This window comes from Salinifilum aidingensis (assembly GCF_054782015.1).
On record NZ_BAAGTH010000004.1, the window covers coordinates 170,886 to 227,500 of the forward strand.

At 72.3% G+C, this 56,615-nt stretch carries 48 protein-coding genes and 2 pseudogenes (2 of these 50 cut by a window edge); 28 read left to right on the forward strand and 22 right to left on the reverse strand.

What is annotated here, in order from left to right:
- The 3 genes from ACYVJE_RS07750 to ACYVJE_RS07760 form a co-directional block, all read left to right on the forward strand.
- Positions 1-105, forward strand: partial view of a maleate cis-trans isomerase family protein gene (locus ACYVJE_RS07750; protein ID WP_461143921.1) — the final stretch only. The gene continues 651 nt to the left of window position 1, outside the view; the window shows 105 of its 756 coding nt (coding positions 652-756); its start codon lies beyond the left edge, outside the window; its stop codon occupies positions 103-105.
- On the forward strand, positions 102-785 hold the full coding sequence (locus ACYVJE_RS07755) for a GntR family transcriptional regulator (RefSeq protein WP_461143922.1): 684 nt from the start codon (positions 102-104) through the stop codon (positions 783-785). Before ACYVJE_RS07750 ends, ACYVJE_RS07755 begins: the two co-directional genes overlap by 4 nt.
- Before the next feature lie 132 nt (positions 786-917).
- The gene (locus tag ACYVJE_RS07760) at positions 918-2,171 is read left to right on the forward strand and encodes an aspartate aminotransferase family protein (protein WP_461143923.1); all 1,254 of its coding nucleotides are present in this window, start codon (positions 918-920) and stop codon (positions 2,169-2,171) included.
- On the opposite strand, the gene ACYVJE_RS07765 is transcribed toward ACYVJE_RS07760, so the two are convergent.
- Both ACYVJE_RS07765 and ACYVJE_RS07770 read right to left on the reverse strand, forming a co-directional pair.
- Entirely contained in the window at positions 2,161-3,543 is a 1,383-nt protein-coding gene (locus ACYVJE_RS07765; RefSeq protein WP_461143924.1) for an MFS transporter, read from the reverse strand. The genes ACYVJE_RS07760 and ACYVJE_RS07765 overlap by 11 nt on opposite strands.
- A gap of 192 nt (positions 3,544-3,735) precedes the next feature.
- Entirely contained in the window at positions 3,736-4,548 is an 813-nt protein-coding gene (locus ACYVJE_RS07770; RefSeq protein WP_461143925.1) for a hypothetical protein, read from the reverse strand.
- Positions 4,549-4,703: 155 nt separating this feature from the next.
- Here ACYVJE_RS07770 and ACYVJE_RS07775 point away from each other — a divergent pair, with 155 nt between their 5' ends.
- The 3 genes from ACYVJE_RS07775 (at position 4,704) to ACYVJE_RS07785 (ending at position 9,464) form a co-directional block, all read left to right on the forward strand.
- Positions 4,704-6,422: a carbon starvation CstA family protein gene (locus tag ACYVJE_RS07775; RefSeq protein ID WP_461143926.1), complete on the forward strand. Its 1,719-nt coding sequence runs from the start codon at positions 4,704-4,706 to the stop codon at positions 6,420-6,422.
- Between the two features lie 458 nt (positions 6,423-6,880).
- Positions 6,881-8,035 carry a sialidase family protein gene (locus ACYVJE_RS07780; protein WP_461143927.1) on the forward strand — a complete coding sequence of 385 codons (1,155 nt, stop codon included), beginning with the start codon at positions 6,881-6,883 and terminating at the stop codon, positions 8,033-8,035.
- A 25-nt stretch (positions 8,036-8,060) separates the two neighbouring features.
- Entirely contained in the window at positions 8,061-9,464 is a 1,404-nt protein-coding gene (locus ACYVJE_RS07785) for an Nramp family divalent metal transporter (protein WP_461143928.1), read from the forward strand.
- 126 nt (positions 9,465-9,590) lie between these two features.
- Here the strand turns inward: ACYVJE_RS07785 and ACYVJE_RS07790 are convergent, their stop codons facing one another.
- The 3 genes from ACYVJE_RS07790 to ACYVJE_RS07800 are packed head-to-tail and all read right to left on the reverse strand — an operon-like array spanning position 9,591 to position 12,689.
- Positions 9,591-11,105 carry a tripartite tricarboxylate transporter permease gene (locus ACYVJE_RS07790; protein WP_461143929.1) on the reverse strand — a complete coding sequence of 505 codons (1,515 nt, stop codon included), beginning with the start codon at positions 11,103-11,105 and terminating at the stop codon, positions 9,591-9,593.
- Between the two features lies 1 nt (position 11,106).
- Positions 11,107-11,655 carry a tripartite tricarboxylate transporter TctB family protein gene (locus tag ACYVJE_RS07795; RefSeq protein WP_461143930.1) on the reverse strand — a complete coding sequence of 183 codons (549 nt, stop codon included), beginning with the start codon at positions 11,653-11,655 and terminating at the stop codon, positions 11,107-11,109.
- The gene (locus ACYVJE_RS07800; RefSeq protein WP_461143931.1) at positions 11,652-12,689 is read right to left on the reverse strand and encodes a Bug family tripartite tricarboxylate transporter substrate binding protein; all 1,038 of its coding nucleotides are present in this window, start codon (positions 12,687-12,689) and stop codon (positions 11,652-11,654) included. The genes ACYVJE_RS07795 and ACYVJE_RS07800 overlap by 4 nt, the downstream gene beginning before the upstream one ends.
- 143 nt (positions 12,690-12,832) lie before the next feature.
- On the opposite strand from ACYVJE_RS07800, the gene ACYVJE_RS07805 reads away from it, so the two are divergent.
- Genes ACYVJE_RS07805 through ACYVJE_RS07815 form a run of 3 tightly spaced genes read left to right on the forward strand, consistent with a single transcriptional unit; the run spans position 12,833 to position 15,614 of the window.
- Positions 12,833-13,609 (forward strand): IclR family transcriptional regulator, encoded by a 777-nt coding sequence (locus ACYVJE_RS07805; RefSeq protein WP_461143932.1) that lies wholly within the window; start codon positions 12,833-12,835, stop codon positions 13,607-13,609.
- Positions 13,606-14,811, forward strand: coding sequence for a CaiB/BaiF CoA transferase family protein (locus ACYVJE_RS07810; RefSeq protein ID WP_461143933.1), 1,206 nt, complete (start codon positions 13,606-13,608; stop codon positions 14,809-14,811). Before ACYVJE_RS07805 ends, ACYVJE_RS07810 begins: the two co-directional genes overlap by 4 nt.
- Positions 14,808-15,614 carry a citryl-CoA lyase gene (locus tag ACYVJE_RS07815; protein ID WP_461143934.1) on the forward strand — a complete coding sequence of 269 codons (807 nt, stop codon included), beginning with the start codon at positions 14,808-14,810 and terminating at the stop codon, positions 15,612-15,614. Before ACYVJE_RS07810 ends, ACYVJE_RS07815 begins: the two co-directional genes overlap by 4 nt.
- 178 nt (positions 15,615-15,792) lie before the next feature.
- Here the strand turns inward: ACYVJE_RS07815 and ACYVJE_RS07820 are convergent, their stop codons facing one another.
- A complete protein-coding gene (locus ACYVJE_RS07820) occupies positions 15,793-16,593 on the reverse strand; it encodes an alpha/beta fold hydrolase (RefSeq protein ID WP_461143935.1) in 801 nt (266 codons plus the stop codon).
- Positions 16,594-16,655: 62 nt separating this feature from the next.
- Entirely contained in the window at positions 16,656-17,090 is a 435-nt protein-coding gene (locus ACYVJE_RS07825; protein ID WP_461143936.1) for an alkyl sulfatase dimerization domain-containing protein, read from the reverse strand.
- A gap of 98 nt (positions 17,091-17,188) precedes the next feature.
- Here ACYVJE_RS07825 and ACYVJE_RS07830 point away from each other — a divergent pair, with 98 nt between their 5' ends.
- On the forward strand, positions 17,189-17,398 hold the full coding sequence (locus ACYVJE_RS07830; protein ID WP_461143937.1) for a hypothetical protein: 210 nt from the start codon (positions 17,189-17,191) through the stop codon (positions 17,396-17,398).
- 50 nt (positions 17,399-17,448) lie between these two features.
- Here ACYVJE_RS07830 and ACYVJE_RS07835 read toward each other — a convergent pair.
- The 3 genes and pseudogenes from ACYVJE_RS07835 to ACYVJE_RS07845 all read right to left on the reverse strand — a co-directional run.
- A pseudogene (locus tag ACYVJE_RS07835) lies at positions 17,449-17,868 on the reverse strand (MBL fold metallo-hydrolase); the annotation flags it as partial.
- A 110-nt stretch (positions 17,869-17,978) separates the two neighbouring features.
- Positions 17,979-19,160 carry an acyl-CoA dehydrogenase family protein gene (locus ACYVJE_RS07840; protein WP_461143938.1) on the reverse strand — a complete coding sequence of 394 codons (1,182 nt, stop codon included), beginning with the start codon at positions 19,158-19,160 and terminating at the stop codon, positions 17,979-17,981.
- An 18-nt stretch (positions 19,161-19,178) separates the two neighbouring features.
- Positions 19,179-20,801 (reverse strand): class I adenylate-forming enzyme family protein, encoded by a 1,623-nt coding sequence (locus ACYVJE_RS07845; RefSeq protein WP_461143939.1) that lies wholly within the window; start codon positions 20,799-20,801, stop codon positions 19,179-19,181.
- A 159-nt stretch (positions 20,802-20,960) separates the two neighbouring features.
- On the opposite strand from ACYVJE_RS07845, the gene ACYVJE_RS07850 reads away from it, so the two are divergent.
- Positions 20,961-21,557, forward strand: a complete 597-nt coding sequence (locus ACYVJE_RS07850; protein WP_461143940.1) for a TetR/AcrR family transcriptional regulator — start codon at positions 20,961-20,963, stop codon at positions 21,555-21,557.
- 231 nt (positions 21,558-21,788) lie between these two features.
- Entirely contained in the window at positions 21,789-23,219 is a 1,431-nt protein-coding gene (locus ACYVJE_RS07855) for an MFS transporter (RefSeq protein ID WP_461143941.1), read from the forward strand.
- 83 nt (positions 23,220-23,302) lie between these two features.
- Here the strand turns inward: ACYVJE_RS07855 and ACYVJE_RS07860 are convergent, their stop codons facing one another.
- The gene (locus ACYVJE_RS07860; RefSeq protein WP_461143942.1) at positions 23,303-23,881 is read right to left on the reverse strand and encodes an acyl-CoA-like ligand-binding transcription factor; all 579 of its coding nucleotides are present in this window, start codon (positions 23,879-23,881) and stop codon (positions 23,303-23,305) included.
- Between the two features lie 128 nt (positions 23,882-24,009).
- Between ACYVJE_RS07860 and ACYVJE_RS07865 the strand changes: the two genes are divergently transcribed.
- Entirely contained in the window at positions 24,010-24,744 is a 735-nt protein-coding gene (locus ACYVJE_RS07865; RefSeq protein ID WP_461143943.1) for a class I SAM-dependent methyltransferase, read from the forward strand.
- A 208-nt stretch (positions 24,745-24,952) separates the two neighbouring features.
- On the opposite strand, the gene ACYVJE_RS07870 is transcribed toward ACYVJE_RS07865, so the two are convergent.
- Positions 24,953-25,834 carry an amidohydrolase family protein gene (locus tag ACYVJE_RS07870; RefSeq protein ID WP_461143944.1) on the reverse strand — a complete coding sequence of 294 codons (882 nt, stop codon included), beginning with the start codon at positions 25,832-25,834 and terminating at the stop codon, positions 24,953-24,955.
- Between the two features lie 180 nt (positions 25,835-26,014).
- Between ACYVJE_RS07870 and ACYVJE_RS07875 the strand changes: the two genes are divergently transcribed.
- Complete coding sequence (locus ACYVJE_RS07875; protein WP_459156054.1) at positions 26,015-26,821, forward strand: GntR family transcriptional regulator; 807 nt, start codon at positions 26,015-26,017, stop codon at positions 26,819-26,821.
- A 1-nt stretch (position 26,822) separates the two neighbouring features.
- Here the strand turns inward: ACYVJE_RS07875 and ACYVJE_RS07880 are convergent, their stop codons facing one another.
- Complete coding sequence (locus ACYVJE_RS07880; RefSeq protein ID WP_461143945.1) at positions 26,823-27,704, reverse strand: helix-turn-helix transcriptional regulator; 882 nt, start codon at positions 27,702-27,704, stop codon at positions 26,823-26,825.
- Positions 27,705-28,005: 301 nt separating this feature from the next.
- On the opposite strand from ACYVJE_RS07880, the gene ACYVJE_RS07885 reads away from it, so the two are divergent.
- The 3 genes and pseudogenes from ACYVJE_RS07885 to ACYVJE_RS07895 form a co-directional block, all read left to right on the forward strand.
- Positions 28,006-30,345 carry a molybdopterin cofactor-binding domain-containing protein gene (locus ACYVJE_RS07885; protein ID WP_461143946.1) on the forward strand — a complete coding sequence of 780 codons (2,340 nt, stop codon included), beginning with the start codon at positions 28,006-28,008 and terminating at the stop codon, positions 30,343-30,345.
- Between the two features lie 10 nt (positions 30,346-30,355).
- Positions 30,356-30,832, forward strand: coding sequence for a (2Fe-2S)-binding protein (locus tag ACYVJE_RS07890; protein ID WP_461143947.1), 477 nt, complete (start codon positions 30,356-30,358; stop codon positions 30,830-30,832).
- 72 nt (positions 30,833-30,904) lie between these two features.
- Positions 30,905-31,594: pseudogene (locus ACYVJE_RS07895) on the forward strand (substrate-binding domain-containing protein); the annotation flags it as partial.
- A 169-nt stretch (positions 31,595-31,763) separates the two neighbouring features.
- Here ACYVJE_RS07895 and ACYVJE_RS07900 read toward each other — a convergent pair.
- Entirely contained in the window at positions 31,764-32,432 is a 669-nt protein-coding gene (locus ACYVJE_RS07900) for a GntR family transcriptional regulator (protein ID WP_461143948.1), read from the reverse strand.
- A gap of 153 nt (positions 32,433-32,585) precedes the next feature.
- Between ACYVJE_RS07900 and ACYVJE_RS07905 the strand changes: the two genes are divergently transcribed.
- Positions 32,586-34,241: an L-lactate permease gene (locus ACYVJE_RS07905; protein ID WP_461143949.1), complete on the forward strand. Its 1,656-nt coding sequence runs from the start codon at positions 32,586-32,588 to the stop codon at positions 34,239-34,241.
- 69 nt (positions 34,242-34,310) lie between these two features.
- Positions 34,311-35,171, forward strand: a complete 861-nt coding sequence (locus ACYVJE_RS07910; RefSeq protein ID WP_461143950.1) for a nicotianamine synthase family protein — start codon at positions 34,311-34,313, stop codon at positions 35,169-35,171.
- 43 nt (positions 35,172-35,214) lie between these two features.
- Here ACYVJE_RS07910 and ACYVJE_RS07915 read toward each other — a convergent pair whose 3' ends face one another.
- The 5 genes from ACYVJE_RS07915 to ACYVJE_RS07935 are packed head-to-tail and all read right to left on the reverse strand — an operon-like array spanning position 35,215 to position 41,433.
- Entirely contained in the window at positions 35,215-36,951 is a 1,737-nt protein-coding gene (locus ACYVJE_RS07915; protein WP_461143951.1) for an ABC transporter permease subunit, read from the reverse strand.
- Positions 36,948-38,441 carry an ABC transporter substrate-binding protein gene (locus tag ACYVJE_RS07920; RefSeq protein ID WP_461143952.1) on the reverse strand — a complete coding sequence of 498 codons (1,494 nt, stop codon included), beginning with the start codon at positions 38,439-38,441 and terminating at the stop codon, positions 36,948-36,950. The genes ACYVJE_RS07915 and ACYVJE_RS07920 overlap by 4 nt, the downstream gene beginning before the upstream one ends.
- Before the next feature lie 56 nt (positions 38,442-38,497).
- A complete protein-coding gene (locus ACYVJE_RS07925) occupies positions 38,498-39,763 on the reverse strand; it encodes an MDR family MFS transporter (protein WP_461143953.1) in 1,266 nt (421 codons plus the stop codon).
- Positions 39,764-39,793: 30 nt separating this feature from the next.
- Positions 39,794-40,555 (reverse strand): ABC transporter ATP-binding protein, encoded by a 762-nt coding sequence (locus tag ACYVJE_RS07930; RefSeq protein ID WP_461144033.1) that lies wholly within the window; start codon positions 40,553-40,555, stop codon positions 39,794-39,796.
- Between the two features lie 20 nt (positions 40,556-40,575).
- On the reverse strand, positions 40,576-41,433 hold the full coding sequence (locus ACYVJE_RS07935; RefSeq protein ID WP_461143954.1) for an ABC transporter ATP-binding protein: 858 nt from the start codon (positions 41,431-41,433) through the stop codon (positions 40,576-40,578).
- 184 nt (positions 41,434-41,617) lie between these two features.
- Between ACYVJE_RS07935 and ACYVJE_RS07940 the strand changes: the two genes are divergently transcribed.
- Positions 41,618-42,718, forward strand: a complete 1,101-nt coding sequence (locus tag ACYVJE_RS07940) for a pyridoxal-phosphate-dependent aminotransferase family protein (protein ID WP_459156043.1) — start codon at positions 41,618-41,620, stop codon at positions 42,716-42,718.
- A 183-nt stretch (positions 42,719-42,901) separates the two neighbouring features.
- Here the strand turns inward: ACYVJE_RS07940 and ACYVJE_RS07945 are convergent, their stop codons facing one another.
- A complete protein-coding gene (locus ACYVJE_RS07945) occupies positions 42,902-43,561 on the reverse strand; it encodes a DedA family protein (protein WP_461143955.1) in 660 nt (219 codons plus the stop codon).
- Positions 43,562-43,757: 196 nt separating this feature from the next.
- A complete protein-coding gene (locus ACYVJE_RS07950; RefSeq protein WP_461143956.1) occupies positions 43,758-45,293 on the reverse strand; it encodes an acyl-CoA synthetase in 1,536 nt (511 codons plus the stop codon).
- A gap of 296 nt (positions 45,294-45,589) precedes the next feature.
- Between ACYVJE_RS07950 and ACYVJE_RS07955 the strand changes: the two genes are divergently transcribed.
- The 7 genes from ACYVJE_RS07955 to ACYVJE_RS07985 all read left to right on the forward strand — a co-directional run bounded on the left by ACYVJE_RS07955 (position 45,590) and on the right by ACYVJE_RS07985 (position 54,939).
- Positions 45,590-46,381: a TIGR03084 family metal-binding protein gene (locus ACYVJE_RS07955; protein ID WP_461143957.1), complete on the forward strand. Its 792-nt coding sequence runs from the start codon at positions 45,590-45,592 to the stop codon at positions 46,379-46,381.
- Complete coding sequence (locus ACYVJE_RS07960) at positions 46,378-48,099, forward strand: acyclic terpene utilization AtuA family protein (RefSeq protein WP_461143958.1); 1,722 nt, start codon at positions 46,378-46,380, stop codon at positions 48,097-48,099. The genes ACYVJE_RS07955 and ACYVJE_RS07960 overlap by 4 nt, the downstream gene beginning before the upstream one ends.
- Complete coding sequence (locus ACYVJE_RS07965) at positions 48,096-49,244, forward strand: acyl-CoA dehydrogenase family protein (protein WP_461143959.1); 1,149 nt, start codon at positions 48,096-48,098, stop codon at positions 49,242-49,244. Before ACYVJE_RS07960 ends, ACYVJE_RS07965 begins: the two co-directional genes overlap by 4 nt.
- Positions 49,241-50,839, forward strand: a complete 1,599-nt coding sequence (locus ACYVJE_RS07970) for an acyl-CoA carboxylase subunit beta (protein WP_461143960.1) — start codon at positions 49,241-49,243, stop codon at positions 50,837-50,839. The genes ACYVJE_RS07965 and ACYVJE_RS07970 overlap by 4 nt, the downstream gene beginning before the upstream one ends.
- Before the next feature lie 12 nt (positions 50,840-50,851).
- Entirely contained in the window at positions 50,852-52,912 is a 2,061-nt protein-coding gene (locus ACYVJE_RS07975) for an acetyl/propionyl/methylcrotonyl-CoA carboxylase subunit alpha (protein WP_461143961.1), read from the forward strand.
- The gene (locus ACYVJE_RS07980) at positions 52,909-54,069 is read left to right on the forward strand and encodes an acyl-CoA dehydrogenase family protein (protein ID WP_461143962.1); all 1,161 of its coding nucleotides are present in this window, start codon (positions 52,909-52,911) and stop codon (positions 54,067-54,069) included. The genes ACYVJE_RS07975 and ACYVJE_RS07980 overlap by 4 nt, the downstream gene beginning before the upstream one ends.
- 183 nt (positions 54,070-54,252) lie before the next feature.
- A complete protein-coding gene (locus ACYVJE_RS07985) occupies positions 54,253-54,939 on the forward strand; it encodes a TetR/AcrR family transcriptional regulator (protein ID WP_461143963.1) in 687 nt (228 codons plus the stop codon).
- A gap of 74 nt (positions 54,940-55,013) precedes the next feature.
- Here ACYVJE_RS07985 and ACYVJE_RS07990 read toward each other — a convergent pair whose 3' ends face one another.
- The gene (locus tag ACYVJE_RS07990; protein ID WP_461143964.1) at positions 55,014-56,042 is read right to left on the reverse strand and encodes an SDR family NAD(P)-dependent oxidoreductase; all 1,029 of its coding nucleotides are present in this window, start codon (positions 56,040-56,042) and stop codon (positions 55,014-55,016) included.
- 198 nt (positions 56,043-56,240) lie between these two features.
- On the opposite strand from ACYVJE_RS07990, the gene ACYVJE_RS07995 reads away from it, so the two are divergent.
- Positions 56,241-56,615 carry the 5' portion of an MFS transporter gene (locus ACYVJE_RS07995; RefSeq protein WP_461143965.1) on the forward strand. It continues 1,092 nt past the right edge of the window, so 375 of the gene's 1,467 nt are visible here — the first part of the coding sequence; the start codon lies at positions 56,241-56,243; its stop codon lies off the right edge, out of view.

Consider the following 56,615-nt stretch of genomic DNA (forward strand, 5'->3'; position numbering starts at 1 on the left):
GTGCTCACGGCCAACCAGGTCACCGTCTGGGAGGGGTTGCGCCTGCTCGGACCGGTGCCGGAGCTGCCGGGCACGGGCTCCCTGTTCCAGGGGGGTGCCCGATGAACCGCTCCCGTCGCACCATCGAGCCGCTGGAGCGGGAGTCGACCCCGAGCATCATCGCGGACAAGCTGCGCACCGCGATCGGACGCGGCCACTTCTCCGCCGGTGAGCAGCTCGGGGAGGCGCAGCTGGCGCGCGAGCTCGGCGTCAGCCGGGGGTCGTTGCGCGAGGGCATGCAGCGGCTCACGCAGGAGGGGCTGCTCGTCTCCATCCGCAACCGGGGCCTGTTCGTCGTCGACATGACCCCGGAGAACGTCCACGACATGTACGTCGCGCGGGCGGCGGTCGAACGGGCAGCTGCCGAGCAGATCTTCCGGCACGACCCGCGGGAGGCCGGTGAGCAGCTGCTCGGGATCACCGAGCAGATGGCGCAGGCGGCCGAGCGCGCGGACGACGGCGGCGTCACCGAGGCCGACATCGAGTTCCACCAGCGGTTGGTGGACCTGGCCCGGAGCCCTCGGCTCGATCGGATCCACATGACGCTGCTGACCGAGACCCGGATGTGCATCCACGCCCTCGAGGAGACCTACAGCCACTCCGATGAGCGGGTGGCCGAACACCGCGGGATCGCGGAGGCGTTCCGGGACGCGAACCCGACGTTGTGCGACGCTCGTCTGGTCGCGCACATGGAGGACGCGGTGGAACGGCTCACCGGGGCTGCGGCCTCCCGACCGGACGCCTGACGGCCGGCGTCGGGGAGAGCGGTCCCGGCGTGCTGCTTCCCGGGGAAATCCGCGATCCCGCCCGTGTCGCCCCCCCGGTCCTGGACCGCTTCTGCCGTTTAATTGTCGACAATCCTACCGAAGGAGTTCCTCATGGCCGAGCTCTCGCAGGTGCTCAAGCAGGCGACCGGCGTCCTCGCCGCCCGCGGCGAAGGCGTCCACCTCTTCGACGAGCAGGAGCGCAGGTACCTCGACTTCACCGCCGGGATCGGCGTGACGAGCACGGGGCACTGCCACCCGCGCGTGGTCGAGGCGGCGCAGCGCCAGGTCGGAACGCTCATCCACGCCCAGTACACGACGGTCATGCACCGGCCGCTGCTGGACCTGGTCGAACGGCTGGGCGACGTGCTGCCGAGCGGGTTGGACCGGATGTTCTTCGCGAACTCGGGCTCGGAAGCCGTGGAGTCCGCGTTGCGGCTGACCCGCCAGGCGACCGGACGCCCGAACGTCGTCGTCTTCCAGGGCGGGTTCCACGGCCGGACCGTGGCGACCGCTTCCATGACGACCTCGGGCACGAAGTTCCGGTCCGGCTTCAGCCCCCTCATGGGCGGCGTTCACGTGGCGCCGTTCCCGAACCCCGCGCTGTTCGGGTGGTCGCAGGAGGAGTCGACCGACTTCGCGCTGCGCCAGCTCGACCACCTGCTGCAGACGGTCAGCGCACCGCAGGAGACCGCCGCGTTCGTGGTGGAACCGGTGCTCGGCGAGGGCGGGTACGTGCCCGGCAGCACCCGGTTCTTCGAGGGGCTGCGGGAGCGCGCGGACCGGCACGGGATCCAGCTGGTGGTCGACGAGGTCCAGACCGGGTGGGGCCGGACCGGCAAGTTCTGGGGCGGTGAGCACTTCGGTCTCCGCCCCGACGTGCTGATCACGGCCAAGGGGCTGGCCTCCGGTTTCCCGCTGTCGGGCATCGCGGCGCCGGCGGAGCTCATGGCCAGGGCCTGGCCGGGCTCGCAGGGCGGCACCTACGGGGCCAACGCCGTCGCCTGCGCCGCGGCGCTGGCGACGCTGGACGTCATCGAGGACGAGAAGCTGGTGGACAACGCCGCGCAGCGCGGTGACCAGCTGGCGCGATCCCTGTCCGAGGTGGCCTCGCGGCACGACCGGATCGCCGACGTGCGCGGACCGGGGCTCATGATCGGGACCGAGTTCCGCGACGCCGACGGCAACCCCGACGGGGCTGCCGCGGCGGCGGTGCAGCAGGAAGCCGCTCGACGCGGCCTCCTGCTGCTGACCTGCGGTCCGCGGGGCGAGGTGGTCCGCTTCGTCCCCGCCCTCGTCGTCCAGCCGGAGCACGTCGACGAGGCCGCCGGCATCTGGGAGGACGCCGTCGCCGCCGTCACGGGTTGACGGGCGACTCGTGCGCGAGCTCTGCCTCGGACTCCGGTGTTCCGGGGCAGTAGCTGCCGCGGATGGACTTCCCGGCCGTCTCCGTGACGAAGGAGATCGCCACCAGCCCGATGAGGCACGAGAAGACCATGTAGTAGGCGGGGAAGATGTTGCTGCCCGTCACCCCGATGAAGTAGTTGCTCACGTTCAACGCGGTGCCGCCGAACAACGACGTCGAGACGTTGTACGTGATGGCGAAGCCGGCGAAGCGGACCGCCGTCGGGAACAGCGCGGGGAAGGCCGAGGAGATGGTGCTCAGCTGGAGGGTGTAGACCAGCCCCAGCACGGCGAACGCCACGATCGCCCAGACGTAGCCCTGCGCCATGAGGGTGTACATGGGGATCGCGAGCACGATCATGCCGATCAACGACATGTACCACATCGGCTTTCTCCCGATCCGGTCGGACAGCGACCCGCAGAACGGGATGAACGCCATCATCACCAGCTGCCCGACCGAGACGAGGACGAGCGCCTCGGTCGCGCTCATGCCGATCTCCTCCTGGACGTACGTCGGCATGTAGGCGATCAGGGTGTAGTTGATGACGTTGAGCGCGATGACGAGGGCGAACAGCTGCGCCATCTGCGGCCAGTAAACGGAGAGGAGATCCTTCAGGTGGGTGGAGGTCTTCTCCTTCGTGAGGCTCTTCTCCTCCGTCTCGCGGAAGACCGGGGTGTCCTCGAGCTTCAGGCGCAGGTAGAAGCCGATGAGCCCCATCGGGCCCGCGAGGAAAAACGGCAGCCGCCAGCCCCACTCGTGCATGGCCCCTTCGCCGAGTCCGACGAGCAGCCCGAGGCCGATGAGGGACCCGAGCGCGTACCCGCCGAGCGTGCCGAACTCGAGGAAGCTGCCGTAGAAGCCGCGTTTGCGGTCGGGGGAGTACTCCGCGATGAACGTCGCCGCGCCGCCGTACTCGCCGCCGGTGGAAAAGCCCTGGAGGAGCCGCATGCCGAACAGGGCGACGGGAGCGGCCATCCCGATGCTGTCGAACGAGGGGATCAGTCCGATGCAGAACGTGGAGGCCGACATCAGGATGATGGTCAGCGACAGCACCGCGCGGCGGCCGATGCGGTCGCCGAGCGGCCCCCACACCAGCCCCCCGAACGGGCGGGCGATGAACGAGACGGCGAACGCCGCCAGCACCCAACCGATGGTGTTCTCACCCTGGGGGAACAGCGCGGATTCGATGTAGAGGGTGAGAACGGCGTAGATCCCGTAGTCGTACCATTCCGTGGCGTTGCCCAGCGCGGACGCGCCGATCGCGCGCCGCAGCACCCCTTTCGGCAACTCGTCGGTGTCTGCTGTGCCACCGCTGGTTGGTTGTTCGGAGGCCATGATCACGCCCCTTGCGTGAGTCGATCAGCGAGGAAGCTCGCCGGCCGATCCGTGTGTTCACCCGCGATTTTCTGTTGTTTTGTTGACAATCGGACACAGTACAGACGATGGCGGTCGCGGACCAGGGTGCTGCCGATAAACGGTTGGTTGCGACGTTCGGGGGCGACGCGGCGCAGCCGGAGCGGTCGAGCGCTACCGCCTCTCCGCGCGGGCGATGCCCGCCTTGCAGGCCTTCGCCACGCGGCGGTGGTGCAGCAGCCGGTCGACCAGCCCGAACGGTTCGGCGGCGCCGGGGACTTCGTCGCCGGGGCGCGGTGCGCCGTCGCCGGCCCAGACGTGCAGCGCTTCGCGGTGCACCGCGCCGCTGCGGTACCAGCGCTCCCAGCGCTCGAAATCGGGGCTGTGCCGGTGCCCGAGCACGAGCGCGGCTTCGCCCCGGCCGTCGAGCGCGGTGCCGTCGCGCGGCCACAGCTCGACGCGGGAGTCCTGCCCCGGGTCCGGCCAGTGCGCGGCGGTGACGACGGTGGTGCGGGGTTCGGTCTCAGCGGTGCCGGACGGTTGCCGCACGAGCAGCGCGTCCTCGGCGCGGGTGCGCGCCGGTAGCGCGGTCACGCGCGCGTTCTCGGCGAGCGTGACCAGCGCGCGCGGGACCCACCACCAGTTCTCCCGGCGGGCCATGATGCTGTCCGCGCGCAGCCGCGTCGGCGGGTGCTTCGCCACTTCCTGCCCGAGGAGGTGCTCGACGAACTCCGCACCGTCGAGGTCCCACCGGACCTCGACGCGGCCGGTCGCCACCAGCGTCGCCGCGGGTTCGCCGCGCGTGTGGACGGCGAACGCGGCGCAGCGTGGCAGGGAATCCACTTCGTCCAGCTGGGACAGCGGCACGGCGGCGCACGGCGCGCGCCGCTCGGGCCACGTCAGCGGCACGACGGGCATCCCGCGCGCCCCGCTCGGCGTGGTCCACAGGATCTCCGCCGTGGCGGCCTGAGACCAAGCCGCAACCATCTCCTCGGCCATGAAACCTATGTCTCGGCGCTGTGAGTTGCTACCTTCTCAGGCGAACTCTAGCCGGTCCTCCCAGGACGACTGCGCCGGGCCGAGGCGCGCGAGCACGGTCCCGGGGGGATTCCCGACAACCGCAGTGCGATACGAGGAATTCCATGCCCGCAGTCGTCGTGCTGGTGGCCGCGATCGCGGCACTCGCACTGGCCTACCGCTACTACTCGGCGTACCTGGCCAAGCGCGTCTACGCGCTCGACCCGAACGTCGTCACCCCGGCCCACACCTACCAGGACGGGGTGGATTTCGTCCCCACCAACAAGCACATCGTGTTCAGCCACCACTTCATCTCGGTGGCGGGCGCCGCGCCGATCGTCGGTCCGGCGACGGCGGTGTTCTGGGGGTGGGGCCCGGCGCTGCTGTGGGTGGTGTTCGGCACGATCTTCGCCGCCGGAGTGCACGACTTCGGCTCGCTGGTGATCTCGGTGCGGCACCGCGCGCGCAGCATCGGCACGCTGACCAGCGAGATCATCACGCGTCGCGCGCGGACGCTGTTCCTGCTGATCATCTTCTTCCTGCTGACGATGGTCAACGCGGTGTTCGCCGTGGTCATCGCGCAGCTGTTCACGGAGAACGCGGAGGCGGTGCTCCCGGTCCTGCTCACCGTGCCGTTCGCGATCGGCGTGGGGCAGTACGTCTACCGCAAGCGCACCACGGCGCTCGTGCCCGCCGTGCTCGCGATGGTGCTGATCTACCTGAGCATCCCCGTGGGGCAGATGTGGCCCATCACGATCGATCCGCTGGCGGGTGCGATCGGCCTCGACGCCGAGACGCTGTGGATCGTGCTGATCTTCGCCTACACCTTCTTCGCCTCGCGGCTGCCGGTGTGGACGTTGCTGCAGCCGCGCGACTACATCAACCAGATGCAGATGGTGCTGGCGCTGGCCGTGATCATCCTCGGCGTCGCCGTCGGTTGGAACAGCATCGTCGCCCCGGCGGTCAACGACGTGCCCGCGGACTCGCCGCCGTGGTTCCCGCTGCTGTTCGTCACCATCGCCTGCGGCGCCGTGTCCGGGTTCCACAGCCTCGTCGGCTCGGGAACGACGGCGAAGCAGCTGAACAAGGAGACCGACGCCCGCTACGTGGGATACCTGGCCTCCTCCGGCGAGGGGCTGCTGGCCCTGTGCGCCATCCTCGCCTGCACGGCGGGCGTGGCGGCGACGACCGGGGAGTGGAACCAGCTCTACACCAACTTCGACCAGGCCTCCGACGGGGCAACCGGCTACTTCGTCGACGGCGTGGCCCAGTTCGCCACCAACCTCGGCGCTCCGGTGGGCATCGGCACGATCTTCGCCTCGCTGGTGGTCATCAGCTTCGCCGCGACCAGTCTGGACACCGCGGTGCGGCTGCAGCGCTACATCGTCCAGGAGATCGCCGAGCTGGCGCGGATCCGGCCGTTGACCCGCAACCTGACCGCGGCGACCTTCGTCGCGGTGCTGCTTCCGCTGGTGATCGCGCTGCTCCCGGGGGATTTCGCGTTCGGCACGCTGTGGCAGCTGTTCGGCACCACCAACCAGCTCACCGCCGGCCTGGCGCTGGCCGTGATCGCGGTGTGGGTGACCAAGAGCGGCCGCAATCCGGTCGCGATCCTCGTGCCCTGGGTGTTCCTCGTGATCATGACCTCGTGGGCACTGGTGGTCCAGTTCGGCCAGTTCCTCGCGGCGGACGATCCGCTGCAGGTGTTCTTCCTGGCTCCGCTGGACGCGGTCATCTTCCTGCTGGCGCTGTGGATGGTCGTCGAGGCCGCGATCGCCTTCAGGCGCGCGTGGCAGCTGCGCACCCGCGGCGAGTCCGCCGTCAGCGTCACCGAGGAGTCGTAGCGGCTCGCTCCCGCCGCTCTTCCGCGGCACCTCCCTCGGCCGGCCCGGCTGCGCCCGGGCCGGCCTTTCGTCGTCGCGGGCCGTGCCGGGGCGGGTGCGCGGGGCGCGCAACCACCCGCGATATCGCTCTCTGTTTGCGCAATTCGCGCACGCGGCGCGGTGCGTTGCGGGTGCCGCCCGTTCGGTGACCGGTCCGCTCGCCCCCCGGGGTTCCGCGTCCCCCGGCGGGCGAGCGAACGGACCTGCGGTGCGGTACCGAGAACGCGTGGGGTGCGTGAGAGGGACAGGCGCCAGTGCTCGCTGCTGGGGGAGCGTTCCGGAGCGAGCGGGTCGGGTGGGGTGCGCGCGGATCGGATTGCGCGAATTGTGCTGTGAATATTGCGTGAAATACGCAACAGTGCGAGGGTGATCTCCGCAACGCAGACCGCGAAACACCGGCACGCCGAAGGAGTCCCCGCATGACCGCGACCAGCGACGGGGTGCTGCGTCCCACCGGCGATCCCGGCCGCTGCGAGGCGTTCCTGGCCGCGCCGGCGCCCCAGTCGCACGCGGCGAACCTGATGCCGCTGCCCAGCGGTGCCCTCGGCTGCGCGTGGTTCGGCGGGACGCAGGAAGGCCTGCCCGACATCAACATCTGGTTCGCCCGCCTCGAGGGCAGCGCGTGGTCCGACCCCGTGCAGGTCTCGGCCGATCCGCGGTGCTCCGAGCAGAACCCGGTGCTGTTCTGCGCACCCGACGGGGCGCTGTGGCTGCTGTACACCGCGCAGCACTCCGGCCACCAGGACACGGCCGAGGTGCGCGTGTCCCTCTCGCACGACGAGGGGCGCAGCTGGTCGGAACCACGCACGCTCGTCCCGGCCGGGGACGGCTGCGGTGTCTTCGTCCGCCAACCGGTCGTGGTCGGCGCGTCCGGCCGGTGGATGCTGCCCGTGTTCCACTGCGTCCGCCCCGCGGTGGGGCGGTGGCGCGGCGACGAGGACACGAGCGCGGTGCTCGTCTCCGACGACAGCGGTGCCACCTGGCAGCACCACGACGTCCCCGGCAGCACGGGATGCGTGCACATGAACATCGTTCCGCTGCCCGACGGCGCGCTGCTGGCGCTGTTCCGCCGCAGGCAGGCCGACGCGATCCACCGGAGCCGGTCGGACGACGGCGTGCGCTGGAGTCAGCCGACCCCGACCGGCCTGCCGAACAACAACTCGTCGATCCAGGCGACCGCGTTGCACGACGGTCGGTTGGCGCTGGCTTTCAACCCCAGCAGCGCCGCCGATGCGACCGCCCGCCGCGCCTCGCTGTACGACGAGATCGACGGGGACGCCCTCGCGGACCGCGGGCCCGCCGAGGGTCCCGCGGGCACTGCCTTCTGGGGAGCCCCGCGCGCCCCGATGACCCTCGCGCTGTCCGAGGACGGGGGCGAGACGTGGCCCGTGCGCCGGGATCTGGAGAGCGGTGACGGCTACTGCCTGACGAACAACTCGCGGGACGGAACCAACCGCGAACTGTCCTACCCCTCGGTGGTGCAAACCGCCGACGGGTACCTGCACCTCGTGTACACCCACCACCGCCGAGCCATCAAGCACGTGCGCGCGGTCCCCGACTGGGCCGGCATGTGAACAGCAGTCGCGCAGCGGAGCGTCAATGCGTCACGAGACCAACGGAGAAACCGCCTCCGCAGCACCGGGCACCGGTGCGTCCCCGGCCGCCGAACCGCCGAGCACGGTCGCGGAGTACCTGAAGAGCCTCGGCCCGGGCATCGTCGTGGTGATGTCCTGGCTCGGCACCGGCGACTTCATCAGCGCCTCGGTGTCCGGGTCGATGTACGGCTACGCCCTCATCTGGACGCTGCTGGTCGCGGTCCTGTCGCGCTACGTCATCGTCTCGTCGATGTCGAAGTACCAGCTGTGCAACGCCGTCGGCGACGAGACGATCATGGACGGCTACGGGCGCGTGTGGAAGGGCTTCCCGATCTACCTCGGCGCGACCACCTGCGTGCTCGGGTTCGTCTACGTCTCGTTCCTGCTGCTGGCCGCGGGCACCGCGCTGGACCACCTGTTCCGCGGCGCGCTGCCGCTCGGCGCGTGGGGCATCCCGTTCTGGGCCGCCGTGACGACCGGAGCGGCGCTGTGGCTGGCCTCGCGCAGGAGCGGCCACTTCCGCGGGCTCGAGATCGTCGCCCAGATCACCATGGGCGTGCTCGTGGCCTGTTTCCTGCTCGCGCTGTTCGGCACGGGCGTCGACTTCGGCCGACTGTTCGGCGGCCTGCTGTTCGACATGCCGCCGGGGCGGGCGGGTTACATCACGGCGGTGAGCACCGCGGTGGGGCTCATCGGAGCCGTCGGCGGTTCCGCCTCGAACCTGCTGTACCCGTACCTGATGCACGAGAAAGGCTGGCGCGGGGCGCGTTTCCGCAGGATGCAGCGGATCGACCTGCGCTTCGGCACGTTCGTGATGTTCGCGCTCGTGCTCGCCGTGTGGGTGGTGGCGGCCGAAACGCTGCACGGTACGGGCGAGGGAGTGTCCTCGGCGGACGGATTGGCGAACATGATGGAGAAGGCGATCGGTCCCTGGGGGCCGCCCATCATGTGGCTGGCGGTGTTCTTCACGGTCTTCAACAACATCGTCACGCAGCCGCGCGTGTTCGTGCGCATGTTCGTCGAATCCCTGCACAAGTCGCGGCCGGAGCGCATGCGGCGGTTGCGGGGCAGGCGCGAACTGGGCGGGGTCCCCGACAAGGAGATGTTCCTGCACGACCCGCTGTTCTGGACGATCCTCGCGTTCATCACGACCGTGCCGATCGTCTTCTCGGCGCCCGGCATGCCCGGCATGGTCCTGATCACGCTGCTCGGGAACTCGTTCAACGTGCTGACAGTGCCCGCGATCATCATCGGGTTGATCGTGATGACCTCGCGGCGCGACCTCATGGCGCGGGGCCACGCCAACCGGTGGTGGGAGAAGGCGCTGCTCGTGCTGATCGGAGCCGTCGGCCTGTGGGCGACCTACGAACTCGTCACCGGTCTCGTCGGGGCGCTCCCCGGCGCGTGATCCCGCGGGCACGGGCATGATGGCCGCGGCCGTGGAGCGCAGGTGCCTGAACTGGCCGGGGAGTTCGCGGGTCGGCTCGCTCCCGTCCGGAGCGAGCCGACCCGGCGGTCGGAATGCTGTTGCGCGTCACCGGCTTCCGGCGGTCTCGTCCGTGCGCGCGCGGCGGGTGCGCAGGAGCAGCGGCACGACGAGCGCCGCGACGAGCAGCCCGTACAGGGTCAGCGCGACGGGACTGTGGAAGAGGAAACCGACGTCGCCCTGGCTGATCGCCATGGCGCGGCGCAGTTCCGTTTCGGCCAGCGGGCCGAGGATGACGCCGATGAGCACCGGTGCGATCGGGAAACCGTACCGCCGCAGCAGGAATCCGAGCAGTCCGACCGCGTACAGCAGCACCACGTCGGCGATCGAGGACTTCGCCGTGTACACGCCGAGCGTGGCGAACACGACGATGCCGGCGTACAGGTAGTGGCGCGGTATGCGCAGCAGCTTCGCCCACACGGGTGCGAACGGCAGGTTCAGCACCAGCAGCATCGCGCTGCCCAGGAACAGGCTCGCCAGCAGCGCCCACACCAGGTCGCTCTCCTCGCTGAAGAGCATCGGCCCGGGGCGTATGCCGTACTGCTGGAACGCGCCGAGCATGATCGCGGCGGTGGCCGAGGTCGGCAGTCCCAGCCCCAGCAGCGGGACCAGCGAGGTCGCCGTCGTCGCGTTGTTCGCCGCTTCCGGCCCGGCGACACCTTCGATCGCGCCGCGCCCGAACTCGTCGTCGCCGCGGCGGGCGGCCAGCCGGTTTTCCGCTCCGTAGGACAGGAAGGTCGGGATCTCCGAGCCACCGGCGGGGATCACGCCGAACGGCACGCCGAGCGCGGTGCCGCGCAGCCAGGGGCGCCAGGAACGGCTCCAGTCCTGCCGGGACAGCCACGGCCGGCCCGAGGTGACCGTCTCGTCGGCCGGGGTGCGCTCCGCGGTGGAGGCGACGTGCAGGACTTCGCCGATGGCCAGCATCCCCACGGTCACCACGACGATGCTGATGCCGTCGAGCAGCTGGGGGGATCCGAAGGTGAACCGCACCGCGCCGCTCTGCTCGTCGATGCCGACGAGGGCGAGCGCCAGGCCCAGCCCCAGCGCGGTGAGCCCGCGCAGCTTGTCGCCGGAGACGATCGCCGAGGTGGCGACGAAGGCGAAGACCGCGAGCGCGAAGAACTCCGCGGGCCCGAAGCTCACCGCGAGGTCCACCATGACCGGGGAGAAGAACACGACCACGGTCACCGCGATGATGCTGCCGACGAACGAACCGAGCACGGCCGCGGCGAGCGCCTGCGGGGCCTTCCGGTTCTTGGCCATGGCGAAGCCTTCGAAGGCGGTGGCCATCGACGAGCTCTGGCCCGGGGTGTTCAGCAGGATCGCCGTGGTGGCGCCGCCGAACTGCCCGCCGAAGTACACGCCGGCGAACATGATGAACGCACCGGTCGGCTCCAGCGTGAACGTCAGCGGCACCAGCAGGGCCACCGCCATGGCCGAGCCCAGTCCGGGCAGGACGCCGACGGCGGTGCCGAGCACGACGCCGACCAGGCACAGCAGGAGGTTCATCGGCGTGGCCGCCTCGGCGAACCCGCCGAGCAGCAGCGAGATCGTGTCCACGTCACATCACCCCGCCGAGCACGCCCGCCGGCAGCGTGATGCCCAGGCCCGCCGAAAATCCCAGCTGCGCCGCCGAGGAGAGCACGAACGCGATGCCGATGTCGCGCAGCACGTGCCGGCCGCCGAGGGCGTAGGAGACGCCGGCGAACAGGCCGGCGCCGGCGATGAGCCAGCCCAGCGGTTCCAGCAGCAGCACGTGCAGCACGAGCGTGGCCACGACGATGCCGAACGGCTTCCAGTCCATGCCGGGAGCACCGGCCGCTTCGGACGGCGCGGACTCGTCGGCGTGCTCCTGCTCGGTCGGGGGCGCCGGCGCGCGCAGGTGCTGCAGCACCAGCAGGGCGCTGAGCACCAGCAGCAGAACGCCCACGACGGCCGGGAAGAACTGCGGGCCGAGGTAGCCGCTGGTGCCGGGAACGTCCATGCTCGCGGTGCGGACCAGCAGCGTGGCCGCGATCGCCGCGACGAGCAGCGCGACCACGAGCTCGCCCCGCGGTTTCGCGCGGCGCGTGACCGGTGTCGTCGCCGCCGGTGACGGTGCGGTGCTCATGCCAGTCCCAGCTCCTCACTGATCTCGGTGATCCGGGCGGTCTCGCTGGCCACGAACCGCTCGAACCGCGGGCCGGTCAGGAACGTGTCCTGCCACTCCTGCTTGTCCAGCGTGTCCTGCCACTGCCGGGTGGCGTGCACCTGCTCGACGAGCCGTTGCAGCTGTTCGCGCTGCTGGTCGGACAGGCCGGGCGGGGCGACCACGCCGCGCCAGTTCGCCAGCTCCACGTCGACGCCCTGCTGCCGGAACGTCGGGATGTCGATGCCCTCGACGGGCCGGCCCGCCGAGAGGCCGAGGGCGCGCAACTGTCCGGACTCGATCTGGGAGGCGAACTCGTCGTAGCCGGACACGCCGGCGTCGAGGCTGCCGTTGAGCATGCCCGCGACCGCTTCGCCGCCACCGGGGTAGGCGATGTAGTTCAACTCGCGCGGGTCGGCACCACCGGCGTCCATGAGCATGCCGGCGAGGAGGTGGTCGGTGCCGCCGACGGAGCCCCCGCCGACCGCGATGGATCCCGGATCGGCCCGCCACGCCCGGAGGAGGTCGTCGAGCGTGCGGATCGGGGAATCGGCCGGCACGGTGACGACTCCGTAGTCGTCGGCCAGGCGTGCGATGGGGGTGACGTCGTTGAGGTCGTACGGCGATCCCGTGGCCGCGATGGTGCCCATCATGACGGTTCCGGTCATCATCAGCGTGTCGCCGCGGCCGGGTTGGTTGGCCACTCTGGACAGTCCGATCGTGCCGCCGGCACCGGGGATGTTCTGCACCTCGGTGGTGCCGACCAGGTCGCGGTCGTCCGCGACGGACTGGATCTCGCGGCCGACGCTGTCCCAGCCGCCGCCGGGTGCCGCGGGCACCGTGATCTGCAGGCGCTCGCGCGGTCCCGCACCCGCCTGGGCACCGGTGCGCGCGTCCGCGACGCCGAGCGCTACCAGCGCGACGCCGAGGACGGAGGCGACGGTGCGCACCACGAGGCGTTTCGCGCGGGGGCCGGGTGCCGGTCGCGGTCGCTCCGGTTGATCGGTCGTGCTCACTCCGAGCTCCTTCGCGTGCGTCGTCGGGCGCGGGACGAGCTGGCGTCGGTCCGCCTGGTGGACTACTAGGTCCGTCAAGCGGACAGTGTGCTACTTTAGCGGGGAAGTAGCTGTGTGGCAACGATCACGGAGGGGGTGATCGCATGTCCAGTGCCGCCGCAGTTCCCGGGGAGCCGAGGGCGGACGCGGGCGTGCGCAGCGTGCTGCGTGCGCTGGACCTGCTCGGGCTGTTCACCGAGGAGCGCCTGTCCTGGACCGTGCGCGACCTGACCGCGGTCAGCGGGCTGGCCAAGACCACGGTGCTGCGCCTGGTGTCGACCCTGGAGCGGCGCGGCCTGCTCTGGTCCGAGCCGGACGGGCGCATCACCGTCGGTCCCGGGCTGCTGCGGTGGTCGAACCTGGCCCGGACCGCGTGGCAGGTGCCGGAGTCCGCGCGCGGCACCATGCGCGAACTCGCCGCCGCGACGGGGGAGACGGTCAACCTGTACGTGCGCGCGGACCGCTCCCGCATCTGCATCGAACAGCAGGAGGGCACCGGCACCGTGCGGCACCTGGTGCGGGTCGGGGACGAACTGCCGCTGTGGGCGGGTGCCGCGAGCAAGGTCCTGCTGTCCGACGTGGACGACGAGGTGCTCGCCGCGGTGCTCGAGCACGACCCGCGCCGGCGTGCCGCGTCCGCGGTGCGTGCGGAGGTCACCGCGGCGGCGCAGGCCGGGTTCGCGGTCAGCCACGGCGAGCGCGAAGTGGGCGCCTCCGGGGTCGCAGCGCCGGTCGTCGACGAGCACGGCCGGGTGCTCGCCGCGCTCGCCGTCGGCGGGCCCACTCCGCGGTTCACCGAGCGGGCGGTGGAGGAGTTCAGCGGCGCGGTGATCGACGCGGCCGCGCGGATCTCCCGGATCGGGTTCGGAGGGGAAACGTGACCAGTGGACTGCTCGACGGCGTGCGCGTGCTCGACCTGACCAACGTGCTCGCCGGACCGTTCGCCAGCTACCAGCTCGGCCTGTTCGGGGCCGACGTCGTCAAGGTCGAAGCACCGGGAGGCGGGGACCTCGCCCGCCAACTCGGTGCGGACGCCGAGCTCAACGAAGCGCGGCTGGGCGCGTCGTTCCTCGCGCAGAACGGCGGGAAGCGCTCCATGACGCTCAACCTGAAGAGCCGGGAGGGCGCCGAGGTCTTCGCCGGACTGGTGCGCGGCGCCGATGTCGTGCTGGAGAACTTCCGGCCCGGTGTGCTGTCCCGGCTCGGTTTCGACGGGCAGCGGCTGCACGAGCTCAACGCGAAGCTGGTCTGCTGCGCGATCTCCGGGTTCGGCCAGCACGGCCCCATGGCCGACCGGCCCGCCTACGACCAGATCGTCCAGGGTCTCTCGGGCATGATGAGCGCGACGGGAAGCAGCGGCACCGCCCCGCTGCGCGCGGGCTACCCGGTCGCGGACACGCTCGGCGGCATGACCGCGGCGTTCGCCGTGTCCGCGGCGCTGCTGCGCGCGGAGCGCACCGGCGAGGGGGCGACCCTCGATCTGTCCATGATGGACACCGCGGTCACCGCGATGGGGTGGGCCGTGTCGAACTACCTCATCGCCGGCGTCGAACCCCGGCCGATGGGCAACGAGAACGCCACCGCGGCACCGTCGGGAACGTTCCGCACCGCGGACGGCTTCCTCAACATCGCGGCGAACAAGCAGGAGCAGTTCGAGTCGCTGTGCACCGAGATCGGCCGGCCCGAGCTGGTCACCGACCCGCGCTTCGCCGGGCGGGAGGAGCGCAAGACCAATCGGGAGCTGCTGCGCTCCGAGCTGGAGCGCGGACTGCGCACCGGCACGGCACTGCACTGGGAGCAGGCCCTGTCGGCGCGCGGTGTTCCGGCGGCGCGCGTGCTCGACGTGCCCGACGTCCTCGAGCTGGAGCAGATCGCCGAGCGGGAACTCGTCCACGCCCTGCCGCACCCCGCCGGCGGCGGGCAGGAGGTGCACGTCCTCGGCAGCGGCGTGCGGGTGGACGAGCAGGCCTGCGCCCCCGCGAGCGCGCCGCCCGCCCTCGGCCAGCACACCGCGGAACTGCTCGGCGAACTGGGCTACGCGCAGTCCGACATCGACCGGCTGCGGCGGGAAGGAGCGGTATGAGCGGTGACCCCTCCGCGCACTGGGCGACGGACCTGGTGCGCATCCGACCGGGCGAGATCGCCCTCGGCGGCTACCCGATCGAGCGGCTGATCGGCGAGGTCTCCTTCGTCGACGCGATCTGGCTGATGCTGCGCGGCGAGCTCCCCGGGCGCGGCGCATCGCGCTTGCTCGAGGCCGCGCTGACCGCAGCGGTGGACCACGGCCCGCAGGCCCCCTCGATCGCCGCGGCCCGGATGGCCGCCACCTGCGGCGTGGGGCTGAACAACGCGGTGGCCACCGGGGTGAACCTGCTCGGCGACGTGCACGGTGGTGCCGGCCAGCAGTGCATGGCCCTGCTCGACGACGTCCGGGAGCGGGCGGGTGCCCGGGGAGCCGACCTCGGCGGCGTCGTGCAGGAGGTGCTCGACGAGCACGACTACGTCCCCGGTTTCGGGCACCGCTTCCACCCGCGGGACCCCCGGCGCGACCCGCTGCTGGACCTCGTGCAGGACGCGGTTGCCGACGGGACCGTGCCGGGTGAGCACCTGGCTGCGGCACTGGAGCTCGAACGGCGGATCGCGGCGCGGACGAGCGAACCCGTGCCGATGAACATCGACGGCGCGACCGCGGTCGTCTACGCCGAGCTCGGATTCCCGCCGGAGCTCGGACGCGGGCTGTTCGTGCTGTCCCGCTCGGTCGGCATCCTCGCGCACGCCTGGGAGGAACGGGGCAGCGGCACCCGGATCAAAGGACCCGTCCCGCGCTCCCACCTCGCCGACTACACCGGTCCCGCCCTGCGGGATCCGGTCGACTCGGCGGAGTGATCGCCGGTTCCTCGGCGGAGGACGCCTCGGCGGTGGCGTGCCGGGTGTTCCGGTGCGCGGCGAGGTGCGGGCCAGCCCCGCTCGCCGTCCGCGGGTTCGCCGCGGACCGGGCTCCGTTCCCCGGCGAACGCGGGGCTGGGGAACCGGAGCGGGAGCTCTCCACCTGCCGCGCGGCCCGTCAGTCCGCGAGGAAGCCGGTGACCAGCGCACCGGCCGCAGCGCGCCGTTCGCGGAAGTACGCGTGCCGCGCGCCGGGCAGGAGGTGCACCCGGGAATCGGGGATGCGGGAGGCGAGCAGAGCGGCGTTCTCGGCCGGGGTGAGCCGGTCGTCGTCCCCGTGCAGGATCAGCGTCGGCGCGGTGATGCGCGGCAGCGCGTCCCAGGCGTCGTGCCTGTTGCTGGCCACCAGGTGGTTGCGCTTCGCCCGGGGCGGCATGGCGGGGTCGCCGAGGACCGGGTGCGGTCCGGGGTTCAGGGCCAGCCACCCGGGCGTGAACATGAGGTCCAGCAGGGCCTCCCGCGCCGCGTCCGGATCCGACTGGGCCAGCGCGCGCCGCACCGCCGCGTCGCGCTCCACCGCGTGCCGCCCGCCCGGGGAGGTGCAGCCGAGCACCAGGCGCCGAACGCGCTGCGGGTGCTCCGCGGCGAGCCACTGGGCGACCCGGCCGCCCATCGACGTCCCGTACACGTCGGCGCGCTGCACTCCCAGGTCGTCGAGCACGGCGACGACGTCCGCGGCGAACCCGCGCGTCGAGTAGGGCTCCTCGGGAGCGCCGCTGCCGCCCGTTCCGCGGTAGTCCACCGTGACGGTGCTGCGGATGCCGTGGAAGTCCTCGCGCACGCCGTCCCACCAGCGGTGGTCGTTGCCCTGCCCGGCCAGCAGCACCAGCGGGGAGCCGGTGCCGCGGTGCTGGTAGGCCAGCGCCGTGCCGTCCGCGGCGTGCGCGGTCGCGCGGGTCCCGTCCTCGGCGCGAGTCATCCCGTTCCTCTCCGGTCAGTGCCTGCGCACGCCGTCCCCTCGGCGGAGGCCGTGGCGCCAGTTTAGGGACCGGCGGACGGTGTGACGACGGGGAAGTTCCGCCGGGGCCGCTCGAGCAGACCGACCAGGGTGGTGAGCGCGCTGCGGTAGCCGTCGCACCGGAGCGCACCGGAGTCGAGCAGGCCGGCTGCGTCGCCCGGACTCGCCACGATCCGGTTCAGCGTGTCGCGGTCGAGCGCGAGCACGAGATCGGTTTCGGAGCCCGGAACGGGGTTGGTTCTGCCGTGCACGAGCGCTCCGCGGGACAGCGCGGTGTGGTACCGGTCGCGCTCCGCGCCGTAGCCGAGCTGTTCCAACGCCGCGGCCTGCAGCAGGCGGGCCCGCTCGTCGTCCGGTTCGGCCTGGACGACGGAGTTGACGACCTCGGCCACCCACCGGAAGTCGCCCGCTGCGCAGCTCTCCTCGGCCATGTCCAGCACCCGGGTCGCCCCGCCCATGAACCGGACGTAGCGGACGGCCGCTTCGGCGGGCGGGTGCGGCCACGCACAGCGCGCCGCGGTCGGGCAGGAAGAAGTTCAGCTCGGCCGGAGCCTCGGTGTCCGGCACCACCTGGAAGACCATCCGCACACCGTCGACGGTGCGCTGCTGGCCGGTGCGGCGGATGTGGGTGGTCGGCCGGACCATGCCCACCCGCCCCGTGGACGTGCCCGGACCCAGGCCGACGCTCGCCTGGCCGCGCGGCCCGGTCGGCAGCGCGGAGCCGTACATGAACGCGGCGCGCCGCTGCATCGCGGGACCGGCGTAGACGTTCTCGCTCACCGCGTGCTCGGCGAACCCCTCCGGGGCGAGGACGTCGACGGAGCCGGAGGCGATCTCCTCGATCCCGGGCAGGCCGAGCACCCCGCCGTAGTGGTCGACGTGGTTGTGCGTGAACACCGCTCCGGTCACCGGGCGCCGCCCCCGGTGCCGCTGGTACAGCGCGACCGCCGCCCGGGCGGTTTCCGCGCTGATCAGCGGGTCCACCACGACGACCCCGCTGTCGCCTTCGAGGAACGTCATGTTGGACAGGTCGAACCCGCGCACCTGGTACGCACCGCTCGCGACCTCGAACAGCCCCGCTGCGGCCAGCAGGCGCGCTTGGCGCCACAACGCCGGGTGCACCGAATCCGGGAGTTCGCGCGCCAGGAACTCGTAGCGGTCGAAGTCCCGCACCGCGCCCCTCGGCGTCGGTGGTGGAGCGTTGTTCGGGTGCGGCGACGAGGCCGCGCTCGGCATCGGCGAAGTCCTCCGCGTCCGACCACGGCAGTTCCCGCGCCGCGCGGCGGTGCGCGGCGCGGACGTGCTCGCTCGGCGGGGCGGGACCGGTCATCGGGGTCCTCCGTTGCTCAGCTGCCCAACCGGGCGAGCCCGTTGGCGATACCGTTGCGCTGGACCTCGGATGTTCCGGTCAGCACGCGGAACATGCGGATCCGCCGGAAGAGGTGCTCGACTTCGTTGCCCTGGGTCAGGCCTTCCTTGCCGTGGATCTGCACGGCCTCGTCGGCGATGCGGAATCCCGCCTCGGCGGCGAACAGCTTGCACATGAACGCTTCGTTGCGGACGTCCTCACCGCGGTCCAGGCTCTCCAGCGCCGCGTAGGTCATCGACCGCGCGGCGTAGAAGTCGGTGGCCATGTCGGCCAGCTTGTGCTGGATCGCCTGCAGGTCGAACAGTTTCTGCCCGCCCGCGACGGTCCGGCTCAGCGCGCGTTCGCGGGTGAGCACGAGCACGCGGCGGACTGCGCCGAGGAGCGTGGGGCAGTGCAGCAGGCGGTTGGTGGTGATCCGCCCCAGCGCGATGCGCATGCCGCTGCCCTCCGCGCCGAGGAGGTTCGCGGCGGGGACGTGGCAACCGTCGAGCACGACATCGCTCTCGACGTGCTCCCCGGACATGGGGGTGTCCCCCTCGAGGACCGTGCACCCGGGGCTGTCCAGGTCGACGAGGAACGCGGAGAAGGAGTCCTCGGTGCCGTGCATGCGGGCCACGACGATGGCGAAATCGGCGAAGGGCCCCGCTGAGCTGAACACCTTGTGCCCGGTGAGCCGGTACCCGTCCCGCTCGGGCACCGCGGTGGTCCGCATCGAGCGGACGTCGGTGCCGGCGTCCGTCTCGGTCAGCGAGAAGCAGCAGGCGCGTTCGCCGCGCACGACCGGCAGCAGGTACTTCTGCCGCTGGTGCTCGGTGGCGTGGCGGAGGATGTCGCCGGCGCGCAGCGGTCCGCCCATGTCGCCGAGCACGCTGTGGCCGAGCGCGCGGCCGGAGGCTCCCACTTCCTCCTTGAGCGCGGCCAGGGCGGTGCGGCTCAGGCCGCGGCCGCCGTGCTCGGCGGGCAGGTGGATGCCGTAGAAGCCGAGTTCGCGGCTGCGCCGCCACACCGGTTCCAGATCGGCGCGGGTGATCCGGCTCTCCCTGGTGATGCCGCGGTCGTGCTCGTACTCGGCCAGCTCCCCGTCCAGGTATGCACGCAGCTGTCCGACCAGTTCGGACAGTTCGGGGTCGTGGTAGTCGGGGCGGAGCGAAAACGTCATCGCGGTCTCCTGTTCGGATCAGTTCACGCGGCGTCCGGCGCCGGCCCAGTGCGGTTCGCGCACCGCCTTGCGGTCGAGCTTGCCGTTGCGGTTGTGCGGGAGTTCGGCGGCGAAATCGACCGACCGGGGTTTCTTGAACCGGTCGAGGCGTTCCGCGCAGAAGGTGATGATCTCCTCCGCCGTCGCGGTGCTTCCTGCGCGCAGGACGACGGCGGCGTGCACGGCTTCGCCCCACGTGTCGTCCGGAACACCGACCACGCAGGCCTCGGAGACGGCGGGGTGCTCGTGCAGCACCGCTTCCACCTCGGTGCAGTAGATGTTGAACCCGCCGGAGATGATCATGTCCTTCCTGCGGTCGACGAGGAACAGGTACCCGTCTTCGCGCATCCAGGCCAGATCGCCGGTGTGCACCCAGCCGTCGCGGAACGTCCGGGACGAGGTTTCCGGGTCGTTCCAGTACCGGGCGACGCAGTCCGGTCCGCGCGCTGTGATCTCGCCGATCTCCCGCGGCGGCAGTTCCGCGCCCCGGTCGTCGATGACGCGGATCTCCGTGTCGTAGGCGGCGCGTCCGCACGAACGCAGCAGCTCGGGGTCCTCGCCGCACGCGTGGGCGATCTCGTCGCTGGTCAGGCCTGCGATCACGCTGGTCGTCTCGGCCAAGCCATAGCCCTGGGCCACGACCGGGCCGAACAGCGCCACGGCCTCGCGCAGCGCGCGCGGGGACACCGGAGCCCCTCCGATGCGAACACTGGACAAACTGGACAGGTCGTGATCGGCGGCGCTCGGGTGCTCGAGCACCATCGTGAGCATGGCCGGCACGAGGAAGGTGGCGGTGATGCGTTCGCGCTCCACCGCCTCGAGGAAGGCCTGCGGGCTCCACACCGGCAGGATGTGCGTGGTCGAGCCGCCGAAGACGCCGCTGAGCAAGCCCATGCCGGTGGCGTGCGTGATCGGACCGCACGCGAGGTACCGGGTGCCGGGACCCGGTCGGGACTCGTGGCTCATCAGCTGCTTGCGCATGTTGGCCAGGCGGTTGCCGAACGTCTGCACGGCCGCTTTGAGCTTGCCGGTGGAGCCGGAGGTGAAGTTGAGCACGGCCGCCGCGTCGGGATCGACGTCCGCGCGGAGCGCGCCGTCGCGGCCGCACCCGATCAGCTGCTCGTAACCGATCACCGCGCTCCCGCCCGGCTGCTCCTCCGGAGCGCCGGACGCCTCGGTGGGGCCGGGCGTTTCGGCTTCTCCCGGTGCGCCACCGAGCAGGACGGGCAGGCAGCCGGTGTCCGCGGCCGCGATCGCGGCGAGGGCGTCCGCGCGGTGCGCGGAGTCGAAGACGAGGACGCGGACGGGGGCGTCGCGCAGGATGTGCGCGATCTCGTCCTTGCCGAGGCGCGCGTTGACGGGAACCCGGGGCATCCCGGATTTGTAGAGCGCGAACTCGATCTCGACGAGCTCGCCGCGGTTCCACGCGAGCGAGGCCACCGCGTCGTCGGGACCGAGGGACAAGCTCTCCACGAGCGCCGAGGCCATGCGGTTGGCCCGGGTTTCGAGATCCCGGTAGCTCCAGGTGCGGCTGCCGCAGATCAGCGCGGGATGCTCCGGCCAGCGCTGCGAGCTGCGGGTGAGGTAAGTGCCCAGGTTCATCGACGCCTCCACGGCGGCTGCAGGACAAGAGCTCGAGAAACAAGTTGAAAGATAGTAAACAGGTTGTCCAGTAAATTTGAGATTGTCAACCGGACGTATACTGGTGCGCCGGGCGCCGCGGAGCGGGGCGCCCGGCGCACCGGCAGAACGAGAGGCGGGATGGCGGAGGACAGGCGCACCAGGCGCACCAAGCGCGCGCTCCACGACGCGCTGGTGTCACTGGTGCTCGAGCGCGGCTTCACCGCCCTGTCGGTGGAGGACATCGCGGAGCGCGCCGACGTCGCGCGCGCGACCTTCTACACGCACGTCCAGGGCAAGGAGGACCTCTTCGCCCGGGTGACCGCGGATCTGCTGACCGAGCTGCGAGAGCGGATGCGTCCGGCCATCGAGGGCAGCGCGGTCGGGTTCACCGGCAAGCCCCTGCTCGAGCTGCTGCGGCACGCCCGGGAGGAGCGGGACCGGTACCGGATCGTGCTGCGCGGCGAAGGCGACGGCAAACCGCTGCGCACGTTCACGGATGCGCTCATCCAGGCCGTCACCGAGGAGTTCCGGGTGCGTTCCGAGCGCAACGGCGTCTCCCCGCGCATCGACGCCGAGCTGCTGGCTCGCGTCTGGGTCGGCGAACAGGTCGCCGTGCTGCAGTGGTGGGTCGCACCGGACGTTCCCCCGATGCCCGCCGAAGAGGTCGCCCGCATGCTGCTCGACCTCGCCGTGCACGGGCGCTACTGGGCCAGCGGCTTCGACGCCGGCGCGTGAAGCCGCCGCGCGCGGATCGGCCGGCGCTTCGGCTCGCACCGCGCGCCGGCGAGGCGCAGTCGTGCGCGCCGTTCGCGGTGTGCCACCGGGATTCGCCGTCGCCGGTGCGCGTCGCGCTCTTGAGCGCGCCGCGGTTGATCCCTACAGTCCTCAACATCTCGGTTACTAATGGACTTTCTGTCCAATAACGTGCGAGGTCTCTGAACATCGCGGTTCAGCAAGGAGCGGCCCATGACGGCATCGCCCCCGACTCCTTCCGGTGCGGACCTGCTCGCGCGGCTCAACCGGCTCCCCGTGGGCACACCCCACCGCCGTCTCATGGTGCAAGGCGGCCTGGGGCACCTCTTCGAGGCCTACGACGGAGTCCTGCTCGGTTACGCGGCTTCCGCGGTGGTGGCCGCCTGGGCGCTCGACTCCGCCATCGCCGGATGGCTGCTGGCCTCGGTGTTCATCGGCTACCTCGTCGGTGCGCTCGCCGCCGGAGTGCTCGCGGACTGGATCGGCCGTCGTCGGGTGCTCATGTACGCGCTGCTCGTCTACGTCGTGTTCACGCTGTGCGCGGCGTCTTCGTCCGGACCGGGCGAGTTGATCACGTGGCGGATCCTCAGCGGTATCGGCATCGGGGCCGAAGCGACGGCGATCGTGCCCTACATCTCGGAGTTCCTGCCGCAGCGCCACCGCGGTCGCGGTATCGGCCGGACGATGATGTTCCTCGGCATCGGCTACACCCTGGCCGGCATCACCGCGGTCACCGTGATCAGCCCGCAGCCGGAACCGGGCTGGCGGATCGCGTGCATGAGCGGTGCGCTGCCGGTGGTGCTGCTGCTGTGGTGGCGGCGGACGATGGCGGAATCGCCGCGGTTCCTCATCGGCAGGGGCCGGTTCGACGAAGCTCGCGCCATTGTCGAGCGGTTCGAGCGTGAATCCGGCGTCCCGCCCGGTTCGGGCAGTCCGTCCACGGGCGGCAGTCCCGGTGAGCGCGTCGACACCAGCGGGCACGACGGTTCGGGGAATCCGCTGCGCGGTCTGACCGCTCTGTGGGGACCGGGCATGGTTCGCCGGTCCGCAGTGGTGTGCCTGCTGTGGTTCTCCTTCCAGGCGGTGCAGTACGGGTACGGCACGTGGTTGCCCACGCTGCTCGTGCTCAAGGGGTTCACGATCACCAACAGCTTCGCCTTCGCGCTGGCCGGGGCGATCGCGCAAATACCCGGCTACTACCTGGCGGCCTCGATCAGCGAGCGCCTCGACCGCAAGTGGACGATCGTGGTCTTCATGCTCGGCAGCGTCGCCTGCGCTGCGGGTCTCGGTGCGGCCGGCAGCGCCGTCGCGGTCCTCTGCTGCAACATCGCGCTGTCGTTCTGCCTCCACGGCGTGGCCTCGCCGCTGTACACCTACACAGCGGAGATCTACCCCACGGCCGTGCGCACCAGCGGCATGGGGATGGCCAGCGCGGTGGCCCGGGTCGGCGCGATCCTCGCGCCCGTGGTCATCGGCTACGTGCACACCGATCTCGGTTTCGGCGGGGTGTTCGCGATGCTGTGCGGACTGCTGCTGCTCGGCGTCGTCGTGCTCGCCGCGTTCGGCGCGCGCACCGCCGGGCAGAGCCTCGAAGAACTGCAGGGGCCAGCGCGGACGCCCCGGGCGAGCTCGGCCGGGGCGTGACGCGGGGCGGTTCCGCGGCGCACTCCGGTGTCGCAGCACCTGCGCGTCCGCGCGCGAGCGGTGCGGTGCAGCGCCGGCGGGGTTCAGGTCTCCGCGGGCAGCAGGCGGTCCAGGTTCTCCTGCGCCAGCTCCGCCAGGTTCGGCTCACCGCCGTGGTCGCGCCAGATCTCCACGGCGACCCGGAAGGCCGTGGTCGTCGCGGCGGCACCGAGCCGCACCCGCGCGTCGTCGCGCGGGCGTCCGCTGCGTCCGGCGAGGAACCCGGCCAGCAGCGCCTCGAACTCGGCGAGCGCGCTGAGGAACGGGCCTGCCAGCGCCGGCACCTCCGTCAGCAGCCGCACCCGCTGCAGCTGGCGCTCCCGGTCGTCGTCGAAGAGCGGGTCGAGCAGGCGGAACGCGGCGCACACCGAGTCCCGGTACGGCTCGCCGTCCGGCCGCCGGTGCAGTTCCTCCTCGGCGAGCGCGTAGGCGTCGCGCGAGCGGCCGAGCACGACGTCCTCCTTGGCGGTGTAGTAGCGGAAGAACGTGCGCCGGGAGACCAGGGCCTCCTCGCAGACGGCGTCGATGGGTGTCGCGTCGTAGCCGTTCTCGGTGAACAGGCGGATCGCGGTGTCCTCGATCGCGGCTCTCGTCAGCGCCTTCTTGCGCTCGCGCAGGTCCATGGTGTCCGGATCCTCCCCTTCTCGTCCGAAACATGCTACCGCATTGACAAGTGGCACGGTGTGTCATTTGCTGGAGGTGCCTCGGGCAGTACCGGGGTGAGCCGCGTCCGCAGGGAAGGAGCAGGAGGATGGCATCCGGGTTCACCGTCGACGAGGTCGATTTCGAAGCCTTCTACCAGGGGAAGTCACCGGTGGAAGGAGTGGAGGTGCCGTTCGGTCGGGTCCCGTGGGACATCGGCGAGCCGCAACCGGCCGTGGTGGCCGCCGCCGACGCCGGGCAGCTGCGCGGAGCCGTGCTCGACGCGGGCTCCGGCACCGGGGACAACGCGATCTTCCTCGCCGACCGCGGGATCGCGGTGACCGGGGTCGACGGGTCCGAGACCGCTGTGGCCACGGCCCGCCGGCGGGCCGAGGAGCGCGGCGCTGACATCGACTTCGTGCACGCCGACGTCACGACGATGGACGGCGTGCCGGGCCCGTTCGACACGGTGCTGGACAGCGCGCTGTACCACTGCCTCGACCAGGAGGAGCGCTCCGCCTACTCCGCGGCGCTGCACCGGGTGACCGCCCCGGACGCCGAGCTGCACGTGTTCTGCTTCGCAGATCGCGGCGAGGGCTTCCGGATGGCGGATTCGATGACGGTCAGCCCCGCGGACCTGCGCGAGCACCTCGGCGCCCACTGGGACGTCCGGGAGATCGCGGAGACCGAGTACACCACGGCGTTCACCGTCGAGGAGCTCGAGCGGACCGGGCTGGAGGCGCTGCACCAGGCGGGGATGACCGTGAACCCGGAGGTGGCGAGCACTGATGAGCGAGGCCGGATCCGCGGGCGGATGTGGCACCTGCGCGCCGTGCGCCGCTGAGCGGGCGGCAGACGTCAGCGCGCGCGGTGCGCCGGGCCGTGCGCGCTGACGTGCTCTCACGAGCACCCGGCGGTGGTGTCCGGACCGGGGGCGGTCACCGTCACGGGGCGGGCGGTGCGGAGCGCAGACCTCCGAGCAGGCGGCGCAGCACCGCGGCGTATTCGGCGTGCAGCCGGGCCTGGTCCGCCGCCTCGGGTGATCGCGGGCCTCACAGCCGGAACAGGCGCGCCGCGTTGTCGTGGCAGACCGCCCGCAGCCAGTCGGCGCCGAGGTCCAGCCGGGCCAGCGCCTCGAGGGCGTGCGAGTACGGGTAGGGGATGTTCGGGAAGTCGGTGCCCAGCAGGATGCGGTCGCCCAGGGCGGACAGTCGGGGCAGCAGCGCGCGCGGGAACGGCGCCTCCTCCTCGATGAAATCGGTGAACACCATGGTCGTGTCCAGCAGCACGCCCGGGTGCTCCGCGGCCAGGTCGAGGAACTCGCGGTACTCCGGCATGCCCAGGTGCGCCACCACCAACCGCAGCCGCGGGTGCCGGGAGAGGAGGCGCCGGATCGGCTCCGGTCCCGTGTGCGTGCCGGGCCGGGGGCCGGATCCGCAATGCGTGACCACGGGAACGCCCGCCTCGGCCAGCTGCCCCCACACCGGGTCGAGCACCGGGTCGTTCGGATCGTAGTCGCCGACCTGGATGTGCGACTTGAACACGCGGGCGCCGCTTCCGAGCGCCCGGCGGACGTAGTCCGCGGCCCCGGGCTCCGGGAAGAACGTCGCGGTGTGCAGGCATTCCGGTGTCCGCGCGGCGAAGTCGGCGCTCCAGGAGTTCAACCACTCCGCCATGCCCGGCTTGTGCGGGTACACCATGGAGGTGAAGGCGCGCAGGCCGAATCCGCGCACCGTCTCCAGGCGCGCGTCCTCGTCCTGCCGGTACCGGACCGGCCACGGTCGCCCGACCAGCGGCCCCGCGGCGGCGAAGTACTCCCAGACCTTCGCCAGCACCCGCTGCGGCATGAAGTGCGTGTGCACGTCGATGAGGCCGGGCAGGCCCAGCTCCCACCAGAACCGGTGCACCGCGGTGCGCTCGTCCGCGTCCACCACCGTCCGCTCCTCCCGTCGTCCTGCGCGCTGCCGCTGCGCAAACGGTCCCTCCCGGCAGTCTCCCAAGCCGCGCAGCGCGGCGGGACGCTGCCCTGCGAGCGCTGCGGAACCGCCCGGTGGGGGCGGGGCGCACCTGCGCTCGCCGCCCGAGCGGTGCCGGGTCCCGCTTACGCTTCGGGTATGGCCACTGAATCGCACGGCCCGCCGCGCAGGGCGGGCGACCCCGTCCGGGCGGGGGTTCCGGAGCACGGTCGCGTTCCGCGCTACTACGCGGTCAAGACCGCGCTGCTGGGGCTGATCGAGGACCTCGAGGAAGGCGCGGAGCTGCCCCCGGAGCGGGAGCTCGCGGAGCGGTTCGACGTTTCGCGGGTGACGCTGCGCCAGGCCGTCGGTGAACTGGTACTGGAGGGGAAGCTCCTGCGCAGGCAGGGGAGTCGGACGGTGGTGGCGGGGCCGAAACTGCTGCAGCCGTTGGCGCTGGTCAGCTACACCGAGGGGATGCGCGCGCAGGGCATCGAGCCGGGGCGCACGCTGATCACCGCGGAGGTGGTGGGGGCCGACGAGCAGCTCGCGGCGGACCTGGGACTGGCCGCCGGCGGGGAAGTGGTGCACCTGGAGCGCGTGCTGCTGGCCGATGGCGAACGCGTCGGCCTGGAGTCGACGTACCTGCCGCGCCGGCGGTTCCCGGACCTGCTCGGCGAGTTCGATCCGGACAGCTCGCTGTACGCGTTCCTGCGGGAGAAGCTCGGAGTCGTCTTCGACGAGGCGGAGGAGCGGATCGAAACGGTGCTGGCCACCCCGCGGGAGGCGTTGCTCATCGGCACGAACCCGTCCGTGCCGATGATCCTGCTGCACCGCGTGTCGTGGTCCGACGACGGGGAACCCGTCGAGCGCGTCCGCTCGCTGTACCGGGGCGATCGGTTCTCCTTCGTGACCCGACTGCGTCCCGGAAACGGCCCCGGCCCCGGAAACGGCCCCGGCTCCTGAGTCAGGGCAGCAAGCCGGTCTCGCGCGCCGCGTTGAGGGTTTGCACCCTGTTGTTCGTGCCCAGCTTGCGCATCGCGGCCTGCAGGTAGGCCCGGACCGTTCCGGGGAGGATCTCGAGCCGTTCGGCGATCTCGCTGTTCTTGCAACCCTCGGCTACCTGGGTGAGCACCGCGAGCTCGCGCGGGGACAGGTGCACCGCCGGTGTTCTCGTGACGCGCTGCAGCGGGCTGCGCATCCGCGCGCAGACGTCCTGCAGCCGCTGCTTGAGCTCTTCGTCGGTGACCGCGTCGGCGATGGCCACGAGCTCGTCGTGCGCGCTGCGCAGGCGCTGCAGGGCGGGAACCGCCCCGCCCGGGGCCTCTCCCGCGGTCCCGGGCACTTCCGGGGTCGCGCTCGGCGCGGCCTGCGCGGTGTCGGCGATCCCGCGGGCGCCGGTGCGCACGGCCCACCGCGCGCACCGGCGCACGGCGAGGTCGGCGGCGCGCACCGTCCGGTCGCCCAGCGGGACGTCCTGGCGCAGCGCCCCGTAGATCACCGCGCGGACGTCCTCGCCGACCGTCAGCGGGACGGCGAAGATCGCGCGCAGCCCCTCGGTCCGCACCTCGGGGTCGTAGTCGTGCGTGATGCCCCGGGCCAGGGTGTAGTCGCGCACCCACACCGGGCTGCGCATGCTCATCGCCTTGCCACCGAGGCCGAGTCCGCTCCGGATCTCCAGGTCGCGCAGGACTTCCGTGCGCACGCCGCAGGTGCGGGTGATGGTGAACCCCGCCGACTCGGGGGTGGTGATCCCGCCGAAGGTCGCGTCGACTTCGGTGGCGGCTCGGATGTCGGCGAGCACCTGCTCGAGCCGGGCGTGCTCCAGTCCTCTGGGCTGGTGGTCCATGCCTCCCCCTGCACCGCCGGCGGCAGCTGCTCCGGTGCAGCTGATCCCACGAGGGTCCGGGAAGACTACCCAGCGCACAGGGACGTGTCGAGATCCGTTGGCAGCAGCGCGACCGGCCTCCGGCGGGACGGAGCACCGGGGGTTGCACCGCTCCGACCGCGGCGGAAACCCCTCCGGCGCCGCACTACTGACGAACGTCAGTAGTGCGGCGCCGCGTCGGGGCCCATCCTCACCTGCGATCTGTTGCCCCGTGCGAGCTCGCGGACACCCGCCGTGTCGTGCGTGCTGAAAGGAACGATCGATGGCACAGGACTCGCAACCGCCGCACCTGGGGGACGGGCGATCCGATCTGGGGCGGCGCCGGTTCCTGGGCTACCTGCTCGCCGCTCCGACGCTCGTGTCGGCGGCGGAGCTGGTGGCGGGGAGGTCCGGTCCGGAGGCCGCGGCCGCGGTCCACTCCCCACCGCAGCCGGCGGAGATCTACGACCTCAACGACATGCTGACCGATGCGGCCCGGCCCACTTCGAACCTGATCACGGTGCAGGTCAACGACGACGGCACGGTATCGTTCGCCCTGCCCCGCGCGGAGGTCGGGCAGGGGATCACCACCTCCACGGCGATGATCATCGCGGAGGAGATGGACCTGCCGGTGGAGAAGGTCCGCATCAGCCTCGCCGACGCCCGTCCGGAGCTCGTGTTCAACCAGCTCACCGGAGGGTCGAACACGACGATCGCGACCTACAACCCGATCCGCGTCGCCGCCGCCATCGCCAGGGGGAGCCTGCTGCGAGCCGCCTCGGCCCAGCTCGACGAGGCCGTCGCGAAGCTGACCCCGCACGGAGGTGTGATCAGCGCTCCGGGCGGCAGGAGCGTCGACTACGGGGAACTGGCGGAGAAGGCCGCGGCCGGGCGGACGCGGCAGGTTTCCGCGCAGTTGAAGCCCTCCGCCGATTTCTCGGTGATCGGAAAACCGCAGAACCGCATCGATGCGCGCGACATCGTCACCGGTCGCAAGAAGTTCGCCACGGACCTGCACGTCCCGGATGCGCTGCCGACGATGGTCTGCCGCCCGCCCAGGCTCAACGCGCCCGTCGAGTCGGTGGGCAACCTCGACCGGGTGCGGCGGATGCCGGGCATCACCGACGTCGTGCCCGTGTCGACCGGCGTTGCCGTGCGCGGGAAGACCTTCGGCCAGTGCATCGACGCCGTGCGCGCGCTGGAGGTCTCCTGGGGCGCGGGCAGCGTCGACGGCGAGTCCGACGCGAGCGTGCTGGAGAAGCTGAAATCCGGCGAGGTTCCGCTGGCCGTTCCGGACGTGGACCCCGCGGCGAAGACCCTGGAGGGCGAGTTCACGTTCTACTTCAACAGCAACAGCGCGCTCGAGCCGAACAGCGCGATCGCGGACGTCAGACCCGACCGCGCGGAGATCTGGAGCGGGTTGAAGGTACCGATCGCCGCGCAGGGGCTCATCGCGGAGAAGCTCGGGCTGCCGCAGAACGCGGTCGCGGTCCACGTCACCGAGGGCGGCGGGTCGTTCGGGCGGAAGCTGTTCCACGACGCCGCGATGGAGGCCGCCGAGATCTCGCAGGAGCTCGGCAAACCGGTCAAGTTGATGTGGCACCGCACCGACGACTCCCGCCACGGGCGCACCCACCCGATGAACACCTCCCGGATCCGGGTCTCCTACTCGGGGGAGGACGTGCTCACCTACGAGCAGCGGCACACCAGCGTGGCCACCGATTTCACCCACGGGTTGGGCGAGATCGTCACCGCGATGGCCTCGAAGCTCCCGCCCGGTGCCGCGAACCTGACGCTGTCCGAGACGATCTTCGCCACCACGCAGCACGTGCCCTACGAGTTCGGGGCGGCCGACCAGCTGCTCAACGAGGTGTTCACCTACGACGACTTCCCGACGGGCAGCATGCGCAACGTCTACTCGCCGAACGTGACCTGCGCCCGGGAGCTGATCGTGGACCGGCTCGCCGGTGAGATGGGCGAGGACCCGCGCGATTTCCGCCGCCGGTTCTTCAAGGACGACCGCGCCCGGGCGGTGCTCGACGAGGTGGCCGAAGCCGGGGAGTGGGGCAGGGAGATGCCGGCCGGCACGGCGCAGGGCATCGGGTTCCACGCCGAGTACTACGGGGTGAACGCCGTGCTGGTGGAGATCGACTGCCGCCCGGAGACGACGGGGCGGCGGATCCGCGACGCGGTGACCGGACCGCGGGTGACCAGGGCGGTGTCCGCTGTGGACGTCGGGCTTCCGGTGAATCCGCGGGGGCTGGAGGCCCAGATGATGGGGTGCCTCATGGACGGCATCGCGCTGGCGCTGACCTCGAGCCTGCACCTGCAGGACGGCCTGTTCCTGGAGGGCAGTTGGGACGACTACTTCTACACCCGGCAGTGGAACGTCCCGCCGGAGACGAACATCATCGTCATGCCGCCCACCACCGGCGAGCCCGGCGGTGCCGGCGAGCTCGGCGTCGCCTCCTCGATGGCCGCCGTGGCCTGCGCCTACGCGCGGGCCGTCGGCGAGATGCCCACCAGCTTCCCCATCAACCACGACACGCTCGGGTTCGACCCGAAGCCGAAGGAACCGCCGCTTCCGCCGTCGCCGACGGACGGGCTGAAGTACGCGTACTGAGGAGGAACTCGTGCCGGAACACTCTTTCATCCTGAACGGCGAGCGCGTCACCGTCGACGTCGAGGACGACGTGCGGGTGCTGTGGGTGCTGCGCGACCTCCTCGGCATCACCGGGCCGAAGTACGGGTGCGGCATCAACGTCTGCAAGGCCTGCACGTGCCACTACAACGGCAAGGCGTTCAACCCGTGCTCGGTGCCGGTGTCGGCGATCGGTGAGGACGACGAGATCACGACGATCGAGGGGCTGGCGGACGCGGTCGGCGGGGACCTGCACCCGATGCAGGACGCCTGGCTCGAGCAGGACGTCTCGCAGTGCGGCTACTGCCAACCGGGGCAGATCATGGCCGCCGTCGCCAAGGTCAGGCAGGCGCGGGCCGAAGGCCACGAGGTCCGCGACTCGGACCTCGACGAGATCCGCAACATCTGCCGGTGCGGCACGTACCCCCGCATCCGCGAGGCCATCAAGAAGGGGGCCGGGAGGATGTAGCAGCAGGACGCCGCCGCAGGATCCCCGCGGCGGCCCTCACCTCAGCGCCGCTCCCGCGATGATCCGGAGCACGAGCTCCGCGTCGTGTCGCACCTGCACCAACGCCGGGTCGACGGCATCGTCCTCGCGCCGTCGGCAGACCCCGAACGGACGGTGCGCTACCTCGCGGAGAACAACACTCCCTGCGCTCTCGCCGACCGCGTGCTCGGCGCCGGCCACGACCAGGTGTGCGCCGAGAACACCGAGTCGACCGCGGAGCTGGTTGATCACCTGGCCGGCCTCGGCCACAGCCGCATCGCCTTCATCGCCGGGATCACCGGCCTGAGCACGACCACCGAGCGGCTCGCCGGCTATTGGGAAGGGTTGCGGCGCAACGGCATCACCGCTGTTGCGGACCTGCACCGGGAAGGCTCCTCCGAAGTCGAGTCCGCTCGCCGCGCTGCTGAGGACCTGCTGCGGCTGGAACAGCCACCGACAGCGATCATCACCGCGAACAACGCGATGACCATCGGCTGCATGCACGGGATCCGCAACCTCGGTTGGGCCGTTCCCGACGACGTGGCGCTGGTGGCCTTCGACGACTTCCCCTGGGCCGAGTTGTTCGCACCGCGGTTGAGCGTGATCTCCCAGCCGAGCCACGACATCGGGGCCGAGGCGGTGCGGCTGCTCATCGACCGCCTCGACGACCCCGACCGCGCACCCGTCGAGCGCAGGCTCGAGTCGCGGTTCGTCCACCGCGACTCGTGCGGGTGCCGCCGCTGACCAACGCCGCGACACGGGCGCACCGCCGGCGAGGGGCTCGCCGCGGAAGGGCCTCGTCGGGGCCCTGGTCCGCCCGGTGGGGCCGCGGCGGCGGTGCGGCGGCAACCTCGCGAGGCCTGGGGGCGGGAAGGCCCGAGCGCCGGGACGCCGGGTGGTGCCCGAGCTCCGCTCAGCGCCCGGGCTCGTCGAAATGCCCCTGCAGTGAGCGCCGGGCACCGTCGAGGTGCTCGCGCATCCGCGTCACCGCGCCGTCCGCGTCGCCGGCCGCCAGGGCGTCGAGCACCGCGGTGTGCTCCGCGGCGATCCGGTCGTGGCCGAGGGTGTGGCGCGTCTGCACCATGCACAGGTGGATCTCCCCGCGGATGGCCTGGTACAGGCGGGTGAGGCGGGGGCTGCCGACCGCGTCGACGAGCAGCTGGTGGAACCGCAGGTCGGCTTCGGCGAACGCGCTCGGCGAATCGGTGTCGCGCAGGGCGCTGAAGTCCGTGACGGCGCGTTCGGCCGCACGCACGGGTGCGGTGCCCCGCGCGCCGAGCGCCCGCACGACTTCGAGTTCCAGCGGGGTGCGCACCAGGAAGACGTCCTCGACGTCCGCGGGTCCGAGCTGCGGCACGGTCGCGGGCTTGTTGGCTTCGCGGCGCAGCAACCCCTGCTGGACCAGTGTGGACAGGGCGCTTTTGGCAGTGGGGCGGGAAACTCCGTAGTCCGCGGCGATTTCGTTCTCGGCCAGGGTCGTGCCGGCAGTCAGTTCGCCGTCGAGCACCCGCTCGCGCAGCGAGGCGATGAGCGCGTCGACGACCGACACCGTCGCCAGTGGTTGTCCCGCAGTGCGCGCCATGGCGCCTCCTCGACGATCCGGTCGTTCCTCTCCGGAGCCCCCGCGAACGCCTGCTCGAGCTGTTGACAGTTCGACAGGCAGAGGTCATTGTCTGGCAATCGTACGTGAGATGAGCCACCACGTCTGCCGCTGCTGGACGATCGAGGAGGGCCGATGGAGGCCTACGAGCAGACCTACGCCCCGCTGTGGGGGTCGCTCGGGTGGAGCGCGCTGATCGCCGCTCTGCCGCTGCTGACGCTGTTCGTGCTGCTCGGGGGGATGCGCTGGAAGGCCTGGAAGGCCTCGCTCGTCGCACTGGCCGCGGCCGTCGCCGTGGCCGTGCTCGGCTACGGCATGCCGCCGGTGCAGGCCGCGCTGGCGGGGACCGAGGGTGCCGCGTTCGGGCTGGTGCCGATCCTCTGGATCGTGCTCAACGCGATCTGGATCTACAAGCTGACCGAGCTGACCGGCTGGGACGGAGTGCTGCGCCGGGCTTTCGGTTCGCTGTCGGACGACCAGCGGATCCAGGCGGTGATCATCGCCTTCTGCTTCGGAGCGCTGCTCGAGGCGCTGGCCGGGTTCGGCACACCGGTGGCGGTGTCGGCGGCGATGCTGGTCACGCTCGGGGTGCGGCCCATCCGCGCCGCCGCGGTGGCGCTCGTGGCCAACACCGCCCCGGTGGCCTTCGGCGCGATCGGCGTGCCGATCACCACGCTCGGCGAGGTCACGGGTCTGGACGCGGCCGAGCTCGGCGCCGTGGTCGGCCGGCAGACGCCGGTGCTGGCCGTGGTCGTTCCGCTGATCCTCGTGTTCATGGTGGACGGTCGGCGGGGGCTGCGGCAGACGTGGCCGGCGGCGCTGCTCGGCGGTGCGGTCTTCGGCGTGGCGCAGTTCCTCGCCGCCAACTTCATCGCCTACGAGATCGCCGACGTCGTGGCGGCGTTCGCCGGCGCGTTCGCGGTGGTCGGCCTGCTGCGGGTGTGGCAGCCGAGCGAGCGGCTGGCCGTGACGCGGCAGGTGCCCGTCGTCGCCGGCGGGGACGGCACGGCGCCGAGCGAGGAGTTCGACACCGCCATGGACCGGCGCGAGGGGAAGGGCTCCGCGCTGCGGGCCTTCGCGCCGTACTTGATCGTGGTGGGCCTGTTCGCGGTGACCACCTTCGGGGCGGTGTCGGACTGGCTGTCGGAGCACGCCACGTGGGAGTTCGCGTGGCCGGGTCTGCGCGTGCTCGACAGCTCCGGTGCTCCTGCCTCCAGCACCGCTTTCGAGTTCGAGCTGTTCAACGCGGGCACGGTGCTGCTGCTGGCGGGCGTGCTCACCGCCCTGATCTACCGCGTGCGGGCGGCCCGGGCGCTGCGCAGTTACGGCGACACCCTCGGGCAGTTCCGGTGGACCATCGTCACGGTCTCGTCGGTGCTGGCGCTGGCCTACGTCATGAACTTCTCCGGCCAGACGGTGACGCTGGGGCTGTTCCTCGCCCAGGCCGGCGGCGTGTTCGCCCTGCTGTCCCCCGTGGTCGGTTGGCTGGGCGTGGCCGTTACCGGCTCGGACACCTCGGCGAACTCGCTGTTCGGGTTGCTGCAGATGACGGCTGCCCAGCAGACGGGACTGTCGGAGCAACTGCTGGCCGCGGGCAACAGCTCCGGAGGCGTCGTGGGGAAGATGATCTCGCCGCAGAACCTGGCCATCGCCGCTGCCGTGGTGGGGCTGGAAGGGCGCGAGGGGGAGCTGCTGCGCCGCACCGTCGGCTGGAGCCTGGCGCTGCTCGCCGGCGTCTGCCTGCTCGTGGCGCTGCAGGCCACCCCGGTGCTGGGCTGGATGCTGCCGTGATGGCGGTGTTGTGGATACCACCTTTCCACTCTGATGATAATGGTACCCATTTTCACATATGCTACGAGCATGGATCTTCCCGAACCGGCGGCACCGACGGCAAGCCTGCCCACCTTCCCGCACGCGGCCGACCTCCTCGACGAGCTGCGCCGGCTCAACGACCGGCTGCAGCAGATCGACCTGCGCCCCTCCGCGGAGACCGACGCGCTCTTCGGCCGACTGGTCGAGCTGTGCACCTCGGCCGATGAGCGGACGGCCGGCGAGGTGTTATCCCGACCGGATTCCACCGCGCTGCTGCGCTCCCTGCGCCGGCTCAGCGCTGAAGGGGAGACGCGGCTCGAACAGCACTGGGCGCGCGAGCTGCTCGGGGCGGCCGCACCGTGGGCGGTCCTGAACCGGTTCCCGTACCTGGACAACTACCACGACCTCGTCCGCGTCGAACGCGCCGCGGCCGCCGCCGTCGGTGCGGGCGAACCGCGCTCGGTGGCCTTCCTCGGCGCGGGGCCGTTGCCGTTGACCGGTCTCGTGCACGCCCACCAGCACGGAGCGCGCGTGGTCCACGTCGATTGCGACGAGGGGGCCTGCACCCTGGCCGCCGGGGTCGCCCGCGCGCTGGGGTTGTCCGACCGGGTCGGCACCGTGCACGCCGACGCGGTCGCGGCGGCGCAGCGCGACGACGTCGCCAACGCCGATGTCGTCGTGCTGGCCGCTCTCGTGGGCGAGGACGGCAGCGGCAAGAGGTCCGTGCTCGACGCGCTCGCCCGGCGGCTGCACCCGCGGACGACGCTGCAGGTCCGCTCGGCGCACCGCATGCGCGCCGCCCTGTACCCGGTGATCTCGGCGGACGAGCTGCACGGGTTCCGCCCGCTGCTCGAGGTGCACCCGTGCAACGAGGTCGTCAATTCGGTGCTCGTGGCGCGTCCCGCCTGATCGACGAGCACGTCGGTCTCGCCCGCGGGCGAGACCGACGTGCTCAGCCGCGGCCCGCGCGCGTCAGGCCGGCGACGACGCCGAGCAGGAGCAGTCCCACCACGGGCACGGCCACCGTCCACGGGGCGATTTCGGCGTAGTCGAGCGATTCCGAGAGCATCGCGCCCCACTCGGGCGAGTCGTGCGAACCGGCCAGGCCGAGGAAGCCGAGGCTGGCCAGGGCGAGCGCGTTGTGCGGGATCCTGATCAACGCGTGCCGGGACACGGCCGGGAGCACGGACGGGATCAGGTGCCGCACCAGGATCGTCGCGGTTCCCGACCCGCTGGTCACCGCCGCCTGCACGAACCCGGAGGCGCGGACCTCGGCGGCCAGGGTGCGGCTGTGCACCGCCAGCGGGATCCACGCCACGAGCCCCACGGCCACGGCTGCGCTGAGCAGACCCGGGCCGGTCACCGCAACGAGGATGATGCCCACGAGTACCGGGGGCATCGCGTTGAGCACGTCGGCCACCCCCGCGCGCGAGCGGGTGCCGAGCGTGCCGGCGAGCACGCCGACGACCAGCGCGACGAGGCTCACCGCGAGCGCCACGCCGATGCTCACCAGCGCCCCGTGGGCGAATCGGGCGAGCATGTCGCGGCCCAGCTCGTCGGTGCCGAAGGGGTGCGCCCCCGTCGGCGCGCTCAACCGCTGTTGCAGCACGACGGCGTAGGGGTCGCGCGGCAACCCGACCGCGACGGCCGCGCACAGCACGGTGGCCACGGCCAGCGCCCACCGCGGAGCACCCCGCGCACCCCGAGCGCTCGGGGACATGCCCGCGGTGCGCAGCGCCGGCCCCAGCAGCGCCCGGTGCGCCAGGATGCCCAGCGCTCCCAGCCCGAGTCCGAGGAGGACGAGAACCGCCACGCACGCCTGCACCAGCGGCAGGTCCTGCGCGAGCACTCCCTCCAGCGCGGTCGCGCCCAGCCCGGGGATGGTGAAGATCGTCTCGATGAGGATCCCGGAGCCGAGCAGTCCGACGAACAGCAGCACCACCTGCGGCAGCGCGATCGCGACGGCGCGGTGCGCCAGCGCGCCGGCCAGGGCCGTGCGGCGGAAACCGGCGGCGCGCCACGTGCGCACCCACGGTTCGGCCAGCGTGCTGTCCACGGCGGAGGACAGCACGCGGCTGAGCACGCCGGCCGCGGGCAGGCCGAGCGCCAGGGCCGGTAGCGGGATGTTGCCCGGACCCGACCACCCGGACGTCGGTGCGAGTCCCCAGTGGACGGCCACGACCGTGAGCAGCACCGCCGCCACGAGGAACTCCGGCAGCGCCGCGAGCACTGCGCCAGCAGTCGCCGCGCCGGTGCCGGTCGGCTCTCCGGTGCGGGCGGCGCGCCACAGGCTCGGGGCGAGCACCAGCAGCGCGCCGACGAGGCAGACGGCACTGGCCGCCGCCGCCAAGGTCGCCGAGATGCCCAGCGCCTGCACCACCCCCGGCGCGACGGGGGCGCCGGTGATCCAGGACCGGCCGAAATCGCCCTGCAACGCGCCCGCCAACCAGTTAACCGTACCGGTGAACGGGTCGTCCGGGATGCCGGCCTGCTGCCGGATGCGTTCCAGTACGGCGGGATTGAGCTCCCGCTCGGCCGATCGGGCGCGCAGGATCGTCTGCGCGGGGTCGTCGCCGCTGAGCCACGGCAGCGCGCCGACGAGGAACGCCAGGCCGGTCAGCGAAGCGAGAACGACCAGCGGCCCCCGCAGTGCGGGGGCCGCTGCGGCAAGGCGGAGCGCGGAACTCACGCACCGACCTCCGTTTCCTCGGTGATCAGACGGCGGTCGAAGCTGTCCTCGGCGACGCCGCGCACATTCTGCTGCAGTCCGATGCGGGTGCGCTCGTGCGCCAGCGGGATGACCGCGTCGGTGCCGAGCACGCGTTCGGCGATCCGCGTCGCGTCCTTCTTGCGCTGCTGCGGGTCGGCCCGCGTCGCCTCGGCCACGGCGGCGTCGATGGCCGGGTCGCACAACTGCGAGAGGTTGTAGCTGCCCTCGCACGTCCAGTCCGTGCTCAGGTAGCTCACCGGATCGCCGGTGTCCACGCCGTACGAGCGGGTCCCGATCACGACGTCGTAGGCGCCGCTGAGCAGGTCCGACTCCATCGTGGAGTACTCCTGGACCACGACGTCCTCGACGCGGAATCCGGCGGAGCGCAGCTTTTCGGCGACCACGCTCGCCGTCTCGGGCAGTTCCGGGCGCTCGTCGTAGGTCGCGACCCGGATCGGTTTCCCCTGCGGCTCGTCCGGAGGGGTCTCCCCGCGCTGCGGGTCGTCCTCCGCCCAAGGACTGGCGGGGCCGAACAAGCCGCGAGCCGGGTCGGCCTGTCCGGAGTAGACGGACTCGGCGATCGCCCGCCCGTCCACGGCCTCGCGCGCGGCGGCTCGCAGGCCGGGATCGGTGAACGGCCCCTGCTGCGTGTTCAGGTGGGTGCTGATCAGCCGCGGCAGCGGGAAGTCGAGCACCTTGTGGTCGGACAGCGTGGCCGTTTGCGAGGCCGGAACGGCGTCGACGACGTCGACTTCGCCGGCGCGCAGGGCCTTCACCCGGGTCGAGCCGTCGGCGATGAACCGCACGTCCACTCCTGAGGACTTCGGCGCACCGTCCCAGTACTCCTCGTTGGCGCTGAGCGCCGCGCCCGTGCTCCCGTGCACCTCGTCGAGCACGTACGGTCCGGTGCCCGCCCGCACCGGATCGGGGGCCTCCGGGTCCTCGCGGTAGGCGGCGGGGGCGAGGATGGCGAGTTCCGGCGCCGAGAGCCGGTGCGCCAGGATCGGATCGGGCCGCTCGGTGGATACTTCGAGAGTGCGTTCGCCGGTGGGATTCGCGTTCAGCTCCACGCCGTCCAGCGAGCGGGGCGGCGTCGGGGCTTCGGCGGCGTGCCGGAGCGCGGCCGCGGTGTTCTCGGCGGTGAGCGGTGTGCCGTCGTGGAAGGTGACTCCGGGCCGCAGCGTCAGCCGCAGCGTGTCCGGCTCGGTGCGCTCCCAGCTTTCCGCGAGTCCGGGCTGCGGCGATCCGCTGTCGTCCATGACGGTGAGGGTCTCGGTGGCTCCGATCTTGCTCAGCAGCACGGCGTCGTCGCTGTAGGGCGACATGTCGGCGGCGGGTTGGAAGGCCAGCCCGACGCCGATGCGGTCGTCCGCGCCGTCACCGCCGGTGTTGGCGAAGCAGCCGGAGAGCATCAGCGCTGTTCCTAAGAACACCGCCGCGTCGCGGATGCGTTTCGTGCGCGCGAGCACGGGCGCACACCTCCTTCGGGTGGGGGAAAGCTTCCGCACACTATCGAAAATGGTTTTCAATTTGAAAGCCTGCGGGAGAGCGACAGCAGAGTGATCCCGCCCACGGCCGGCAGTGCGGCCAGCACGAGCCACGGCACCGGGGCGGCGGGATTGGGATGCGCGGCCATGTCCAGCAGGCCACCGGCGATCCCGCTGCCGATCAGCACGGCGAGCCCGCCGGCGGAGGCCAAGAAGCCGTAGTACGAACCGAGGTTGTCCTCGCCCGCCAGCCGCGGCACCAGGTCCTGCGCCAGCGGTACCGCGAGCATCTGACCGCACGTCAGCAGCACGACGAACATCACCGCGGGCAGCACGTCGAACGGAGCCGGCTCCCACGGCGTCCAGGCGGCCACCGCGGCGAAGGCGGAGCTGAGCAGTCCGAAGCCGAGGGGCAGGGCCCGCGTCGCGCCCAGCCGCGAGCGCGCCCAGGTCGCCACCGGCAGCTGGCCGACCACGACGATGAGGGAGGCCAGCGCGAACATCCAGCCCAGCGCCGACTCCGCGCCGACGCGTCCGAGTTCCGCGGGAAGCGCCAGGTAGAGCTGATTGTAGCTGAGCAGGTAGGCGCTGTAGGCAGCGGCGAAGACGAGGAACGTGCGGTTGCGCGCGATCCGCGACCAGCCCTGCAGCAGCGGGCGGCGGCCGTTCCCGCTGCTGAGCGGCAACCAGCGCGCGTGCGCTGCGAGGACGAGCACGAACACGCCCGACGCGATCCAGCAGGTCAGTCCGAAGTCGACGGTTAGGAGCGCGGAACCGAGCAGTGGTCCGGTGACCGATCCGATTTCGCCGAAGATGGCGAACAGCCCGAACAACTCGGTGCGGGTGATGGTACCCCGCTGCTCCAGATCGGAACCGTAGGAGGCCAACGCCGACTCCACGGCGGGGGAGAAAAGCGCGGCGGCGAATCCGATGAGGACGGTACCGATGATCACCGTGGAGAAGGCGGAAGCGGTTGCCAGCACCACGAAACCGAGGACGCGCAGGGCGCAACCGGCGAGGACGGTGGGGCGCACGCCGTAGCGGTCGGCCAGGGCACCGCCCACGACGAACATTCCCTGCTGGCTGAACGTGCGCACACCGAGCACGATTCCGATCGCCCAACCGGCCATCGCCAGGTCCTCGGACAGGTGCACGGCCAGGAACGGGACCACGAGGTAGAACCCGATGTTGAACACCATCTGCGTGGCCAGCAGCAACCGGACGATCCCGGGTAGCCGGGCCACATGGCCGAGCAGGGACCAGCGCTGCACGAGCGCCTCACGCCGAGTGCTGGTAGTGGTCAAGGAGCAGCTCCTTCGGAAAGTCGCGGGGTTTCAAGCGGAGTCCAGGCGCGGGATGGCGCTGATCAGGGCACGGGTGTAGTCGTTCCCGGGCGAGCGGAACACGTCCTCGGTGCGGCCCTCGTCGACGATCCGGCCGCGCCGCATGACCACCACCCGGTCGCAGGCTTCGCGCACCGCCGCGAGGTCGTGCGTCACCAGCAGCAGGCCGAGACCGTTGTGCTCGCACAGTTCGCGCAGCAGGCGCAGCACGTGCAACCGCACGGAGGCGTCCAGCGCGCTCACCGGTTCGTCGGCGAGGAGGAGCCGGGGTTCCGGGGCCAACGCGCGGGCGATCGCGATGCGCTGGCGCTGACCACCGGAGAACGAGTCGGGATACCGCTCGGCCGCCTCCGGTGCCAGGCCGACGGTCCGCAGCACCTCGGCGACGCGCTGGTCGTGCGGTCCGGGAACTCCGAGACCGCGCAGCGGTTCTGCGACGGCGGTGCCGACGCGCATCCGCGGGTTCAACGAGGACCAGGGGTCCTGCGGCACGGCCTGCACCTCGGAGCGGTACCACCGCAGCCCTCGCGCACGTCCGGTCCGCACCGCGCGACCGCCGTAGGTGACGCGGCCCTCGTCCGGGGTTTCGAGGCCGAGCAACAACCGCAGCAAGGTCGACTTGCCGCCGCCCGATTCGCCGACGAGCCCGACGCGCTCACCGGGGGCCAGCTGCAGCTCCACCCCGTCGACAGCGCGGACGCGGCGGCCGGGCCGGAGCGGTCCCGCGTGCGGATCCCGGTACGTGCGGAGCAGCCGCGTCGCCTGCAGGGTGCTCAAGTCGTGACCTCGCGATCCGCGTCGTCGTTGAGGGCCAGGGCGCTGTCGACGAGCGCGGCCGTGCGGGGGTGCTGCGGGCGGTGCACCAGTTCGCGCACGGAGGTGTCGTCGACGACGGCGCCCTCGTGCATCACCGCCACGCGCGAGCACAGCTGCGCCACGACCGGCAGGTCGTGCGAGATGAACAGCAGCGCCGGGCCGTCGTCACCGCTGGTGACCTCGTCGAGCAGGTCGAGGATCTCCGCCTGCACCGTCACGTCGAGCGCCGTGGTCGGCTCATCGGCCACGAGCACCGTCGGCCGGCAGGCCAAGGCCATCGCCAGCGCGACGCGTTGCCGCTGCCCGCCGGACAGCTGCGGCGGTGCGCACCGGGCCACGCGTGCCGGTTCCGGGAAGCCGACGCGGGAGAGGAGTTCGCGGGCGGCTGCGCGCGCTTCGGACGACCGCATGCCGCGGTGGGTCCGCAGCGGGGCGGCGATCTGACGCTGCACCCGCACCAGCGGGTTCAGGGAGGCCACCGCGTCCTGGAAGACCATGGCGATCGAGGAGCCGCGCAGTCGTGCCCACTGCGCTTCGGGCAGGCCCAGCAGCTCGCGTCCACCGAGCCGCACGCTGCCGGTGGTCCGCGAGCCAGGTGGGAGCATGCCCAGCAGGGAAAGGGCGGTCAGGGACTTGCCGGAGCCCGACTCGCCGATCACGCCGAGCCGTTGGCCGGGGTGCAGGCGGAAGTGCGCGTCGTCGACGAGCCTCCGGTCGCCGATGTCGACGGAGAGGGCCTCGACCTCGAGGGCGGGAGGCCGCTCGTCCGCCCCGTTCGTCGGAGTCGTGGCTGGGTGGGGCTGATCAGCTGTCACGGAACAATGATAATCATTTGCAAGAGCAGTGGAAGTGCGGCCTCCGGCTTCCCGCTCGCTTGGCCGTGCACCCTGCTGACCAGGTTGGAAGCGCTGTGCGTCCGGACTTCTAGCGCCCGCTGTTCGGTTGTGTCAACCCGTCCGCTTCGTCGGCATGGGACCTGCGCCACATAGAATGCCCGCCATGGCACTTGTGGAACGTTCTCTGTTGGGCCCGGGGCCGTCGAACGCCTACCCCGAGGCGACCGCGGGTCTGGCGAGCCCGATGCTCGGGCATCTGGATCCCGAGTTCCTCGCGATGCTGGACGAGACCGGTGACCGCCTGCGGCAGGTGTGGGGGACGCAGAACCTGCGCACCCTCCCCCTCTCCGGGACCGGTTCACTCGGAATGGAAGCCGCCTTCGTCAACTTCGTGCGTCCCGGTGACGTCGTGGTCGTGGCGGTGAACGGACTGTTCGGGGAGCGGATGTGCGACGTCGCTTCCCGCTACGGCGCCGAGGTGGTCCGCGTGGACCACGCCTGGGGCCAGCCCGTGGACGTCGACCGCGTCCTCGAGGCGCACCCGTCGCCGTCCCTCGTCGCCGCCGTGCACGCCGAGACGTCCACGGGCGTGCGCAGCGACATCAAGCGGCTCGGCGCCGAGCTGCGCCGGCGCGACGACCGCGCGCTCCTGCTCGTCGACTCCGTGACCTCGATCGGTGGCGAGCCGATGCAGCTCGACGAGTGGAACGTGGACATCGCCTACGCCGGCACCCAGAAGTGCCTCGGCGTGCCGCCGGGGCTCGCGCCGTTCACGGTTTCCGAGCGGGCGTGGAACCGCCGGGTGGAGCGGCCGACGACCTGGTACCTGGACCTCGGGCTCATCGGTGACTACGTGACCGGCGGGTCCTCCGGAGGCCGCGCGTACCACCACACCGCCCCCACGGCGATGGTCGCGTCCCTGCACGGCGCGCTCGGGCGCGTGCTGGAGGAGGGCATGCCCGCCGTGGCCGAGCGGCACCGCTCGGCCGGGGAGGCGCTGCAGGCGGGCCTGCAGGAGATGGGCCTGGAGCTGTTCGCCGCGGAAGGGCACCGGCTGCACCAGCTCACCAGCGTGGTCGTGCCGGAGGACGTGGACTCCGCCGACGTGCGCAAGCAGCTGCTCACCGACTACGGGATCGAGATCGGCGGTGGCGCCGGTCCGTACGCCAACAGCGTGTGGCGCATCGGTCTCATGGGGCCGAACGCGTGCCTGAACCGCGTTGAGCTGCTGCTCGGCGCTCTGCGCAGGGTTCTCGGACGCTGACCTCGCGGTGGGCGCGCGGCGGGCCACCGGCTCGGCGGGGTCCGCCGCCGAGCCGGGTTCCGGCCTCCGCCGCAGCCGCGCGGAGGCAGCGCGGTCGCACGGGGCGCACCGGACCCGTTCGCGGGACCGGTGCGCCCCACGTCTGCGCCGGTCGCCGCCGGCTGCGCGCCGGGAGGCGACCGCTCACCGGCCGCTGCCGGACGTCTCCGCGGCCTCGCTCGCAGCGGTGCGGCCGCGCCGGCCCCGCCAGTACCGCCACAGGCGTCGCGCGACCTCGCTGAGCAGCATCAGCGCGCAGGCCAACCCGATGCCGAACGCGAGGGAGGAGAGCCCGTCGCCGCCGAACGCGGCACCGCCGAGGTAGCCCACGAGCGTCCACCCGGTGGCCCAGAACCCGGCGGCGAGGACGTCGAACAGCGCGAACTTCCGCCGCGGGTAGCGCACCCCGCCGAGGGTGAGGGTGGTCGCGGTGCGCACCCCGGGGACGTACCGGGACGCGAGCAGCACCTGCCCGCCGCGCTCGGTGAGGGTGGCATCGGCCCAGGCGAAGGCCGCCCGGCCGCGGGGGCGGGAGCGCAGGCGGGCGGCCAGCCACTGGCCGAACGGGCTGCGCCCGATCAGGTACGCGACGTGGTCGCCGAGGAACGCGCCCGCCGTGCCCGCGGCGATGATCGCCGGCAGGTCGGGGGAGTGGGAGCCGGCGAGCACGGCCGCCGTGACGAGGGCCGTCTCGCCCGGGACGACGGGGAAGAACCCGTCGAGCCCCGCGAGGGCGAGCAGCACCAGGTACACCCAGGGCGAGGCGATCACCTGCTCGAGCAGGTCCAGTGCGGCACCGCTCACGCGTCCGCCCCCTGCGCCCGGACCCCCGCGGGAAGGCGCGGGGGCGGGGCGGCCGCGGCGACCGGCGGCCGCGGCGGGGAGTGCTCGGTGCGTGCGGTGGTGGGACGGGCATCCATGCCCCCAGTTCACCTGCCACCCCCGGCCGCGCGCATCCGGGCGCATCCGGATTTCCCCCTGAGCCGCCCCGCGTCGTGGGCTATGTCTCGGCGAGCTGCTCCCGGATGCGGTATTTGAGCACTTTGCCCGTGGTGTTGCGGGGCAGGGACTCGGTGAGCTCCAACCGCAGCGGGATCTTGTACCCGGCGATCTTGTCGCGGGCGAACTCCCGCAGCTCGTCCAGCGTGAGCGTGGCTCCGGGCCGCGTCGCGACCACGGCGGTGACCGCCTCGCCCCACGTGCCGTGCGGGGTGCCGAGCACGGCGACCTCGGCGACGGCGGGGTGGCCGTAGAGCACGTCCTCGACCTCGGCGGGGTAGACGTTCTCGCCACCGGAGATGATCATGTCCTTGACGCGGTCCACGATCCACACGTAGCCCTCGTCGTCGGTGGTGCCGAGGTCGCCGGTGTGGAACCAGCCCTCGGCGTCGATGGCCGCCGCGGTGGCCTCCCGGTTGCGCCAGTAGCCGGCCATCACCTGCGGTCCGCGCACGCAGACCTCGCCGGTCCCGCCGGCGGGCACGGGCGTGTTGTCCGAGTCGACCAGCCGCACCTCCGACAGCGGCAGCACCTGGTGGCCGGCCGCCCCGATCTTCACGTCCACCTCGTCGGTGCGCAGCACCAGCGCCAGCGGGGCCGTCTCGGTCAACCCGTAGCCCTGCGCGAACGGGACGCCGCGCTCGCCGAAGCGGTGGATCAGCGCCTCCGGCACCGGTGCCCCGCCGCAGACGAAGTAGCGCACGCTCGACAGGTCGGTCGTGGCGAACTCGGGGACCTGGCTCATGAACAGGAACATCGCGGGCACGCCGAACATCGTGGTCACCCGGTGCTCGGCGATGAGCTCCAGCGCCCGGGACGGGTCGAACGCCGGCGTCAGCACCACGTGCCCGCCCTTCTGCAGCGTGATCAGCGTGGTGACGTTCAACCCGCCGATGTGGAACAGCGGCGCGCACACCAGCGACACGTCGTGCTGGCTGGTGTCGAAGGTCAGCAGCGCGTTGACGTTGTTCCAGAACAGGTTGCCGTGGGTGAGCATCGCGCCCTTGGCGCGGCCGGTGGTGCCCGAGGTGTACATGATCACGGCGACCTCGTCCGGTCCCGGGTGCACCGGGTCGCTCAGCGGTTCCCGCGCGGCCAGCAGCTCCTCGAACGTCTCCCACCCGGGCACCGGGGTCAGCGCGATCCGGCGCCGGGGGACCTCCCCGCTGGCCGCCGCGTCGACCACGGCGGTGCGGTCGGCGTCGGCGAGCACGGTGTGCACCTCGGCGTCGGTGAGGATGTGCGCGAGCTCGGGAGCGGTCAGCCGGAAGTTCATCGGGACGAACACGGCGCCGATCCGCGCGGCGGCGAACAGGGAGACGAGGAACGCCGGATCGTTCAGGCCGACGTAGCCGACCCGGTCGCCGTGCCGCACCCCGCCGTCGGAGAGCTCGGCGGCGAGCCGGTCGATGCGGTCGGCGAACTCGCGGTAGGTCAGGGTGGTGCCGGTGAAGGTGATCGCGGGCAGGTGCGGATTCGCGGCGGCTCGGCGGGGGATCCACGAGCCGAGGTCCATCGGGGGCTGCGCGGTGGTCATCGATGAGCTCCTCGCTGGGCGGGCGGCGGGGATCAGCGGTGCGGTCGGTGCTCGTCGCGGACGCGGTGCTGCTGGATCTTTCCGGGGGCCGTCTTCGGCGGGGCACCGGCGGAGGTGCACTGCTCGGGGAGCTGGGGCCGGTGACCCCGCGGCGGGCGCGCCGGTCCTCGTGCGCTCCCTCCGGCGACTCCCCCGGGGCGCTGTGCGTTATATCACAATGAAGGTATCGTAGTTCCCCGGAAGAAACAATCAAGCACGCTTGATTTTTCTCGCTGAGCGGTGCCACGCTCCGATGTGTGACGGACACCGCAGCGCTGCTCGACGACCTGCGCGCCGAGGGCGAGGACCTCGACGCCCTGGTCGCCGGCCTGGCGCACGACCGGTGGGCACTGCCGACCCCGGCCCCCGGCTGGACCATCGCGCACCAGATCGCCCACCTGACCTGGACCGATGTGGTCGCGCTGGAGTCGGCCACCGACCCGGTCGCGTTCGCCGCGACCGTTGAGCGGGCGCGGCAGGACCCCACCGGGTTCGTCGACGAGGCCGCCGCGGAGCGTGCGCGCAGCAGGCCGGACGCGCTGCTGGCCGAGTGGCGCGCGGGCCGCGAACGGCTGATCGCGGCGCTGGGCTCCCTGCCCGCCGGCCGCAAGCTCGACTGGTTCGGCCCGCCGATGGGCGCGGCGTCGATGGCCACCGCGCGGCTCATGGAGACCTGGGCGCACGGCCAGGACGTCGCCGACGCGCTCGGCGAGCCGCGCACGCCGACGGCCCGGCTCGAGCACGTCGCCCACATCGGCGTGCGCACCCGCGACTTCGCCTACGCGCTGCACCGGCACTCCCCGCCCGCGGAGCCGTTCCGCGTCGAACTCACCGGTCCGGCAGGCGAGCAGTGGACCTGGGGCCCGGCCGACGCCGCCCAGCGCGTGACCGGCCCGGCGCTGGACTTCTGCCTGCTGGTCACCCAGCGCCGCCACCGCGACGACCTCGCGGTGACCGCCACCGGCCCCGACGCGGCCCACTGGCTCACCATCGCCCAGGCGTTCGCCGGCGCTCCCGGAAGGGGCAGGAAGGCAGGGCAGTTCGCATGACGCAGCCCCGGCCGCTGGCCGCCGACCCCGAGCTCATCCGCATCGGCAACTGCTCCGGCTTCTACGGGGACCGGTTCGCCGCCATGCGCGAGGTGCTCGACGGAGGCGAGCTCGACGTGCTCACCGGCGACTACCTCGCCGAGCTCACGATGCTCATCCTCGGCCGCCACCGGATGAAGGACCCGGACCTCGGCTACGCCAGGACATTCCTCCGGCAGCTGGAGGAGTGCCTCGGCCGCGCCGTCGAGCGCGGTGTGCGCATCGTCGCCAACGCGGGCGGGCTCAACCCCGCGGGACTCGCCCGGCAGCTGCGCGAACTCGCCGAACGGCTCGGCGTCGCGGCGCGGATCGCGCACGTCGAGGGCGACGACCTCACCGAGCGGGCCACCGAGCTCGGACTGGGCGAACCGCTCACCGCCAACGCCTACCTCGGGGCCTGGGGCATCGTCGAGTGCCTCCAGGCCGGGGCCGACGTCGTCGTCACCGGACGCGTCACCGACGCCTCGCTCGCCGTCGCACCCGCCGCGGCGCACTTCGGCTGGCAGCGCACCGACCACGACGCGCTCGCCGGCGCGGTCGCCGCCGGGCACGTCATCGAGTGCGGTGCGCAGGCCACCGGCGGCAACTACGCCTTCTTCACCGAGGTCCCGGACATGACCCGCCCCGGCTTCCCGCTGGCGGAGATCCGCCGGGACGGCTCCAGCGTCATCACCAAGCACGCGGGTACCGGCGGTGCGGTCACCACCGACACGGTCACGGCGCAGCTGGTGTACGAGATCCAGCACGCGAACTACGCCGGACCGGACGTGACCACCCGCCTCGACACCCTCGAGCTCGCACCGGCCGGAACCGACCGCGTGCGCCTCTCCGGCGTTCGCGGCGAAGCACCACCGCCCGAGCTGAAGGTCTCGCTGAACGCGCTCGGCGGCTTCCGCAACGAGGTGGATTTCGTCCTCACCGGACTCGACATCGACGCCAAGGCCGAACTCGTGCAGGAGCAGCTCACCAGCGGGCTGCAGCAGCAACCCGTCGAGCTGACCTGGACGCTCGCGCGGCTCGACCGCGCCGACGCGGAGACCGAGGAGCAGGCCAGCGCCATCCTGCGCTGCACGGTCCGCGATCCGGACGCGGACGTCGTCGGCCGCGCGTTCTCCGGCGCCGCCGTGGAGCTCGCCCTGGCCAGTTACCCGGGTTTCAGCCTCACCGGCGCCCCGGGCGAAGCCTCGCCGTACGGGGTGTTCACCCCCGGACACGTGGACCCGGCCGAGGTCGCGCACACCGCGGTGCTGCCCGACGGCAGCCGCGTGGACGTCCCGCCCGCGGCGGTGACGCGCGCGCTCGCACCGCCGCCCGAACCCGAACTGCCGCCGGCACCTCCCGCGGGGCCGTCCCGCCGCGTGCCGCTGGGCGCGCTCGCCGCTGCCCGCAGCGGCGACAAGGGCGGCGACGCGAACATCGGCGTCTGGGTGCGCACCGACGAGCAGTGGCGCTGGCTGGTGCACACCCTCACCGTCGAGCGGCTGCGCGCGCTGCTGCCGGAAACCGCCGAGCTGGACATCGACCGGACCGCGCTGCCGAACCTGCGCGCGGTCAACTTCGTCATCACCGGGATCCTCGGGCGCGGCGCCGCCGAGCAGGCCCGGTTCGACCCGCAGGCCAAGGGACTGGGCGAGTGGCTGCGGTCCCGGTACATCGACGTTCCCGAGGAGCTGCTGTGACCACGTGGGACACCGACCAGCGGCGGGAGCTGCGCGCCACCGTCCGGCGGTTCGTCGACGGCGACGTGCTGCCGCACCAGGACGAGTGGGAGCGCGCCGGCGAGCTGCCGCGCAGCCTGCACCGGAGGGCCGGCGAGCTCGGCCTGCTCGGGGCGAGCTTCCCGATCGAGGTCGGCGGAGGCGGCGGGGACCTCGTCGACGCCGCCGTCATCGCCGAGGAACTGCACCGCGCGGGAGCCGCCGGCGGCCTGTTCGCCTCGCTGTTCACCTCCGGCATCGCGCTGCCGCACATGGTCCGGGCCGGCGACGAGGAGCACGTCGAACGCTGGGTGCGGCCCACGTTGGACGGTTCCAAGATCGGTTCGCTGGCGATCACCGAACCCGGCGGCGGATCCGACGTCGGGCACCTGACCACCCGGGCCGAACGCGACGGGGACGACTACGTCGTCAACGGCGCCAAGACGTTCATCACCTCCGGCTGCCGCGCGGACTTCGTGGTCACCGCGGTGCGCACGGGAGGGCCGGGCGCCGAGGGCATTTCGCTGCTCGTGGTCGACACGGACACCCCCGGCTTCACCGTCAGCCGCAAGCTGGAGAAGATGGGCTGGAACTGCTCCGACACGGCCGAGCTGTCCTTCGCCGACGCGCGCGTGCCCGCGGCGAACCTCGTGGGCGCGGAGAACTCCGGATTCCTGCAGATCGCCCGCGCCTTCGTGACCGAGCGGCTCAGCCTCGCCGTGCAGGCCTACTCCAGCGCGCAGCGGTGCCTGGAGCTGGCCGAGCAGTGGTGCCGCGACCGGGAGACCTTCGGGCGCCCGCTGATCAGCCGCCAGTCCGTGCAGAACACGCTCACCGAGATGGCGCGCGCGATCGACGTGGCCCGGGTCTACACCCGTCAGCTCGCCGAACGCGCCGCGGGCGGCGAGGAGGACCTGACGGTGGAGACCTGCTTCGCCAAGAACACGGCCGTGCAGGCCGGGGAGTGGGTCGTCGACCAGGCCGTGCAGCTGTTCGGCGGGCTCGGCTACATGCGCGAGTGCGAGATCGAGCGCCAGTACCGCGACATGCGCATCCTCGGCATCGGCGGCGGCACCAGCGAAATCCTCACCGGCCTCGCAGCGAACCGATTGGGGTACCGGGCATGACCGTTCTGCAGTCCGCACTGGACACCTCCTCCGCCGACTTCACCACCGCGGAGGAGGCGATGCGCACCAAGCTCGACGAGGTCGAGGCCGAGCACGCCAAGGCGCTCGCCGGCGGGGGAGAGGACAAGGTGCGGCGCCACCGCCGGCGCGGCAAGCTCACCGCGCGCGAGCGCATCGAGATGCTGCTCGACGAGGACTCGCCGTTCCTGGAACTGTGCCCGCTCGCGGCCTGGGGCAGCGACTTCCAGGTGGGCGGCTCGATCGTGACCGGCATCGGCGTGGTCGAGGGCGTGGAGTGCATGCTCGTCGCCAACGACCCGACCGTGCGGGGCGGCAGCAGCAACCCGTGGACGATGCGCAAGTCCTTCCGCGCCCACGAGGTCGTCATGCGCAACCGGCTGCCCGTGATCGCCCTGGTCGAGTCCGGCGGGGCGGACCTGCCGACGCAGAAGGAGGTGTTCGTCCCCGGCGGGCGCATGTTCCGCGACATCACCCAGGCCTCGGCCGCCGGCATCCCCACCATCGCGCTCGTGTTCGGCAGCTCCACCGCGGGCGGCGCCTACATCCCCGGCATGTCCGACCACGTGGTCATGGTCAAGGAGCAGTCCAAGGTGTTCCTCGGCGGGCCGCCGCTGGTGCGGATGGCCACCGGCGAGGACTCCGACGACGAGGCCCTCGGCGGTGCCGACGTGCACGCGCAGAGCTCGGGGCTGGCCGACTACTACGCCGTCGACGAGCCCGACGCCGTCCGCATCGGACGTTCCATCGTCAAGCGCCTCAACTGGCGGAAGAAGGGACCGGCGCCGCGCGCGGAGGTGGCGGAACCCCGCTACAGCAGCGAGGACCTGCTGGGCGTGGTGCCGGCGGACCTGAAGGTGCCGTTCGACCCGCGCGAGGTCATCGCCCGCATCGTCGACGGGTCCGACTTCGACGAGTTCAAGGCCCGCTACGGGTCCAGCCTCGTCACCGGTTGGGCCGAACTGCACGGCTACCCGATCGGCGTCCTCGCCAACCACCACGGCGTCCTGTTCTCCGCGGAGGCGCAGAAGGCCGCCCAGTTCATCCAGCTGGCCAACCAGACCGACACGCCGCTGCTGTTCCTGCACAACACCACCGGCTACATGGTCGGCCAGGAGTACGAGCAGGGCGGCATCATCAAGCACGGCGCGATGATGATCAACGCCGTGTCCAACTCGACCGTGCCGCACCTCTCGGTGCTCATGGGCGCTTCCTACGGCGCGGGCCACTACGGCATGTGCGGCCGCGCCTACGACCCCCGCTTCCTGTTCTCCTGGCCCAGCGCCAAGTCCGCCGTCATGGGGCCCGCGCAGCTGGCCGGCGTCATCTCGATCGTCAGCCGCGCGGCCGCCGAAGCGAAGGGCCAGCCGTTCGACGAGGAAGCCGACGCAGCCACGCGGGAGGCCGTGGAGAACCAGATCGAAGCCGAGTCGCTTCCGCTGTTCCTGTCCGGTCGGCTCCACGACGACGGCGTCATCGACCCGCGGGACACCCGCACGGTGCTCGGGATGTGCCTGTCGGCCATCCACAACGCCCCGATCGCAGGCGCCGAGGGCTTCGGCGTCTTCCGGATGTGAGGAGCTTCGGCCATGTCCGACGTCCCCGCCGCGCCGATCACCGACCTCCTCGTCGCCAACCGCGGGGAGATCGCCCGGCGCGTCTTCGCCACCGCCCGCCGCATGGGACTGGGCACCACCGCCGTGTTCTCCGACGCCGACGCGGCCGCCCCGCACGCCCGGGAGGCCGACGCCGCGGTGCGCCTTCCCGGCAACACCCCCGGCGAGACGTACCTGCGGCCCGAGGAGCTCGTGCGGGCCGCCCGCGCGGCCGGGGCCGACGCGGTCCACCCCGGTTACGGGTTCCTCTCCGAGAGCGCCGGTTTCGCCCGAGCCGTCGTCGAGGCCGGGCTGACCTGGGTCGGTCCGCCACCAGCGGCGATCGAGTCGATGGGTTCGAAGGTCGGGGCGAAGAAGCTCATGGCCGACGCCGGGGTCCCCGTGCTCGCCGAACTCGACCCCGACTCGGTCACCGCCGACCAGCTGCCCGTGCTCGTCAAGGCCTCCGCGGGCGGCGGCGGGCGCGGCATGCGCGCGGTGCGCGCGCTCGACGAACTGCCCGCGCAACTCGCGGCGGCCCGCCGCGAAGCCGAATCCGCCTTCGGCGACCCCACGGTGTTCTGCGAGCGCTACCTGGAAACCGGCAGGCACGTCGAAGTGCAGGTCGTGGCCGACCGGCACGGCACCGCGTGGGCGCTCGGCGAGCGCGAGTGCTCGCTGCAGCGCCGGCACCAGAAGGTGGTGGAGGAAGCCCCTTCCCCGCTGGTCGAGCGGCGCGAAGCCGCGGGCGGCGACATGCGCGAGCGGCTGTTCACCGCCGCGCGGCGGGCCGCCGCCGCCATCGGCTACGAAGGCGCCGGCACGGTCGAGTTCCTCGCCGACGAGTCCGGGGAGTTCTTCTTCCTGGAGATGAACACGCGCCTGCAGGTCGAACACCCCGTCACCGAGAACACCACCGGTGTCGACCTGGTGCGGCTGCAGCTGCGGATCGCCCAGGGCGACGAGCTGCCCGCCGAACCCCCGCCGCGGCACGGGTGCGCGATCGAAGCGCGCCTGTACGCCGAGGACCCCGCGCAGGACTGGCGCCCGCAGAGCGGCGCGCTGCACCACTTCGACGTGCCGGACGCGGCAGGCGGTTTCGCCCCGCTCACCGACCCCGGCATCCGGCTCGACTCCGGCGTGACCGACGGCGACGTCGTCAGCATCCACTACGACCCGATGCTGGCCAAGGTCATCGCCAGCGGCCACACCCGGCGGGAGACCGCGCGCCTGCTCGCCGCGGCGCTGGCGCGCTCGCGGGTGCACGGGCTCGTGACCAACCGCGACCTGCTGGTGCGCGTGCTGCGCCACCCGGCGTTCCTCGCCGGCGAGACCGACACCGCCTTCTTCGACCGGCACGGGCTGGACGCGTTCGCGCGTCCGCTCGCCGACGAGCACGCGCTCGAGCTCTCGGCGATCGCCGCGGCACTGGCCGAAGCGGCCGGCAACCGCCGCAGCGCCCGGGTGAACGCCCACGTCCCGAGCGGATGGCGGAACCTGCCCGCGCAGTCGCAGTCCAAGACCTACACCGGCCCCGGCGGCACCGACGTCGAAGTGCGGTACCTGCACCGGCGCGGCGGGACCACCGTGGAGGGGCACCCCGGTCTCCTCCCGGTCGAGGCCGGTCCGGAGCGGGTGGTGCTCGACGTGCCCGGCGAGCACGGCCCGGTGCGCCGGGCGTTCGACGTGGCGCGCTACGGCGGGCTCGTCTGCGTCGACTCGCCGCTCGGCCCGGTCTCCCTGGGCAGGAAGCCGCGGTTCACCGACCCGTCCGCCCGCCTCGCCGCGGGATCGCTGCTGGCCCCGATGCCCGGCAGCGTCGTCCGCCTCGCCGCCGAGGTCGGCGAGAGCGTCACCCGCGGCCAGCCGGTCCTGCGGCTGGAGGCGATGAAGATGGAGCACACCATCGCGGCCCCCACCGACGGCGTGCTCACCGAGCTGCACGTGCGCACCGGCGAGCAGGTCGAGATGGGCGCGGTCCTGGCCGTCGTCGACGACACCGCCGAGGGGGCGGGGGACGATCCGGAACGCACCGCAGCGGAGGGACACCGATGAGCGTCACCGAAACCGACGAGCAGAAGGAACTGCGTTCCGCCGCGGCCCGGCTCGGGCAGCGCTACAACTACCTCGACTACGTGCTGCCGAAGGCCCGCGCCGGCGAGCCGCTGACCGAGCTGTGGCACGAGGCGGCAGCGCTCGGCTTCCTCGGCGTCAACCTCCCCGAGGAGTACGGCGGGGGAGGTGCGGGCATCTACGAGCTCGCCCTCGTGCAGGAGGAGCTCGCCGCGCAGGGCGCCGGGCTGCTGCTCGTCGTCGTCTCCCCGGCGATCTGCGGCACGATCATCGCCAAGTACGGCACCGAGCAGCAGCGGGCGCGCTGGCTGCCCGGGCTGGCCGCGGGGTCGGTCCGGATGGCCTTCGGCATCACCGAACCCGACGCCGGGTCCAACTCGCACGAGATCACCACCACCGCCCGCCGCGACGGCCAGGGCTGGGTCCTGCACGGGCAGAAGGTGTTCATCTCCGGCGTCGACCAGGCCGCGGCCGTGCTCGTCGTCGCCCGCACCGAGGACGCCGCCACCGGCAAGCTGCGGCCGGCGCTGTTCATCGTGCCCACCGACGCGGAAAACTTCACCGCGCAGCCGATGGACATGGACGTCATCGCCCCGGACCGGCAGTTCACGCTGTTCTTCGACGGGGTGCGCCTGCCCGGCGAGGCGCTCGTCGGCGAGCAGGACGCGGCGCTGCTGCAGCTGTTCGCCGGGTTGAACCCGGAACGCGTCCTCGGCGCGGCCATGGCCGTCGGCACCAGCCGGTACGCGCTGTCCCGCGCCGTCGACTACGCCAACGCCCGGCGGGTGTTCCAGCAGCCGATCGGCGCGCACCAGGGCATCGCGCACCCGCTGGCCCAGCTCAAGATCGACACCGAGATGGCCAAGCTCATGACGCAGAAGGCCGCGGTGCTGTACGACTCCGGTGATGACGACGGCGCGGCCGAGGCCGCGAACATGGCCAAGTACGCCGCCGCCGAGGCCAGCATCGCCGCGCTGGACCGGGCGATCCAGACCCACGGCGGGTCCGGTCTGACCGGCGAGCACGGTCTCGCCGCCATGCTCGGCATGGCGCGCATCGCCCGCGTGGCGCCGGTGAGCCGGGAGATGGTGCTGAACTTCGTCGCCCAGCACAGCCTCGGCCTGCCGAAGTCCTACTGAGGCGGCGGTGCTGCTGCCGCGGCGGGCGGCGAGCTCCCGCGCGGCGATCCGGGAGCTCGCCGCGCGGCCGCGGCGCCGGCGGAGCGCGTCCCGGGCCGGGCCGGCGGCCGTGCGAGGCGGTGGCCGGGCGCGGTGCCCGCCAGGGCAACATGGTCTGCGGAGCCAGGTCGGGATCCCGAGCGGATGCCGCGCACACGTCGCAGCGATGAGGAGGCAGCGGTGCCGCCGCGCGAACCGAAGCAGGACCGCAGCAGGGCGACGCGCCGGCGCCTGCTCGAGTCGACGGTCGAGTGCCTGGCCACCGAGGGCTGGGCGGCGACGACGGTGGCGGTGGCGGCGCAGCGGGCCGGTGTTTCGCGCGGTGCGGCGCAGCACCACTTCCCGACGCGGGAGGAGCTCATCACCGCGGCCCTGGAGGTGATCTTCGACAGCCGCATCGGGGAGCTCCGCGCCGAGAGCAGCGACCTGCCGACCGGCCCGGAGCGCACCGAGGCGGTCGTGCGGCGGATGGTCGACTACTTCACCGACCCGTTCTTCAAGGCCGCCCTGCAGGTGTGGACCGCCGCCGCGGCCGACGAGAAGCTCCGCGAGCGGATCGTGCCGCTGGAGGCGAAGTTCGGCCGGATCGCGCACCAGGTCACCGTCGAACTGCTCGGGGCCGACGACGCGGATCCGGTGGTGCGGCGGCTCGTGCAGGGCACGCTGGACATGGCCCGCGGGCTGGGGCTGGCCGACGTGCTCACCGACGACTCCGCGCGCCGGGAGCGCATCGTGCGCCAGTGGTCCGAGACCCTCGACGCCGCGCTGCGCGACCGGCTGCCCGGGTCGGGTGGTGGAGGAGCAGCGGGCGGCGAGCGCGGCGCGGAGTAGCGGGCTCCGCCGGGAGCACCGCCGCGGTGCACGGCCCGCGGAGGTGCTGCGGTCCCGCCGCGGGCCGGTGCGCGCTACTGCACCGACCAGCCGCCGTCCGAGGGCAGCACCGCGCCGGAGATGTTGACCCCGTCGTCGCTGAGCAGGAACGTGATCGGGGCGGCGAGCTGCGGTGCCGTCGCGATCGGCGGCATCATCCGCTGCAGCGGGGACAGGCGGCCGGAGCCGAACTCCGCCGGTTCCGCCATCGCCCCGCCGCTGGCGATGCCCGTGACCACGCCGCCCGGGGCGACGGCGTTGACGCGGATGCCCGAGTGCCCGTACATGAACGCCGCGCTGCGGGTCAGCCCCACCACCGCGTGCTTGGAGGCGGTGTAGGCGACTCCGGATGCCCCGCCGCGCAGCGCGGCCTCCGAGGCGATGTTGACGATCGAGCCGCGCCCCGCCTCGAGCATCGCCGGGAGCACGGCGCGGGTGAGGCGGAACATCCCGTCGACGTTGACGCCGAACACGCGCTGCCACAGCTCGTCGCTCATCTCGTGCAGGGCGCCGAAGTCGTCGTTGATCCCCGCGATGTTCGCCAGCCCGTCGATCCGCGGTCCGGCGGTGGTGACCACCCGCTCGAGGTCCTTCGCGTCGGTGATGTCCGCGCGCACCGGCAGCACCTCGGCGGAGCCGAGCTCGGCGGTGAGCTCGTCCAGCTCCCCGGCCGCCACGTCCGCTGCGACCACGCGCCCGCCTTCGCGGGCGATGCGCGAGGCGGTGGCGCGGCCGATGCCGGAGGCGGCGCCGGTGACGATGACCGTCCGGCCGTCGAACCGCCCGGGCACGATGCGCTCCTGCCAACCGGTTTCCTCCTCGGCCGCGTCGGGCGCGGCGCCGCCGTTGGTCCGGGACACCAGGTCATCGACCACCTGCTGCGAGAGCGCGCCCCGGCTCATGGTGACCAGCTGTTCCAGCGGCAGCTGCCGCACGGGTGCGAGCGCCTCCTCGTCGAAACCGCCCCGGGCGAGCAGCTCCCGGATCAGCGGCCCGCCGACCGGGTGGTCGATCCACGTGCCGATCGGGGTCCGGCCGGTCAGCGGCGTGCGTTCGTCCGTCATCGCGTCGTCCTTCCTCTCGTGCGTGCGTCGCCGGTCGCACCGCGCCGGAGCGGTGCGACCGCCCTCCCGCGGCCGCGGGTCCCGCCGCGCACGCGGGTTCGCCGGTGGTGCGGGGATCCTCGTGCGGATCCTCCGCGGGGTACCTGCTAGCGTAAGTCAGACAGCTGACTTAAAAAGTTCGCGGGGGGTCGCGCAGGGATGACGCAGACGTCCACCACACCGCAGGCGGAGGAGGTCTCCGGTGCCACCCGCCCGCAGACCGTCGTCGTGGTGCTGGCCCTCAGCGGGATCGTGGTCTCGCTCATGCAGACGCTCGTGGTGCCGCTGGTGCCGCAGCTGCCCGAACTGCTGAGCACCTCGGCCGCCGACGCGGCCTGGGCGGTCACCGCCACGCTGCTGGCCTCCGCCGTCGCCACTCCCACGGTGGGCAGGCTCGGCGACATGTACGGCAAGCGGCGCATGCTGCTGCTCAGCCTCGCGATGCTGGCGGCCGGATCCGTGCTGTGCGCCCTGTCGCACGGCCTCGTGCCGATGGTCCTCGGCCGCACCCTGCAGGGGTTGGCCGCGGGCGTG

Bases quoted from the DNA above. Each gene is read 5' to 3' on its own strand.
- ACYVJE_RS07985 (WP_461143963.1), top strand. From the start codon at position 54,253: ATGCCGCGCACACGTCGCAGCGATGAGGAGGCAGCGGTGCCGCCGCGC.
- ACYVJE_RS07990 (WP_461143964.1), bottom strand. From the start codon at position 56,042: ATGACGGACGAACGCACGCCGCTGACCGGCCGGACCCCGATCGGCACG.
- ACYVJE_RS07820 (WP_461143935.1), bottom strand. From the start codon at position 16,593: ATGACTCGCGCCGAGGACGGGACCCGCGCGACCGCGCACGCCGCGGAC.
- ACYVJE_RS07900 (WP_461143948.1), bottom strand. From the start codon at position 32,432: ATGGCGCGCACTGCGGGACAACCACTGGCGACGGTGTCGGTCGTCGAC.
- ACYVJE_RS07950 (WP_461143956.1), bottom strand. From the start codon at position 45,293: ATGACCACCGCGCAGCCCCCGATGGACCTCGGCTCGTGGATCCCCCGC.
- ACYVJE_RS07850 (WP_461143940.1), top strand. From the start codon at position 20,961: ATGGCGGAGGACAGGCGCACCAGGCGCACCAAGCGCGCGCTCCACGAC.
- ACYVJE_RS07855 (WP_461143941.1), top strand. From the start codon at position 21,789: ATGACGGCATCGCCCCCGACTCCTTCCGGTGCGGACCTGCTCGCGCGG.
- ACYVJE_RS07765 (WP_461143924.1), bottom strand. From the start codon at position 3,543: ATGGCCTCCGAACAACCAACCAGCGGTGGCACAGCAGACACCGACGAG.
- ACYVJE_RS07755 (WP_461143922.1), top strand. From the start codon at position 102: ATGAACCGCTCCCGTCGCACCATCGAGCCGCTGGAGCGGGAGTCGACC.
- ACYVJE_RS07760 (WP_461143923.1), top strand. From the start codon at position 918: ATGGCCGAGCTCTCGCAGGTGCTCAAGCAGGCGACCGGCGTCCTCGCC.
- ACYVJE_RS07845 (WP_461143939.1), bottom strand. From the start codon at position 20,801: ATGAACCTGGGCACTTACCTCACCCGCAGCTCGCAGCGCTGGCCGGAG.
- ACYVJE_RS07785 (WP_461143928.1), top strand. From the start codon at position 8,061: ATGCGTCACGAGACCAACGGAGAAACCGCCTCCGCAGCACCGGGCACC.
- ACYVJE_RS07875 (WP_459156054.1), top strand. From the start codon at position 26,015: ATGGCCACTGAATCGCACGGCCCGCCGCGCAGGGCGGGCGACCCCGTC.
- ACYVJE_RS07980 (WP_461143962.1), top strand. From the start codon at position 52,909: ATGAGCGTCACCGAAACCGACGAGCAGAAGGAACTGCGTTCCGCCGCG.
- ACYVJE_RS07775 (WP_461143926.1), top strand. From the start codon at position 4,704: ATGCCCGCAGTCGTCGTGCTGGTGGCCGCGATCGCGGCACTCGCACTG.
- ACYVJE_RS07885 (WP_461143946.1), top strand. From the start codon at position 28,006: ATGGCACAGGACTCGCAACCGCCGCACCTGGGGGACGGGCGATCCGAT.
- ACYVJE_RS07795 (WP_461143930.1), bottom strand. From the start codon at position 11,655: ATGAGCACCGCACCGTCACCGGCGGCGACGACACCGGTCACGCGCCGC.
- ACYVJE_RS07770 (WP_461143925.1), bottom strand. From the start codon at position 4,548: ATGGTTGCGGCTTGGTCTCAGGCCGCCACGGCGGAGATCCTGTGGACC.
- ACYVJE_RS07970 (WP_461143960.1), top strand. From the start codon at position 49,241: ATGACCGTTCTGCAGTCCGCACTGGACACCTCCTCCGCCGACTTCACC.
- ACYVJE_RS07880 (WP_461143945.1), bottom strand. From the start codon at position 27,704: ATGGACCACCAGCCCAGAGGACTGGAGCACGCCCGGCTCGAGCAGGTG.
- ACYVJE_RS07960 (WP_461143958.1), top strand. From the start codon at position 46,378: ATGACGCAGCCCCGGCCGCTGGCCGCCGACCCCGAGCTCATCCGCATC.
- ACYVJE_RS07815 (WP_461143934.1), top strand. From the start codon at position 14,808: ATGAGCGGTGACCCCTCCGCGCACTGGGCGACGGACCTGGTGCGCATC.
- ACYVJE_RS07825 (WP_461143936.1), bottom strand. From the start codon at position 17,090: ATGGGCGGGGCGACCCGGGTGCTGGACATGGCCGAGGAGAGCTGCGCA.
- ACYVJE_RS07865 (WP_461143943.1), top strand. From the start codon at position 24,010: ATGGCATCCGGGTTCACCGTCGACGAGGTCGATTTCGAAGCCTTCTAC.
- ACYVJE_RS07780 (WP_461143927.1), top strand. From the start codon at position 6,881: ATGACCGCGACCAGCGACGGGGTGCTGCGTCCCACCGGCGATCCCGGC.
- ACYVJE_RS07940 (WP_459156043.1), top strand. From the start codon at position 41,618: ATGGCACTTGTGGAACGTTCTCTGTTGGGCCCGGGGCCGTCGAACGCC.
- ACYVJE_RS07975 (WP_461143961.1), top strand. From the start codon at position 50,852: ATGTCCGACGTCCCCGCCGCGCCGATCACCGACCTCCTCGTCGCCAAC.
- ACYVJE_RS07840 (WP_461143938.1), bottom strand. From the start codon at position 19,160: ATGACGTTTTCGCTCCGCCCCGACTACCACGACCCCGAACTGTCCGAA.
- ACYVJE_RS07910 (WP_461143950.1), top strand. From the start codon at position 34,311: ATGGATCTTCCCGAACCGGCGGCACCGACGGCAAGCCTGCCCACCTTC.
- ACYVJE_RS07805 (WP_461143932.1), top strand. From the start codon at position 12,833: ATGTCCAGTGCCGCCGCAGTTCCCGGGGAGCCGAGGGCGGACGCGGGC.
- ACYVJE_RS07860 (WP_461143942.1), bottom strand. From the start codon at position 23,881: ATGGACCTGCGCGAGCGCAAGAAGGCGCTGACGAGAGCCGCGATCGAG.
- ACYVJE_RS07905 (WP_461143949.1), top strand. From the start codon at position 32,586: ATGGAGGCCTACGAGCAGACCTACGCCCCGCTGTGGGGGTCGCTCGGG.